Here is a 57,671-nt window from a genome sequence, read left to right on the forward strand (position 1 = left end):
GACATCTAGCAGGCACTCCATCACGCCGTCAGAGCGGGGACACCGGACGGATACGAAAGAGCAAAAACATTTGGATATTCAAAATGGTTTATTCAAAGAGGTTCTGCCGCTTGTCGCAAAAGCATCAAAGTATTGGCGCGTGTTGGACGACGAACACCGCGATTTCTTGAATGCGGTAAGGTTCGCCATCGAAGAAGGGAAGCGATGGGAATAAAAAAGCAGGTGATTTACACCTGCCCATTCATCGATTCACGAAAGACTTCACTTTCTCAAAATCATAAAACACACGTCCGCCAATAAACTTTTTCTCAAAATACTCCTCATGCTTTCCAGATGAGTTCCAGGTCGCCAGCGTGTTTGGTTTAAACCCCAAATACTTCGCCGCATCGTTTCTTGAAATCAAACCACACGGCAAGACTCTAATATTTTCCATCATTACATTCTCCTCTAATAACCTCCTTGCAACAGTATAGAACTATTGACTTTTCGGTATAATTGATTTATGATTAAGTCACTTGGAGCAATAACAAAAACTATATTGCCTCAAGTGACACAAATCATATCACATTATAGAAGTTGAGGCAAGAAATTATTGCTTGTCTTTATGCATTTCCATACAAAAGGGAGACAGAATGGTTAATAAAATATCGAAACAAAATTTGCAAAAATTGGAGGTAGGAAAAAGCATTACGGGAGAAGGTTTGGAGGTAAGAAAGACATCAAAAGGATTAGTGTTTTATGCTTCCACCCAAGTCCATGGAAAAAGGTTGCGCGATAAAATTGGCACTGAACAGCATGGCATGAACCTGACAAAGGCGAGAATAAAATTAAAAGAACTGGCGCTTTCAATCCCTGAGAATATTGATCTGACAGTTGCGCAACCGAACATTACATTCTCAGACGCGGCAAAAATTTACATTTCCACGTCACAAGAAAGTGGCGGCAAGAATATTCCACAAAAACAACAGCAACTGAACATGCATCTCGTTCCATATTTTGGAAAACTGAAGATCAAAAACATTTCCACCCTGTCAGTAGAGAAGTATGGACATCAACGCTTACAGGCAGGTGCTGCTGTTGCCACTGTTAACCGTGAATTTGCAACTTTGCGTCACATGTTGAATTCACTTTCAGAATGGGGCGTTGCTGAGACAAAGCACATCAAGGTCAAGAACAAGAGTGGCGAGAAGCAACGCGTTAAGACTTTTTCCACGGAACAGATCGCCAAGATGTTACGTTGTGCTGAAAACGATCACGATAGATACACATACTTTTTTGTCTTGATTGGTTTCCAGACAGCAATGCGCCACAAAGAAATCTTGAGAATAAGGTTCGAAGATTTTGACTTCGAAAACTTGACGCTGCACATACCTGAAGCAAAAGCAGGTAGCAGAGTTGCACCAATACATGAAAGTCTTGCTCAAGTTATACGAGACGAGCAAAGGCGGCGTGGTGTCGAAGCGGGTTACTTGTTTGAAGCAGATAGCGCGACAGGGCATCGAACTTACATGAAGAAGCAGTTTGAGCGTGTGTTGAACGCCGCAGGACTGTCTGGTCAGGGGTTCACCCCTCACTGTATGCGCCACACCGCCATATCAATCACCATGCGGTCAGGCGTGTCTGTTGCGGACGCTCAGGTCATCAGTGGTCACAAATCAACGCAGATGCTGCTGCGCTACACCCACCACAACAATGCATCAGTGGCGCGTGGTGTTAATGCTCTTGCCAGTGCAACCGCGTGCAACGATGCCAATGCACCGGTTAAGAATCACGTAGGCGGTGATGCTGCGTAAAGCACCCAAGTTCACATAAACTACACACGCGCTCCTCTTCAGAAAGGCGGGGAGCGTGTTTTTGTCTATATATAGCGGTTTCGGGGTGGATTTTGTCTATATATGGTGCCCCCACACGGACTCGAACCGCGGACCTACTGATTACAAATCAGTTGCTCTACCAGCTGAGCTATAGGGGCATGACCAGCGCGCTGGTCTGGGTCTTGGATTAGCCGAGAGGGCAGGGGGGTGCAAGGGGGCAATGTGATTTGGCGGTGGAAAAATCCGGGCGTCGCGCTGCGCAGTGCAAAGCCCGCAGATAGGCAACACAGGATGCGGTGAGGCCTGTCTGGGATCACATATGTGGTGGTGTGGGTAGTGAATTGGAGCGGGCGAGGCGATTCGAACGCCCGACCCTAACCTTGGCAAGGTTATGCTCTACCCCTGAGCTACGCCCGCTCCGTTGTGAACACTGACGCGGTTCTGACGCCCCCGTTCGGAGAAGATTTGGAGCGGGCGAGGCGATTCGAACGCCCGACCCTAACCTTGGCAAGGTTATGCTCTACCCCTGAGCTACGCCCGCTTCCTTTTCGACGGTGGGTGACCGTCATGGGTAACCTATTGGAGCGGGCGAGGCGATTCGAACGCCCGACCCTAACCTTGGCAAGGTTATGCTCTACCCCTGAGCTACGCCCGCTTCCTTTTCGACGGTGGGTGACCGTCATGGGTAACCTATTGGAGCGGGCGAGGCGATTCGAACGCCCGACCCTAACCTTGGCAAGGTTATGCTCTACCCCTGAGCTACGCCCGCTTCCTTTTCGACGGTGGGTGACCGTCATGGGTAACCTATTGGAGCGGGCGAGGCGATTCGAACGCCCGACCCTAACCTTGGCAAGGTTATGCTCTACCCCTGAGCTACGCCCGCTTCCTTAGGTGTGGCGTGGAATACAAACACTGGCCGGGGGCCGCAAGAGGAAAATGCCAAAGGCGGGCAAAAAAACCGGCTAAATTGGTCCGGCCTGCCCGCGGCCCCTTTTTTACAAAGGGCAGGCAGGTCCTGCCGCGCCATCGGGTAAGGCCAAAGGCTCATGTCAGATCAGGCTGTGGGCGATCAGGCCAAGCGCCGAAAGCGCCATCATGGCAAAGGTCAGGATCATGCCAGACTTGCGCAGGGGGATGATCTGCGGTGTGCGGCCAAAGCCGATGGCGTGCAGCAGTCGGCCGGCCAGGAACATCACACCAAGGACATGCACCGCCCAGGTTGGCGCGCCCTGCAGTTCGACCAGCAGCAGCAACAGCAGCGAGATGGGGGCATATTCCGCGCAGTTGGAATGGGTGCGCATGGCTTTGATCATCGCCTTGTTGGCGCCATCGCCGACGCTGACCTTTTCGGACCGACGGGTGCCGATTACCCGAACCGATAGGTAAAGGAACAGCAGGGCGGCAAGGCCTGCATATAGCGGTGTGGCGGCGAGGGGCATGGGACGGTCCTTTCATTTGGGTTGGGGGAGCCTACGAAGGCTGTGCCGGTCTTGACCAGCGTCTCGTTGGGTAAGGCCGGAGGGGCGTCACTTGGGCAGTGGCGTTTTGGACAGTATCGTCCGCAAGTAGGCCGCTTCATCTTCGGGAAGATGTGGTAGCATGACCCGCGTTGTGTAATTCCCCCACAGGATGCCCCGGGAGGAGATCGACCAGTCCGCGATCTGCGATTTGGAGAAACGCACCTTGCTGCCAAGCTTTTTGCCTTGCAGGTGGTTGGGCGTGTTTTCCAGATTGCCGGTGAAACGGCTCCCGGCAATCGGCCGGATTTTTCCAACCCAGATAATCTCATCCCCGGCCCCGTCGCTGCGGGCCAGGGCGACCTTCAGGGTCAGCGCCTGGTTGTAGGTGCCGTTGTGCAATGGGATCAAAGCGAGGGCTTCGTCGAGCGTGCTCTGCGCCTCATTCATCGCGGCGTTCATTTTGGGGTCTTCTTGAGCAAACAGCACCATTTTGTCGCCGGCGATCAGGGGCATCGGCAAGGTGACGGCCAGAAGCAGGGCTGCGAAAGCTGATTTAAAGCGCATTTAATAAATCCATAATAGAAAAGCCGCAGGCAACCTCGCCTGCGGCTTATCGTTTGTCAATTTGATTGGCTGGCGCGTGGATTACTCCAGCTCGACCAGTAGGTCCTTGGCGTCAATCTGGCCGCCCGGCTGCACATGCACGGCTTTCACAACCGCGTCGCGTTCAGCGTGGATGCCGGTTTCCATCTTCATCGCTTCGATGGTCAGCAGCAGGTCACCCTCATGCACTTCCTGACCGACTGAGACGCCGACCGAGGCCACAACCCCCGGCATCGGCGCACCGATGTGGTTCTGGTTGCCCAGTTCGGCCTTGGGGCGGGCGGCGGTGGCGGATTTCACCAGACGGTTCGGCACACGGATCACCCGCGGCTGGCCGTTCAGTTCAAAGAACACCTTCACTTCGCCGTTTTCATCGGTCTCGCCGATGGCCTGCAGGCGGATTTCCAGCGTCTTGCCCGGATCGATCTCGGCGGTGATCTCATCGCCGGGTTCCATCCCGTAGAAGAAGGTCTTGGTCGGCAGGGTCCGGACCGGGCCGTACTGACGGTGACGGCCCATGTAATCCATGAAGACCCTGGGATACATCAGGTAGCCGTTCAGATCCTCATCATCCACCTCAAACCCGTCCAGATCGGCGCTGACCTGTGCCCGGACCTCTTCTAGATCCACCGGGGCCAGATGCGCGCCGGGGCGGTCGGTATTGGGTGCGTCGCCTTTCAGCGCTTTGGCCACGATACCTGCGGGGAAGCCGCCCGGAGGCTGGCCCAGATTGCCGCGCATCATGTCCACAACCGAGTCGGGGAAGGCCACGTCTTTGTTCGGGTCTTCGACGTCGGCGCGGGTCAGGCCCTGGCTGACCATCATCAGCGCCATGTCACCGACAACCTTGGACGAAGGCGTCACCTTCACGATGTCGCCAAACATCTGGTTGGCGTCAGCATACATCTGCGCCACCTCATGCCAGCGTTCCTCCAACCCCAGCGAGCGCGCCTGCGCTTTGAGGTTGGTGAACTGACCGCCGGGCATTTCGTGCAGGTAAACCTCAGACGCCGGGGCCGCCAGACCGCTTTCAAAGGCGGTGTATTGCGCGCGCACCTGTTCCCAGTAGTTGCTGATCTCCCGAATGCGGCTGATATCGATGCCGGTGTCCCGGTCGGTGTTGGCCAGCGCTTCGACGATCGAGCCAAGGCAGGGCTGCGATGTCCCGCCCGAGAAGGCATCCATCGCCGCATCCACAGCGTCAACACCCGCATCTGCGGCGGCCAGAATGGTCGCACCAGCAATGCCCGAGGTGTCATGGGTGTGGAAATGCACCGGAATGGACAACTCTTCCTTCAGCGCTTTGACCAGTTGACGGGCGGCGGCGGGTTTCAGCAGGCCCGCCATATCCTTCAGGCCCAGCACATGGGCGCCGGCGGCCTCCAGTTCCTTGCCCATGTTGACATAGTACTTCAGGTCATATTTGGCGCGGTTCGGGTCCAGAATATCACCAGTATAGCAGATTGTGCCTTCGCAGACCTTGCCCGCCTCATTCACCGCATCCATCGCCACGCGCATGTTTTCCACCCAGTTCAGGCTGTCAAACACACGGAAGACGTCGATGCCTTTGGCGGCCTCCGCCACAAAGCTCTGCACCACATTGTCGGGGTAGTTGGTGTAACCCACCCCGTTTGAGGCGCGCAGCAGCATCTGGGTCATCAGGTTGGGCATGCGGCTGCGCAGATCACGCAGACGCTGCCACGGGCATTCCTGCAGGAAACGATAGGCCACATCAAAGGTGGCCCCGCCCCAACATTCGACCGAGAACAACTCGGGCAGGTTGGCGGCGTAGCTGGGCGCCACACGGATCATATCGATCGAGCGCATGCGGGTCGCCAGCAGCGACTGGTGGCCATCGCGCATGGTGGTGTCGGTCAGCAGAAGTTTTTTCTGCGCCAGCATCCAGTCGGCAACGGCTTTGGGGCCTTCGGCCTCCAACAGGTTGCGGGTGCCGGCCGGGATCTCATCACCGTGGGCGGGCGGTTTCGGCAGTTTCAGATCCTCAGCCGGGGCAGGGCGGCCCTCAGTCTCAGGGTGACCGTTGACCGAGATGTCGGCGATATAGGTCAGAACCTTGGTGCCGCGGTCGCGCCGTTTCTTGAAGTTGAAGAGATCGGTCGATTCATCGATGAACTTGGTGGTGTATTCATTGCTGAGGAAAGTCGGGTGCTTCAGCAGGTTTTCCACAAAGGCGATGTTGGTCGACACGCCGCGAATACGGAATTCGCGCAGCGCCCGGTCCATCCGGTGGATCGCCGCCTCGGGCGTTGGGGCCCAGGCGGTGACCTTGACCAGCAGCGAGTCATAGTAACGGGTGATAACGCCCCCCGAATAGGCGGTGCCGCCGTCCAGACGAATGCCCATGCCGGTGGCCGAACGATAGGCGGTGATGCGACCATAGTCGGGGATGAAGTTGTTCTGCGGATCCTCAGTGGTGATCCGGGTCTGCAGCGCATGGCCGTTCAGACGGATTTCATCCTGACTGTTTTTGCCGGTGGCCTCGGCCAGTGTCTTGCCTTCGGCGATCTTGATCTGCGCTTGCACAATGTCGATGCCGGTCACTTCTTCGGTGACAGTGTGTTCCACCTGCACCCGGGGGTTGACCTCGATGAAGTAGAATTTGCCGGTGTTCATATCCATCAGGAATTCAACGGTGCCGGCGCATTCATAGTTCACATGGGCGCAGATCTTGCGGCCCAGATCGCACAGCTCGGTGCGCTGTTCTTCTGTCAGGTAGGGGGCAGGGGCGCGTTCAACCACTTTCTGGTTGCGGCGCTGGACCGAGCAATCGCGTTCCCAAAGATGGTAAATCTCACCGTGGCTGTCGCCGAGGATCTGCACCTCAACGTGGCGGGCGCGGGTGATCATCTTTTCCAGATAGCCCTCACCATTGCCAAAGGCCGCTTCGGCCTCACGGCGGCCTTCCAGCACCTTTTCTTCCAGCTCATCCTCGCTGAGGATCGGGCGCATGCCGCGTCCGCCGCCGCCCCAGCTGGCCTTCAGCATCAGGGGGTAGCCGATTTCAGCGGCCTCTTTCTTGGTCGCCTCCATATCGTCGCCCAGCACTTCGGTGGCGGGGATGACCGGCACATCTGCTGTGATCGCAACCTTACGGGCGCTGGCCTTGTCACCGAGGGCGCGCATGGTTTCGGCCTTGGGGCCGATGAAGGTGATGCCATTGGCGGCGCAGGCATCGACGAAGTCGGGGTTTTCCGACAGCAGGCCATAGCCCGGGTGGATCGCGTCCGCGCCGCATTCCTTGGCGACGCGGATGATTTCATCAATCGACAGGTAGGCGGCCACAGGGCCCAGGCCTTCACCGATGCGGTAAGCTTCGTCCGCCTTGAAGCGATGCAGCCCCAATTTGTCCTCTTCGGCAAAGACCGCCACGGTCTTTTTCCCAAGCTCGTTGGCTGCCCGCATGATCCGGATGGCAATCTCGCCCCGGTTTGCGATCAGGATCTTGTTGAACTCAGTCATGGGTCGCACCTCCCGCGTTCCGTGAAAATTCTGTGACAGTGCTTGGCATGTCGCTGCATCGCAGCGCAACAGTTTTGGGCGCTATCGGTCACTTTAGGTGACCAAAAAAATCATGTTAGCGATAAACTTGCTTGTGTTGACACATTTTGACGTCTTCTATTTTGCATTTATGCATGATCCAATTCCGAATCTGCGAGTCATCTATTGGCAAATGCTGCGGTTCAGCGTAGCTGCCGTTGCGGCAGGTCCGTCAGTGTTTTGGCCCCCATTTGCCCCATGTTGGCCAATAGATCGCGGCGCAGCAGATCCACCAGATGATCCGGTCCTTTTGCCCCTAGTGCCCCAAGTGCATAATGCCATGCCCGCCCCAACATGACAAAATCTGCGCCTAAAGCGACAGCGCGGCAGATATCCAGGCCCCCTTCGACCCCGCTGTCAAAGATCACCGGCAGTTTAGTTTCAGCGCGAATGGCGGGCAGCACATCGATGCTGGCCGGGGCGGCGTCAAACTGGCGCCCGGCGTGGTTTGAGACCCAGATGCCATCAACGCCCGCCGCCTCCAGCGGTTTCACGTCACGCGCATTCATCACACCTTTGACCACAAGCGGCCCGTCCCAGGCCTCACGCAGGGCCTGCAGGTAGGTCCAATCCGGGGAGGTGCGCAGCAGGTAGCCAACATGTTCGGTGGAGCTGAGCCCGGTCGCCTTATCCGCATAGCCATCGATCAGCCGCATCCGCGGCATGCCCATTTTCGCCATGCCCATGGCCCAGGCCGGGCAGCGGGCCACCTGCGCCAGCAGACGTGGGGTCAGCCGTGGCGGGCTGGTCAGGCCCGAACGAACCTGCCGTTCGCGGCGACTGGCCACCGGCACATCCACGGTCAGAACCAAAGTGTTGAAACCCGCATCCCGTGCCCGTTTCAACATATCAGCGCGGATCTCAGGATCGCGTGGCGGGTAGATCTGAAACCAGCCATTGCCGTCCAGGCAATCGCCAACCTCCTCGGGCGTGCGGCTGGCCACGGTTGACAGCCCATAGGGCAGCCCGTGCCGGGTGGCCGCCGTGGCCAGCAGCCGTTCGGCGTTGGGCCAGAACAGCCCGGACATGCCAACGGGTGAGACGCCAAAGGGCAGGGGATGGCGTTGCCCAAAGAGGTCGACCGAAAGGTCCACCTCTTGTTCTCCATGCAGGATCGAGGGCATCAGTTGCACCGCATCCAGCCCCAGACGGTTGCGCAGCTGCGTGCGCTCCTCCCCGGTGGCGCTGTCGAGGTATTCAAAGACAAACCAGGGCAGGCGTTTTTGCGCCTTTGCTTTCAGGTCAGAGAGGGCGGGGTAGCGTTGATGCAGATCCATGCCGGTATTTGCAAAGCTGCGCAGGGGATTGTCCAGACTTGATTGCGCCTTACACGCTTACCTGACGGTGCGCAGTCTGCGCCTTTTGGGCTTTAACGAGCTGCCACATTGCCTGTTTTGCTGCCCTCCTTTTGGTCTGTTGCTGCAGGCTCTGTCTCATCCTCGCTACTTGACCTTTCAGCAACGCTGGCACGATCTGCGGCCAGATCCTTGTCCCAAGCCTCTGTCAGTGTCTCAGGCAAGGTTTCCGCCAAGGCCTCGCTCAACGGGTCAGGCATTTGCGCAGAAGGGGCGGTGTTTATCTCAGCGACAGAGGTATCTTCTTCTGACGCCTGGGCCGAGGGATCCCGGGGGCTGGGGGTCACGGTGTTGGCCATTTGGACCTGATTGCGCCCTTTGGCCTTGGCGACGTAGAGCGCTTCGTCGGCGCCGCGCATCAGCTCCTGTGGCAGCGTGCCATGCTGCGGATAATGTGCGACACCCAGCGATATGGTGACCGTTGGCAGCGTCTTCTCGCCATAGCGCAGCGAGATTGCCTCGACCGCTTTGCGCAGGTGTTCAGCCTTGCGCAGCACATCGTCGTTTTTCACCCCGGGCAGGATCAGCGTAAACTCCTCGCCACCCATACGGCAGGCGACCTGGTCGCCATCGCAGGTCTTTTCCAATGCGGTGCCTACGGCGCGCAGGATCATATCGCCTGCGTCATGGCCATGGTTGTCGTTGAACTTTTTGAAGTGGTCCACATCCACCGCGATCAGGCTCAGCGGCACGCCGGTGTTCTGACTGTTGTTGATCGCTTTGCGTAGGCATTCGGTCATATGGCGACGGTTGAACAACCCGGTCAGCGGGTCACGCACCGACTGATCCTGTAGCTGATCCCGCATCCGTACATTGGCGATCGCCATGGAGATCTGTTCTGCGCACATGCGGGCCAGTTTCTTGTTGCTGCGAAAGGTCCTTTCATGGGCAGCAGCGGCGCGCAGATGCATCAGCCCGACGGTTTCGCCATGTGCCAGAATGGGAAAGCAGTAATAGGGTCGGCCATCATGAGGCTCGGCGTGATTGCAGGTGAAATCCACTTCTGAGGCACCGAATTCATAGGTCCGGCCGCGGCGCAAACCCCAGCATTCTTCGGGGTGGATATGTGGTTTCACGGTTCCACCATTCCACTTTGCTGAACCATCCAGAACGTCGCGTGAGTTGGAATAGACGTAAAGGCTTCCCTCTGCGTTGGGCAGGATATGGGTCATGAAGCGCGCCACCATCTGAAACAACTCTTCCAGTGAGTGGCTGGATTGCAGCCACTCATTCAGCTCGCCCAGTAACTGAACCTCTCGGGCGAGTTGCAGCTGCTGGTCGATGATTTCGCGTTCCTTGGTGTTGCGTCTGTTCAACTGTGCAACGTGGCGTGCGTTGTTGCGGTGCAGCAGCCATCCGGCGGATAGCATTGTGACCAGAACGGCCCCCACAATGACAGACAACAACAGGCGGGCACGGTTCATGATGCTGGCGCGCATGTCGGTGACATCTGTGTAGAACTCAATTGCGCCATCAAAGTGACCGTTGTGCATAAAGGGCACATAAATTTCAGCAACATGGCGTAAATCGCTGGAGGCACCCTGTGACAGGTAAGTGGGAAAGCTAGGTGCCGGCGATGGCGGCTGCGCTTGTGCTGTCCCGCTGTCTGCGGAAACTGGCGCGCCGCTGCCCCCTAGGCCTGCGCTGTGGTCATCATGATCAACGCTTGCGTGGGGGCCATTTTCTCCGGTTATAAGTTGACTTGGGTCATGCGGAGGGGCAATTGGCGTTTCGGTCCCGTGATCACTGGGGGTGTCTAAGGCCTGTCCCGATGCGCTGGAGGCAGCAACTTTCCAGGCGGCTTTCTCCTCGGTTTTGTAGTAAACTTGCCCTTTGGCTACGTTGTTATGGAAGTATTCTCCCTCTTCCATATAGCCGATTTTCGCGCCATCGGTTGACCAAAACACCTCACCCTGCTCATTGAACAGATGGAACCGGTAAACATCGGTGGCCTGCACCAACAGATGCAGGAACCGTTGGTCGTGATCGCTGACCTGAGAATTGACAAAGCTGTACTCGGCGTCATCCAGTTGCAGGACCACCTGTCGTTTCCACAGTTCGGCTTGTGCATGGATGTTGTCGCGCACCAGCCGCTCAGCAATGGGTGCGGGTGCCCAGACCACCGCAATCAGAGCCGACAGTAACATAACGCTTAATAATGCGATCAGACCTGCCCCTCGTCGCACTGAATTCACAAACTCTGTGAGTATGGTGGTCACCGGCCGCCTCCCTGTCATAACCCCGTCGACACCCTGGCTGAAAAAACTTGTCAAAAAGTTAAGAGCGTTGAAACGTGCCACCTGAGTAACCGTAGATTTTCCAAAAATTTGAGCCTTCTAGCCGGGGAGGATGCGACCTGCCGGGGGGATCCATAGCAGTCAAAAGGATGCGAACATTGTGCGAACGTCCCTTTTCGTGGCGGCTGAATCAGTTTAAGATCGCAGCATGAACGATTTTGACGAATTCGACGCGTTTGAAGGCGCCTCTGGCGGTGGTTCTCTGTCTCAACGTGCCATGGCCGCGCGTCCCGCCCCTTACCTAGACGAGCTGAACCCGGCGCAGCGTGCCGCGGTGGAGGCGCTGGATGGTCCGGTGTTGATGCTGGCAGGCGCGGGCACCGGCAAAACCAAGGCGCTGACCACGCGGATTGTGCATCTGCTGAACACCGGGCGCGCCGGCCCGCATGAGATCCTGTCGGTCACCTTTACCAACAAGGCCGCGCGCGAAATGAAAGAGCGGGTGGGCCGTTTGCTGGGCCAGACGGTGGAGGGGATGCCCTGGCTGGGCACCTTCCATTCGATCTGTGTGAAACTGCTGCGCCGCCATGCGGAACTGGTGACGTTGGACCTAGCGCTGGGCGCGGGGGGCGAGGATCCGCTTGCTGCGGCTCAGACTACGGCTCAGGCGGCGGCTCAGCAGGATGATGTGTTGGAAGATCTGACGGGGCAGCCTTTTGCCCCGGCCGCGATTCCGAACCATCTGAAAAGTAATTTCACCATTCTGGACACCGATGATCAGAACCGTCTGCTGAAACAGCTGATCGAAGCGGCGGGCATGGATGTCAAACGCTGGCCAGCGCGGCAGCTTTCGGGGGTGATTGACCACTGGAAAAACCGCGCCTGGACACCGGAACAGGTGCCCACCTCTGAGGCGGCGGCCTTCAACAATCGGGGCATTGAGCTGTACAAACAGTATCAGCGCCGCCTGATCGAGCTGAACGCCTGCGATTTCGGCGATCTGCTGTTGCACGTGGTGTCGATCTTCCAGCGCTACCCGGATCTGCTGGATCAGTATCGCCGCCGCTTCAAATACATTCTGGTGGATGAGTATCAGGATACCAACGTGGCCCAGTACCTTTGGCTGCGGCTTCTGGCAGGCGGGCATAAAAACATCTGCTGTGTGGGCGATGACGATCAGTCGATCTATGGCTGGCGCGGTGCCGAAGTGGGCAATATCCTGCGGTTTGAAAAGGATTTTCCCGGCGCCGAAGTGATCCGTCTGGAGCAGAACTACCGTTCAACCTCACATATTCTGGCGGCGGCCTCAGGCGTTATTCAGGGCAACTCAAACCGTTTGGGTAAAACCCTTTGGACGGATCAGGGCGACGGCGAAAAGGTGCGGCTCATCGGCCATTGGGACGGTGAGGAAGAGGCGCGCTGGATCGGAGAAGAGATTGAGGCTGGCCAAAAAGGTGCGCGCGGTGTCCGCCCACATGGGTTGGATGAGGTGGCGATCCTCGTGCGCGCCTCACATCAGATGCGCGCCTTTGAGGACCGTTTCCTGACCATCGGCTTGCCGTATCGTGTCATCGGCGGCCCACGCTTTTATGAGCGGATGGAGATCCGCGATGCCATGGCCTATTTCCGTGTGGTGACCTCACCTGCGGATGATCTGGCGTTTGAGCGGATTGTGAACACCCCCAAGCGCGGCCTTGGCGATAAGGCACAGCAGAAGATTCAGATGGCGGCGCGTCAGAACGGTGTGCCCTTGGTGGAGGGCGCCCGCCTGCTGCTGCAGGACAAGGGGATCGGTGGCAAAGGCGCCAAAGAGCTGGCGCTGCTGGTCGACAATATTGACCGCTGGGGCCGTCTGGCCGGGGATGAGGATCTGAGCCACATCGAATTGGCCGAAATGATCCTGGATGAATCCGGCTACACCACGATGTGGCAGAACGACAAAACGCCCGAGGCGCCGGGCCGTCTGGAAAACCTCAAGGAATTGGTGAAGGCGCTGGAGCAGTTTGAAAACCTCTCGGGCTTTCTGGAACACGTGGCGCTGATCATGGACAATGACAGCCAGGACGCTGAGCAGAAGGTTTCGATCATGACGCTGCATGCGGCCAAAGGGTTGGAGTTTCCTGTGGTCTTCCTGCCCGGCTGGGAAGATGGGCTGTTCCCGTCACAGCGCTCGATGGATGAAAACGGGGTCAAGGGCCTCGAGGAAGAGCGGCGGCTGGCCTATGTGGGCATCACCCGCGCCGAAGAGGTCTGTACCATTTCTTTTGCCGGCAACCGGCGGGTCTATGGCCAATGGCAGGCGCAGCTGCCCTCGCGCTTCATTGACGAAATCCCGGAGGAGCACGTCGAGGTGCTGACCGGATCGGGCTATGCGGGCGGCGGCTATGGCGGCGGCATGGGCATGGGGGGATTGGGCGGCGTGGCCTCCTCCATCGACAGCCGTGTGGCGGATGCCAATGTCTATAACTCACCAGGGTGGAAACGGATGCAGGCGCGCAGCCATCAGCGCCCGGTCGGCCAGCCCAAGGAAAGCCTGAAAACGGTGATCGATCTGCAAGCGGTCAGCGCCTACACCCTGGGCGAACGGGTGTTCCACCAAAAATTCGGCTACGGCAGCATCACCGGGATCGAAGGCGACAAGCTGGAGATCGATTTTGAAAAAGCCGGGCCCAAGAAAGTGGTGGCGAAGTTTGTCACCGCGGCCAATGATGCAGGCGGCGATGTGCCGTTCTAAGGAATTGAAGACATGACGAAAATGACCCTTCTTGATGGTGGGATGAGCCGTGAGTTGGTGGCCTGCGGGGCTGAGTTGAAACAGCCTGAATGGTCGGCCGGTGCGGTGATCGACGCCCCCGAGGCCGTGGTGGCCGCGCATCGCAATTTCATCAACGCAGGCGCGCAGGTGGTGACCGTCAACGCCTATGCCTTGGTGCCCTTCCACATCGGCGAAGACCGGTTTGCCGAACAGGGCGCAGGGCTTGCCGACCGGGCGGGCCGTCTGGCGCGCGAAGCTGCCGGTGACAGCGGGGCCAAGGTGGCGGGCTGTCTGCCGCCGCTCTTTGGCTCTTATGAACCGCAGGCCTTTGATGCGGCCCGCGCGCCCGAGATGCTGGCGCAGCTGATCACCGCACAATCGCCGCATGTCGATCAGTGGCTGGTTGAAACGACCTCCAGCCTTGAGGAGGCGGCAGCTGCAGCCAAGGCGCTGGAAGGGGACACCCGTCCGCTGTGGATCTCCTTCACGCTGCGCGATGACACGGTGGAGGCCCCGATGTTGCGGTCCGGCGAAACCGTGGCGGCGGCAGCAGCATTGGCGATGGAGGTTGGGGCAGAGGCCATTCTGTTCAACTGTTCCCAGCCTGAGGTGATGGAACAGGCCATCGCGATCGCCCATGGGGCGGCACAGGCTGCAGGATCGGCGATGCGGGTGGGCGTTTATGCCAATGCCTTTGACGATCACAAAGATGACGGCGATCAAGGCGCCAACGACAAGATCACCGAATTGCGCAAAGACCTGAGCCCGGAATGCTATGTCACTTGGGCGGATCTTTGGGCCAAGGCAGGCGCCGGCATCATCGGCGGGTGCTGTGGCATCGGGTCAGGCCATATCGCGGCGCTGAAGGCGCATTTTCACGACAGTTGAGCAAAACAGCCTGACCCTTCACACCCGTTAGGGTTTGAGGGGCAGGCGTGGCCCGGCCATCAAGGCCGCGCCACCTGCGGGCAGCAGCAGTACCCATTGTGGCAGGGTGATCAGCCCGTAGGCCCCTTCAAGATGCAGCGCGATGGCGATGAACAACGCGCCCCCCAGCAGGTAGAGCCAGCTGAAATAGCGCGCAGCCGGACCACCCTGCCAAAACACATAAGCAGACAGGATCAAAAAACCGCTGACCATGTGCCATGCGGCCCAGATGGTGCCGCGCACAAACAGCGGCAGATCAGTCTGCATCACCGGCATCAGCGTATCCATTGTTCCTAAAATCGTATGGGCGGCGGCAGAAATGCCCGCCAGCCCAACCGCAAACATGCGGGCAAAATGTGGGACGACAACCTGTTTGGAGGTCCGGGTCATAGGGTCAATCCCTCGAGGTCAAAAGATGCCTTGGAGGCTACTCTTCCTATTCGCGGGCACCATGCGGCATCCGCACCGCGCGACCGTTTGACCCTTTGCGGCGACTGAGCTTTTGCGGACCTACAAAAACAAAACGGCGACACCCAGGGAGGAGGAGGGTATCGCCGTCTTCTTTGCGGCACCCTCAGGGAGGAGGAAGAGAGTGCCGTATCTGGGTCAAGGGTGCGGTGACCTCAGGGAGGAGGAGAGAGGCCACCGCTCTTGACAACGACCTGGGTCTAGGGAGGAGGAGAAGACCCGGTCGTATAACGTTGCCCCTTGCGGGGCTGTCAGTTGCGGCGCTCTCAGGGAGGAGGAGAGAGCGCCGCGCTTGACAACGAAAGATCTCAGGGAGGAGGAGAGAGATCCTTCGTATTCAGTGCGGTGACCTCAGGGAGGAGGAGGAGGTCACCGCCAGATCACAGAAGCCTCAGGGAGGAGGAGAGAGGCTTCTGAACCCGTTAACTCTTATTTGCCGTTGTAGGCGTGTTCCCAAGCAACCGAACGCAGTTGGCTGCGGCTCAGGCCCAGGTCGCGCAGTTCGCGATCACCCAGAGCCGACATTTCGTTCAGGGTGTCACGGAACAGCTTGCGGCGTGCACGGCGTTCCTGCAGGTCCTGGATCAGCGCCGCGAAGCGGTCTGCGATGCCGAAGGTCTCAGTGCGAAGGATCGATGCGTTTGCCATTGGTCTATCTCTCTTACGTGCGTCTGTTGCGCCATCGTGGCGCCGTGTCTCGTTTGATGACCCCAATATGTGTCTTTCGCTGCAATTGCACAATCGCTGATGCCGCAACGCAGCTATGCAGTAGATGCATATGAAATGCTGACCTATTTTCCCTTGGGTCACTTCATCGCAATTTTTCGGTTAAGATGTTGTTAATAATTAACTTGTGCCCCTTTAGGGGCATCAAGGGGGCTAAAGGTGCATCGAAAACTCCTCTTGTAAGTGCTGGAATTTGGGTCACCTTTGCCTGCGAAATTGGCACAAGAATCACGGTGGAGACCGACATGGCACCCATAGCACCGACCAAAACCGATATTGAAAATGCGCTGACGCAGATCGAATTGCCTGACGGCGGCACCTTGGTGAGTCGTGACATGTTGCGGGCGATGCAGATCACCGGCTCTGAGGTGCGGTTTGTGATTGAGGCGCCCAGCCCCGAAGCGGCCAAGATGATGGAACCGCTGCGCGCCGTGGCGGAACGCTGTGTTGCCGCACTGCCGGGGGTCACCAAAGTCTCGGTCGCACTTACGGCCCATGGCCCGGCACCCGCGGCGAAACCGGCGCCCAGCCTGAAAATCGGTGGGCACCCCTCGCCACAGGCCGGCCCGATGCGGCCCGCAGGGGTTGACCGCATTCTGGTCGTTGGCTCTGGCAAAGGGGGCGTGGGAAAATCCACGGTCTCCTCAAACCTTGCCGTGGCGCTGGCCAAACAGGGCCGTAAGGTTGGTCTGCTGGATGCAGATATCTATGGGCCGTCGCAGCCCCGCATGATGGGCACCAGCAAACGCCCCGCCAGCCCGGATGGCAAAACCATCGAACCGCTGCAGGCCCATGGTGTCACGTTGATGTCCATTGGTCTGATGCTGGACCCGGATAAGGCTGTGGTCTGGCGCGGCCCGATGCTGATGGGGGCGCTGCAGCAGATGCTGGGGCAGGTGAACTGGGGTGAATTGGACGTGCTGATCGTCGATCTGCCGCCGGGCACCGGCGATGTGCAGCTGACGCTTTGTCAGAAAACGGTTCTGAACGGGGCGATCATCGTCTCAACCCCGCAGGATGTGGCGCTGCTGGATGCGCGTAAGGCTATCGATATGTTCAAGACGCTGAAAACCCCGATCCTGGGGCTGGTAGAAAACATGTCGACCTTCCATTGCCCTGAATGTGGGCATGAGGCGCATATCTTCGGCCATGGCGGTGTCGCCAAAGAGGCCAAGGAAATGGGCGTGCCGCTACTGGCGCAGTTGCCGATTGATCTGGACACCCGCCTTGGCGGCGATGGTGGCGCGCCGGTTGCGCTGGGGGATGGCCCCGTGGCCGAGGCCTACGCCCGGCTTGCCAAAGGTCTGGTGCAAGGGGGGATGGCCTAAACCTAGGCCGCTTCCCAGGCTGCCATGGGGGCGGGCTGCTCCGCCGGTCGCACCACCGTGGCGGGGCGGGACTGGCTGAGCTCGCTCATTGTCACAAAGTCAAAGTTGTAGGCCCGGGCCAGCGCCAAGATCCCTTCCAGATCGTCCGGGCTGCAGCGCATCTTGGGAAACTTATTGCCCTCGGTGCCAATGAAGTGGCCACAGGTCACCGCCGCGCCGCCCTCTTGCTGCAGCCACTCAAAGCGATCGGCGAAATAGCTGTTCGAGAGGCCCATGCCGGTTTTGTCGGTGAAGCAATAGGTGTTCACGGTGCGGCTGCCATAACGCGCGCTGAGCGAGTCGTGAAACTGATCATAGGGCCCTTCCAGGCGCAGGATCTCAAACCGTTCCAGCAGCGGCGCAATCAGTTTGGGCCGGAACCGGAAGTAGGGGAAAGAGAAGCTTTTGGGGTGAAAGCCCAGATCGGCCATCGCGTCCAACCCGCGATCAATCTGATCGTCCAGATAATCCTCCAGCGTGTGGGACAGCAGATATTTGGGCAGGCGCACATGTTCCCGGGTGTGGAACCCGATCTCATGCCCGCGCGCTTCAATCTCTTGCAATTTGCGCAGTTGCGGCGCGCTGATGCGTTCCGGCCAGCACAGGAAAAACGTTGCCCGCGCGTCGTATTTGTCAAAAAGATCAAGGGTGTCATGCCAAGAGTCGACGAAATTGTCGTCAAACGTCAAGCATAGTGCCGGACGGTCCGTCATCTGAATATCTGCCTCCAAGTCGGCGCTTTTGGCGCGCCGTTCCCTGCAGGGTGAGTCAAATTTAGCTAAAATTCAAGCGTCTGGGCCTTGGACGGGCCGAGCAGATGCTACCTGTGGTCCTTGGGCCGCAGCTGCCCTTGGGGGCGGTCAAAGAAAAGGCCCCGTCAGGAATTGAGCGGGGCCTTGTCAGGATCAGTTAAGGTTTGCGGCGTGGCACCGCGTTGGGGCCACGTTTGGGGCCGCTGTATTTCGGGCGATCGCCCGGTTTGCCAGTTGATTTGCCAGCGGGCTTACCGCCCGGTTTGCCAAACTTGCCGGCAGGTTTGCCGCCGGGCTTACCCTTGCCTTTGAAATCGCCTTTGGGGCCATCGCGGAAATCGCCCTTGGGTTTGCCTTTGAAGCCGGACTTGCCGGCGGGTTTGCCCGCCGGTTTTCCCTCGGCCCCACCTTTCTTATGGCGGGGTTTGCGGTCACCATCCTCAGATTTGCGGAACGGGGGCTTTTTGGCGTGGTCATGCACCTCGGGGTCGCGCTTGGGCTTTTCAAACCGCGGCTTGTCTGATTTGGGTTTGTCGAACTTGGGTTTGTCGTGTTTCGGCTTGTCGTATTGGGGCTTTTCACGCTTCGGCGCACCGTCGCGGTTGTCTTCCCAATCCTTCGCCATCTGTTTTGGGTTCTTGCGCGCGCCCCAATCCTCACGCTCACCGCGATCTTCGCGCGGTTTGCGGTCGCGACGTTCCCCGCGATCATCATCGCGGCGCGGACCTTTGCGGTGAGGTTTGCGATCGTCGTCAAACCGTTTGCGCGGTTCGGGCTTGGGCAGGTCCGGCAGTTCATCCACTGCGGCCACACGCACGCCTTTTTCCATCTCACCACCATCGCCGATCTGGTCCAGGAAGCGCGCACGCGCCTTTTCGCCCAGTTCCACATAGGTCAGATCGCGGGCCACGCGGATCGCGCCAATCTCATCCTTGGTCAGATCGGCCGAGCGCAGCAGCATCGGCAACAGCCAGCGCGGCTCGGCCCGTTCTTTGCGGCCAACCGACAGGCTGACCCAGCCGGAGGGGCCCAGTTCAACGCGCGGTTCGCGCTTGCGGTCCTTGCGGTCGGTGACCGGGGCCAGTTCTTCGGGCGCCGAATGACGGGCCTCATGCAGGGCCAGATAGGCCTGTGCCAGCTGCGCGGCGCTGAATTTCTCGGTCAACTGCGCCACGGCTTCGTGGCGGTCTTCCTCTGCAACGTCCCAGACGGGATCCTGCAGCATACGTTCCTGATCTGCGGCGCGCACGGCCTCAGCCGACGGGGCATCGCCCCATTCGGCGCTGAGTTTTGCCCAGCCCAGCAGACGCTCGGCCTTTTTGCGCACTTTCGGCGTGGCGATCAGCACCGACACACCCTTGCGGCCCGCACGACCGGTCCGGCCCGAGCGGTGCAGTAGCGTTTCCGAGTTGCTGGGCAGTTCGGCATGGACCACCAGATCCAGTTTCGGCAGGTCAATACCACGCGCCGCCACATCGGTGGCCACACAGACCCGGGCGCGACCATCACGCATCGCCTGCAGCGCGTTGGTGCGTTCCTGTTGGGTCAGCTCGCCTGAGAGCGCCACCACCTGGAACCCACGGTTTGACAGGCGGGCGGTCAGCCGGGTGACCATTACTCGGGTGTTGCAGAAGACAATGGCGTTTTCCGCCTCATGCAGGCGCAGGGTGTTGATCACCGCCGCGTCCACCTGATGCGGCATGACGCTGAAGCCCTTATAGGTAATGTCAGCGTGCTGCGGTGTGTTCGAAATGGTGCGCACGCGCTCTGCATCCGCAGACAGGAAGTTTTTGGCCAGGCGTTCGATGCCTTTGGGCACGGTGGCCGAGAACATCAGGGTGCGGCGCTCTTCGGGGGCGGAAGAAAGGATCAGTTCCAGATCCTCGGCAAAGCCCATGTCCAGCATCTCATCCGCTTCGTCCAGAACCACGGCGCGGATTTGGGTCAGGTCGATGCTGCCGCGTTCAATATGGTCGCGCAGACGGCCGGGGGTGCCGACCACAATATGGGTGCCACGTTCCAGGTTGCGCCGCTCGGTCCGCATGTCCATGCCGCCCACGCAGGATCCCAGACGCGCGTTGCACTCTCTATAGAGCCATTCAAATTCGCGGCGCACCTGCAGGGCCAGTTCGCGGGTCGGGGCGATGATCAGGGCCAGCGGCGCGCTGGCCGGCGGCAGGCTGTCGCCCTCTTCCAACAGGGTCGGGGCCAGCGCCAGACCAAAGCCCACGGTTTTGCCTGAACCTGTCTGCGCCGACACCAGCATATCTTTGGTGGCGCGTTCAGGATCCATCATTTCCTGCTGAACCTGTGTCAGCGTGTCATAGCCGCGTGCGGTGAGCGCGCCGGCCAGCGCCGGGTGAAGTTCTGAGGGCAGGGTCATGAAGTCATCCTTTGGCCCGCTATCGGGCAGATCGGGCGCGGGCATGCGCGTGTGAAGAACCGGCAGGTATAAGCTTTTACCACAAAGGGAAAGGGATTTCTGGGCAAACCAGCCATGCAGCGACGTCACAGCGCGCCACCAGATCTAGGGATCAGGGTGCAGATGGGGCGCCGACGGGGCGCGGCCTGGGGAAATCTGGGAAACTATGGCCCGTCTGGGAAAACATGGAATCTGACTGGGAAAGCGATAGGGCGCATGCCGCACCCGAATCACTTGCATCGGCATTCAGCCCTGTTTTTAAGGGTTTTTCGAGAAATTGCGGATCTCAGGCCAAATTCCCGTGCCCGGATCGGCATCAGGCGTGACCCAAAATGGGAAAAAATGGGAAAAAATTTGGGCAGAGTATTTTGTCTACATATGGTGATCTGTGCGATCACTCATCCCAATTTGTAGTATCTTTTTCGTGAATTTTCGATGGGCCGATTCTCTTTGAGAGTCAAGTCGGCAGCTAAATCCCAAAAATTCCTGTTGCGTTCCATGCTTTCCCATGCGATTCATGTTTACACGATGAGGACGGGATCAAGGGGCACAAGACCCCGCTAAATAAAAAGATCCGAGTCAGGTTTCATACAGGCACCCGCTTCATCGAAATTGAGATCCGGCGCGCGGGCGAGCAGACATCCCCCCAGGTGGCGCGCGCAGCTGGACAAACCCGCAAAGCGGGACGAGGGCGGCGAATTGGGCAGTGGCAGCAGCTCAATTCGCCGTTTCGCTTTCTGGCCTCGGGGAGGTCAGGGGCAAAACGCCGAAAGGCAACAGAGAGGACGGGCCAGGACAGTGGGTCTGAGTTTCAGAGGCGAGTTCAGCCAGAAGGTTGACAGCAAGGGTCGGATGTCGATCCCTGCTGATTTTCGCCGTGTGCTCGAGGCTGGTGATCCCGCGCATCCTGAAAACCCCAATCCGCGGATGGTGGTCCTTTATGGTCAGCACCTGAAAAACAAGCTGCAGGCTTACACGATCGAGGATATGGCCGAGATCGAAGCCGACATCAAAAACATGCCGCGTGGCCGAGAGCGCCAGATGGCCAGCCGGATGATCCTCGGGAAATCCTGGGAAACCGAAGTGGACCGCGACGGCCGTATCGTCCTGCCCAAAGAACGCCGCACCCAGATTGGTCTGGAAGGTGAGGCGGTGATGGTGGCGATGGGCGATCACTTTGAGATCTGGAACGCCGCCACCTACGACGACGTTGAAAATGCTGAGATCGACGCCTTCCTGGATGAAATGCCGGATGACTTCGACCCATTGACCCTGTTGGATAATGCTGGAGGGGAATAAACCATGACCGATGCGGTCCACCCCTCTGATGATGCTCCTCACATTCCGGTTCTGATCCGCCCCTTGATTGCGGCGGTGTCACCCGTTTCTGGCCTGTGGCTGGACGGCACCTTTGGTGCGGGTGGCTATACGCGCGAATTGCTGAAGGCGGGCGCTGACAAGGTCTACGGTGTGGACCGCGATCCGCTGGCCTTTGAACTGGCGGCCCCTTGGGTCGGCGACTATGGCGACCGGATTGAGCTGGTTCAGGGGGTGTTTTCGCGCCTTGATGACTATGCCAGCGATCTGGACGGTGTTGTGCTGGACCTTGGTGTCAGCTCAATGCAGCTGGATCTGGCGGAACGTGGCTTTTCCTTCATGAAGGACGGCCCCCTTGATATGCGCATGTCGCAGGACGGGCGCTCGGCTGCGGATATCGTGAATGAGGCGAGTGAGACGGAGCTGGCTGATATCCTGTTCCTGTATGGCGAAGAACGCGCCAGCCGCCGGATTGCCAAGGCCATCCTGAAAGAACGCGCCGCTGCGCCGATCACCACCACGCTGCGGCTGGCGGAGATCATTGAGGGCTGCCTGCCACGTAAAAAACCGGGGCAGAGCCATCCGGCGACCCGGTCGTTCCAGGCGCTGCGGATCGCGGTAAACGACGAATATGGTGAGCTGATCAAAGGGCTGGAAGCGGCAGAACGGGCGTTGAAACCCGGCGGGCAGCTGGCCGTTGTCACTTTCCACTCGGTTGAGGACCGGATGGTCAAACGCTTCTTCCAGCAGCGGTCTGGCGGGGCAAAGACGACCAACCGCTACGCGCCGATGCAAGAAGCCGATCCGGCGCAATTTACGCTGAAATCGAAAAAGGCCATTGGGCCGGACGATCAGGAACTGGCGGAAAACCCAAGATCCCGCTCGGCCAAACTGCGGGTGGGAATCCGCACCGACGCCCCGGCCGGTCCTTGTGACCGCAAAGGTCTGGGCATGCCCATGTTGAAGGGTCAAAAGTAATGCGTTCTGTGTTTTATATTCTGACTGCTCTGGCCGTTATGGCCTCGGCCTATTGGGCCTACCGCGAAAATTACCGCACCCAGGCCGCCTTGGCCGAAAGCGAAGATATTCAGCGCTCCATCGGGGAGGCGCGGGCGCGTCTTGCGGTGTTGAAGGCCGAATGGGCCTATCTGAACCGCCCCGATCGCCTGCGTGATCTGGCGGACATCAACTTTGACCGTCTGGGTCTGTTGCCGCTGTCACCTGAACAGTTTGGCAATGCCGATCAGGTCAGCTACCCGCCCGAGCCTGCCACCTTGCGCATTTCTGATGCCATCGAGGTGTCCAACATGGAGGCGCTCAGATGATCCGCACGCCGCTGCGTCCGCTGGCCCAGATCCTTGAAGCGCGCCGGTTGGGGGAAAACCCCGACGCGATTGAGCGGGAAAATATCCGCCAGCGCCATGAGGATATGCGTGACCGCGCCCGCAGCCGTGCTGAGGGGCGCCTTTTGGTTTTGGGGCTGTTCTTTGCCTGCGCGTTCATGGCGGTTGGCGGCCGGATGGCGACCCTTGCCGCGACGGAGCCGAGTGAGCCGCGCGCCAATGCCTCGGGGTCCAGCATCGTGGCGCAACGGGCCGATATCGTGGACCGGCAGGGCCGCATTCTGGCGACCAATCTGGAAACCTTTTCACTTTATGCCGTGCCGCCGGACATGATTGAGCCGGAACATGCCGCCACCGAACTGGCGCGCATCTTCCCTGAGCTGGAAAAAGAAAAGCTGCTCAACGCCTTCACCGGCAAAAAGAAATTCCTCTGGGTGCGCAAGACGCTCAGCCCCGAGCAGAAGCAGGCGGTACATGATATCGGCGAGCCGGGGCTGCTGTTTGGCCCGCGTGAAATGCGGCTTTATCCCAACGGTCGGCTGGCGGCCCATGTCATGGGCGGCACCACCTTTGGCCGCGAAGGCGTGCAGGCAGCCGAAGTTGTCGGCGTTGCGGGGATTGAACGGCTTTTTGACAAAGAACTGCGCAGCCTTGCCAATGACGGCCAGGCGCTGGAACTGGCGCTAGACCTGACCGTGCAGGCAGCAGCCGAACGGGTGCTTTACGGCGGTATGAAGCTGATGAACGCCAAAGGGGCGGCATCGATCCTGCTGGATGTGCACACTGGTGAAATCATCTCCATGGTGTCGCTGCCGGATTTTGATCCCAATGACCGTCCGCGTCCGCTGGTGGAAGGCAACGCCAGTGACAGCCCGCTGTTCAACCGCGTGGTGCAGGGCGTCTATGAACTGGGCTCCACCTACAAGATTTTTGCCGCCGCGCAGGCGATGGAACTGGGGTTGGCAAACCCGGACACGGTGTTTGACACCCGTGGTCCCCTGCGTTGGGGCAAACATAAGATCCGCGATTTCCGTAATTACGGCAATGAGTTGTCGCTGACCAAGATCATCGTGAAATCCTCCAACATCGGCACCGCACGGGTGGCACAGCAGATCGGCACCGAACGGCAGAAGGATTTCCTGGGCCGTCTGGGGCTGTTGCAGGCCACCCCTGTTGAACTGACCGAGGCCTCAGGCGGTAAGCCCCTGTTGCCAAAAAACTGGTCTGAGCTGTCGACCATGACAATCTCCTACGGTCACGGCATTTCGGCCACCCCGATGCATCTGGCCGCCGCCTATGCGGCGATTGCCAATGGCGGCACCGTGGTCAAACCGACCCTGTTGAAACAGGACGGGCCGCAAAACGGGGAACGGGTGATGTCTGCCGCCGTGGCCGCCGCCAGCCGGACCATGCTGCGCAAGGTAGTGACCGAAGGCACCGCCTCCTTCGGCGAGGTGGCAGGCTACGCGGTGGGCGGCAAAACCGGCACCGCGGACAAGCCCAAGGAACAGGGTGGCGGCTATTATGAGGATAAGGTGATTGCCACCTTCGCTTCAATCTTCCCGGCGCATGATCCGAAATACGTGCTGGTGGTGACGCTGGACGAACCGGTGGAAACCTCGGGCGAAGAACCCCGCCGCACCGCCGGTTGGACGGCCGTTCCGGTGGCCGCCGAAATGATCCGTCGCGTCGCGCCGCTCCTCGGGATGCGGCCCGAGATTGAACCCACCCCGCTGGCTGATATAACCCTGACGTCGAACTAACTGGCACAGGGCCAGAGATCAGCCGGGAAAGGCACGCGATGGCAGAGCAGGGCAAAACGCTGACAGATCTGGGGCTGACCGCCGCAGCTGGGCGTAATCCAGTGATTTCAGATGTTTGTGTGGACAGCCGCGCCGTGTCAGAGGGGGCATTGTTTGTCGCGCTGCCCGGCACGCAGGTGCATGGCGCCCGCTTCATCCCGATGGCGCTGGACCAGGGGGCGGTTGCGGTTTTGACCGATGCCGAAGGGGCTGCGATGGCCCGTGATGCGCTGGATGCCGCCGAAGCCGCCGTTGTGATCGCCGAAGACCCGCGCCAGACGCTGGCCTATACCGCGGCGCTATGGTTCGGCGCCCAACCGGGCACGATGATTGCGGTTACCGGCACCAATGGCAAAACCTCGGTCTCGACCTTTGCGCGCCAGATCTGGATGGAACTGGGCGAAGAGGCGGTGAACCTTGGCACCACCGGGGTAGAGGGCGCCTGGACCGCGCCGCTCAACCACACCACGCCAGAGCCGGTGACGCTGCACCGCACCCTGGCCAAAGCCGCCGCTGAGGGCATCACCCATGCCGCGATGGAGGCCTCATCCCACGGGCTGGCGCAGCGCCGTCTGGATGGGGTGCAGCTGAAAGCGGCAGGGTTCACGAACTTCACCCAGGATCATCTGGATTATCACGAGACCTTTGAAGAATACTTTAACGCCAAGGCCGGCCTCTTTACCCGCGTTTTACCCGAAGAGGGCACCGTGGTTGTCAATGTCGACGACCCGCGCGGGCAGGATGTTCTGGGGCTGGCTCAGGAACGTGGCCAAAAAGTGATCCGCGTTGGTCGCACGCCCGGCTGTGATCTGCAGCTGCAGGGGCAGCGTTTTGACGCCACCGCGCAGGAACTGCGGTTTTCCTTCCGTGGCAAGGTGCACCATTGCCGCCTGCCGCTCATCGGTGGGTTTCAGGCCGAAAACGTCTTGCTGGCGGCGGGTCTTGTGATTGCCTGCGGCGAAGATCCCGATGCGGTCTTTGAAACCCTGCCGCATCTGGGCACCGTACGTGGCCGGATGCAGCTGGCCGCCACCCGTGAAAACGGCGCGGCGGTTTTTGTGGACTACGCCCATACGCCGGATGCGGTGGAAACCGCGCTGAAGGCCCTGCGCCCCCATGTGATGGGCCGGCTGGTGGTGATCGTGGGCGCGGGGGGCGACCGTGACCGCACCAAACGCCCGTTGATGGGGCAGGCCGCCGCCGAAAACGCGGATCTGGTCATTGTCAGCGATGACAACCCGCGCAGCGAAGATCCCGCCGTTATCCGCCAGGAGGTGCTCCTGGGCTGCCCCAATGCAATTGAGGTTGGCGACCGGGCCGAGGCGATCCTGCGCGGCATCGATGCGCTGGGGCCGGGCGATGCGCTGCTGATTGCCGGCAAAGGCCATGAAACAGGCCAGACCGTGGGCGATGTGGTGTACCCGTTTGATGATGTGGAACAGGCCAGCCTTGCGGTTTCGGCCCTGGATGGAGGTCTGGCATGACCCTTTGGACCGCAACTGAGGCCGCCGCTGCCACCGGCGGGCAGGCGATTGGCGACTGGCAGGTCACCGGTGTGTCCATCGACACCCGCACCATTCAGCCCGGTGATCTGTTTGTCGCACTGAAGGCCGCCCGCGATGGCCATGATTTCGTTGCGCAAGCGCTGGAAAAAGGGGCTGCCGCCGCATTGGTCAGTCACCGCCCACCGGGCGTGGCTGAGGATGCGCCGCTGCTGATCGTTGACGATGTGCTGCCGGGGCTTGAAGCACTGGGGCGCGCCGCGCGCTTGCGCACTGCGGCGCAGGTGGTGGCCGTCACAGGGTCCGTTGGCAAAACCTCGACCAAGGAAATGCTGCGCGATGTCTTGTCGGCGCAGGGCAAAACCCATGTGGCCGAAGCCAGCTACAACAACCACTGGGGCGTGCCGCTGACCCTGGCGCGGATGCCGGCCGACACCGAATTTGCGGTGATCGAAATTGGCATGAACCATCCCGGTGAAATTGCCCCGCTGGCCCAGATGGCCCGGCCTCATGTGGCTATGGTCACCACGGTTGCCGCCGCTCATCTAGAGGCTTTTGAGAACATCGAAGGCATCGCGCATGAAAAGGCGGCGATCTTTGACGGGCTGGAGCCGGGCGGCGTGGCCGTCAGCAACGGCGATCTTGATACGGCAGCTGTCCTCGAGGCCAAAGCGGATGAGAGGGCAGCAGAAACCCTGCTGTTTGGGGAAGCTGAGCGCAACGCCTATCAGATCACCAAACTGTCGCTGATTGACACCGTCACCGTGGCAGAGGGGCAGGCGGGCGATCTGCCGGTTCTTTACAAAATCATGGCCGCGGGGCGCCATTTTGCCGTCAACGGCATGGGCGTTTTGGCCGTGGTCGATGCGCTGAAACTTGATGTGGCGCTGGCCGCCGCCGATCTCGCCCGCTGGGCCCCGCCTGCGGGCCGTGGGCAGCGTGAACGGATCCAGCTGGACCCGGTGCTGAGCGAACAGGCGATTGAGCTGATCGATGACGCCTTCAACGCCAACCCCACATCCATGGTGGCCGCGCTGGAAGTGCTGGCCGCAGCCAAACCGCAGGACGGTCTGGGCCGGATCGAAAAGGGCCGCCGCATCGCGGTGCTGGGCGACATGCTGGAATTGGGGCCAGAGGAAATGGCCCTGCATGAGGCGGTGGCGGATCTGCCCTTCCTTGACGGCATTGACCTTATCCATTGTGTCGGCCCGCGGATGAACCGCCTCTGGGCCAGGTTGCCGGACAGCATCCGTGGCGATTGGGTCGAAGAGGCCGAAACCATGGCCGATCGCGCCCATAGGTTGATCGATGCCGGCGATGTTGTGCTTGTTAAGGGGTCTAAGGGGGCAAAAGTCTCCAAGGTTGTTGACGCGATAAGAAAACTGGGCCATGCCGCGCCCCAATCTGAACAAGAGGCCTGAGCATGCTCTATTGGTTGACCGAACTCTCGGACGGTGGCGACTTCTTTAACCTGTTTCGCTACATCACCTTCCGCGCCGGTGGCGCCTTCATGACAGCGCTGATCTTTGGTTTCCTCTTTGGCAAGCCGCTGATCAACGTGCTGCGCCGCAAACAGGGCAAAGGTCAGCCCATCCGCGATGATGGCCCCGAAGGTCATTTTGTAAAGGCCGGCACGCCGACCATGGGCGGGCTGCTGATCGTTGGGGCGCTGTTGACCTCCACCGTGATGTGGGCGCGTCTGGACAATCCCTTTGTCTGGCTGGTGCTCTTTGTGACCATGAGCTTTGCCGCCATCGGCTTTGCTGATGACTTTGCCAAAGTCTCCAAACAGAACACCGCAGGTGTGCCCGGTAAGGTGCGACTCTTGTTGGGGTTCCTGATCTCGGGCATCGCGGGCTACTGGGCCACGATGTATCACCCCGAAACGCTGCAGAACCAACTGGCGCTGCCGGTGTTCAAGGACACGCTGCTCTATCTGGGTTACTTCTTCATTCCCTTTGCAATGATCGTCATCGTGGGCTCCGCCAATGCGGTCAATCTGACCGATGGTCTGGACGGTCTGGCGATCATGCCGGTGATGATCGCAGCTGGTGCGCTGGGGGTGATCGCCTATGCAGTGGGCCGCGTTGACTTCACCAGCTATCTGGATGTGCATTACGTGCCGGGCACCGGGGAGATCCTGATCTTTGTCGCGGGCCTCATCGGCGGGGGCCTGGGCTTCCTGTGGTACAACGCCCCGCCTGCGGCTGTCTTCATGGGCGACACCGGCTCGCTGGCCCTTGGCGGTGCCTTGGGCGCAATTGCCGTGGCCACCAAGCATGAGATTGTCTGGGCCGTGATCGGTGGCTTGTTTGTGGTTGAGGCGCTGAGTGTCATCATTCAGGTGCTCTACTTCAAACGCACCGGCAAACGCGTGTTCCTGATGGCCCCAATCCACCACCACTATGAGAAAAAGGGCTGGGCCGAACCCCAGATCGTGATCCGCTTCTGGATCATCGCCCTGATCCTCGCCATGATTGGCCTCGCCACGCTGAAAGTGCGGTAAAAAGAAAGCACCCCACGGGGTGCTTTTTTATGCGGGGAGGGGGCGCTCGTACGTAACTACCGCGGATCTCCATTTCTGTAACGACTGTTCAAGCCCAAAGCTGCTTTTGGTCGCGGGTTCTTACTTCTATTATTCAACTCCTCATTGCAGACATCATTTGGGCTAGTATAGCGTGCGCCTAGATTGATGGAGGCAAAGCTATTGAAAAACTACGTGATTGTTGGATTGCTGGGTCTTGTTGCCGCTTTGGTCATCGGCATAGAGCCTGTGCAGCGGACAATAAATGAGGCAACGCAAAAAGGCACTTTAAAGGGCGTTGAAAGTTGCATGGACTATTCGGATAGTGAACTTCTCTCTGACGATGCAATCCGAACAACATGCGTAAGCACGTTTCAAAAACGTTTATTTCGACAAGACCACGCGACAGGGCGTGCCGGACCAAGAATGATCGAAGGAAGCTTGGGCTGGGGAGGCACACTTGAAAACAAGACACCAGATCATGTCACCACTTGGGTAAAGATTTCGGTAAGTATTTTCGATGAGGAGGGAAAAGAAAATGAACACTTCACAGAAACATCGATATGGATTGATCCGTTAGGCAAAACTGAATTCAGTGTAGATCTGCCGGACGTTGAGGCCGAGCAAATTGAGGCCTTCAAGTTTTGCGATCATGATGATGCAGAACCGAAGGCGTGTTTCACTTGGGGTGTCGCAGATGTGATGGGCCTTACGGTCTAGTTTCTGGGTGGTTCGCAAAAAGGTGCGTCCCCAATTTAGAGAGCTTTTTGCTCTTGGTCCCATTCCGTCCCTCCACCACCCATCCATCCTCCCCCCACACAATCCCCCACTGGCAAAGTTGGGCATAATTCGGTAGCGCTGAACAAAGCAAGTTTATGGGGGCGTGTATGATTCCGGTATCGGGTTTTGAGGGCAAATCGGTTGCGGTGTTGGGCTTGGGCCGGTCGGGCCTTTCGGCGGCGCGCGCATTGGAGGCCGGGGGCGCCACGCCGGTCTGCTGGGATGACAATGCCGCCGCACGTGAACGGGCTGAGGGGGAAGGGTTCGAAATCCGCGATCTCAGCCGCAACAGTGCTTTTGAGGGGATCAGCTGGCTGGTGGTCAGCCCCGGTATTCCGCATCTTTACCCCAACCCGAACAAGGTGATCGCCGCCGCCTGGGAGGCTGGCGTGCCGGTCGACAATGACATCGGCTTGTTCTTCCGCTCCTTCGGGTCAGGCGAATGGGACATGTATGACCAGCCGCCGCGTGTTGTGGCCGTAACCGGCTCCAACGGCAAATCCACCACCTCAGCCCTGATCCATCATGTGCTGACCGAGGCAGGCAAACCCGCGCAGCTGGCCGGCAACATCGGGCGCGGTGTCCTGGATATCGACCCACCTGAGGATGGCGGCGTGGTGGTGCTGGAGCTTTCCAGCTACCAGACCGATCTGGCGCGCGCGCTGACGCCTGACATTGCCGTCTTTACCAACCTCAGCCCGGATCATCTGGATCGCCATGCCGGTATGGGCGGCTATTTCGCTGCCAAACGTCGCCTCTTTGCCGAAGGTGGGCCGGACCGCGCCATCATCGGCGTGGATGAGGCGGAGGGCCGCTATATGGTCAACCAGCTGACCCATGGCGCGGCGGATGATCGGGTGATCCGGATTTCTGCGGCGGGGAAACTCAGCGGGCCTGGCTGGAACGTCTTTGCCCGCAAAGGGTTCCTCAGCGAATACCGCAAAGGATGTCAGGCCGGATCCATCGACCTGCGCCAGGTGCCCGGGCTGCCCGGCGCGCATAACCATCAAAACGCCTGCGCCGCCTATGCCGCCTGTCGCGCCTTGGGGCTGGCGCCGCGTCTGATCGAGGATGCGTTCCACAGCTTTGCCGGTCTGCCGCACCGCAGCCAGCGGGTGGGCGAAAAAGACGGTGTGTCCTATGTGAACGATTCCAAAGCGACCAATGTCGATGCGGCGCTGAAGGCGTTGCAGGCCTTTGACAACATCCGCTGGATCTGCGGCGGCTTGGAAAAAGAGGGCGGCCTGGAGGCGCTGCAACCCGCGTTGCGCCATGTCACCAAAGCCTATGTCATCGGCCGCGAAGCCGCCAATTTCGCCCTTCAGCTTGAGGGCTGTGAGGCTGAGGTCTGCACCACAATGGCCGAAGCCGTGGCCCGCGCCAGTGCGGATGCCGAGCCCGGCGATACCGTGCTTCTGGCCCCAGCCGCTGCCAGCTTTGACCAATACGACAGCTTCGAAAAACGCGGTGAGGATTTCATCGCCGAGGTTGAAAAACAACTATCCCGCTGACCCTGATCGCACTGGGGTGATTTGACAGGTGACCGCTGAGCTGCAAGGCTTTCTCCATTATTTTATGGATTGGAGAAAGCTATGTTTAAGAAAAGTCTTTCGATCACCTGTGCCCTTTTTCTGGCGGCAACTTCCGCTTCGGCGGAGATGGGGTTCGTCACCATTGATACCGATCAGATCGGCATAACAACCCCGCTGACCTGGTGTGAAATGGACCCGGCCTGTGATCCGCTGCCGATGGCCAGTATTGAGGCCTTTGCAAATCGTGCCAAGGACAACGCGGCCCTGATCATGTATCGCAGCCCAAATGAAGGCGATGCATCGCAGGAGATGAAGCAACTGATTGCTGACCTGAACACCCATCAGGATGAGACAATCAAGGTCTGTATTGAACAGGTCAAATTGGCGGGCGGTCCTGACGCCACACCACCAGACGGTGTTGAATATATGCCCTGTTACGGGCAGGAGTTTCTGCAGTCTCAGGTCTTTAACTTTGACATGGGGGCAAATGCCGTCGTCCCGACGATCGGGGTTGTCGATATTGCTGCCGGCCGTGGGGACCGTGATTTGGCGGCAAAGTTCATGGAGCAGTCAGGGTTCAATAAATCGGTTCTGGGAAAACTGGCGGCCGGAACGGATTTCAGCGCAATTTCCAAAGACATCACACTGACCGGGGACTGGCGGGATGTTCCTGTTCACGTCGGCACCCAGATCCCCGAGATTTGCACGATGATCCTGTGCCAGCAGACATTGGAGCTCGGCGGTGGTGGGATTTGTGAACAATGCCTCGGCCAGTCTGCGGCCTATTTCCAGCCGTTGATGACGCCGGATCAGGGCCCGGCCCTCGCGACGGATCTGCTGAAACTTTACGAGTAAAACTGCGGGGGCGTGGGGCGATCACCCGCGCACCCGGATCGCTGTGCCCGCCGCATGGCCCGATGACCAGGCCCATTGGAAGTTGAAGCCGCCCAGCCAGCCGGTGACATCTGCAGCCTCACCGATCACGTAGAGGCCGGGGACGGTTTTGCTTTCCATCGTTTTGGAGGACAGACCGTCGGTATCGACGCCGCCCAATGTGACCTCAGCGGTGCGATATCCTTCGGAGCCTGAGGGCAACAGCCGCCAGTTGGTCAGCTGGTCACACAAGGTCCGCAAAGCAGAATCGGATTGGTCAGCCAGCCGCGCCTTCAGGCCCAGATCCGCGCTGAGGTGGTCAATCAAACGACCGGGCAGCAGCGGGCTGAGCGCGCTGCTGAGCTGTTTGCGACCGGCCTTTTGCCGCTCCTGGCGCAGAAAGGTGAAGGGATCGGAGGCTGGCAGCAGGTTCAGTGAAATTTCCTCCCCCTCCCGCCAGTAAGATGAGATTTGCAGGATCGACGGGCCGGAGAGGCCGCGGTGGGTGAACAGCAGCGCCTCCTCAAAGCTTTTGCCGCCTGCCGTGGCGCGCACTGGCAGTGAGACGCCTGAAATGTCCGCGAAGCGTTTGTCAGAAAAGGTCAGCGGCACCAGCCCGGCGCGGGTGTCGGTGACCGCCATGCCGAACTGACGCGCCAGATCATAGGCGAGGCCCGTGGCGCCCATCTTGGGGATCGACTTGCCGCCCGTGGCCAGCACCAGCGCGTCACAGGTCACGGTCTTGCGCTTGCCTTCGCTTTCGATCCTGAGGGTGAAGCCGCTTTCGGTTTTGGCAACCTCAGTGATGGTGGTTTTCAGCCACAGCGTGGCGCCAGCCCGGGCCATTTCATCCAGCAGCATAGCGATGATCTGTTTGGCGCTGTCATCGCAAAACAGCTGGCCCAGCGTCTTTTCGTGATAGGCGATGCCGTGGCGCGCCACCATGTCGATGAAATCCCACTGGGTGTAGCGGGCTAGCGCCGATTTGTGGAAATGCGGGTTGCCGCCCAGAAAGTTTTCCGGGCCCGCGTACATATTGGTGAAGTTGCAGCGCCCGCCGCCCGAGATGCGGATCTTCTCGCCCGGGGCTTTGGCATGGTCCAGCACCAGCGTGTCGGGGCCTGCGTGGATCGCACACATCATACCGGCGGCACCGGCGCCAAGGATCACGGTTTTATAATGGCTGGATTTCTGCATGGGCGCGGGGTGCCTGACTGGGCACAAAATTGCAAGTGATCTGACGCATGGGGAGGGAGGGATAGGAGTATTTATCGGATCATTGAAAGGGACATCTTGCGCCCACAGCACAGCCTGTGCAGCGCGCGGGAATATCCCTAGCCTGATTGCGGCTTTCGCGGTATCATGCAGTCAGACCCCGAAAAGGGGCAGTGATCGAGGCAGTAAGAGTAGTATCCCATGACAGCAATGGTGCATGGTTCCACCCCCGTGCGGGAAGGGGAACCGGTTCTTCCGAAGTGGTGGCGGACGCTGGATAAGCTGACCGTCTCCTGCATTCTGATCCTGTTTGGGATCGGGTTGCTTCTGGGGTTTGCGGCCTCACCGCCGCTGGCGGAAAAAAACGGGTTTCAGCCCTTTCACTATGTGGAGCGGCAGGCGTTTTTTGGCGGCCTAGCTCTGCTGGTGATGTTTGTCACCTCAATGATGTCGCCGCAGCTGGTGCGGCGGCTGGCGGTGATCGGCTTTGTCTGCGCGCTGATCGCGGTGCTGGGATTGCCGTTTTTTGGCACTGATTTTGGCAAAGGCGCGGTGCGCTGGTATTCGCTTGGCTTTGCGTCCCTGCAGCCGTCGGAGTTTCTGAAACCCGGCTTCATTGTGGTGGCCGCCTGGCTCTTGGCGGCCAGTCAGGAAATCAATGGCCCGCCGGGGCGGCTCTGGTCCTTTTTGCTGACCTTTGGCATTGCGGTGGTGCTGGCGCAGCAGCCTGATTTTGGTCAGGCCTCACTGATCCTGTTTGGCTGGGGGGTGATGTATTTTGTCGCCGGTGCGCCAATGATGCTGCTGGTTGGTATGGCAGGGCTGGTCATTCTGGGGGGCACCTTTGCCTATCACAACTCAGAACACTTTGCCCGCCGGATCGACGGTTTCATGAACCCCGACATCGATCCGACAACCCAGATTGGCTACGCCACCAATGCGATCCGCGAAGGCGGCTTCTTTGGTGTGGGTGTTGGTGAGGGCCAGGTGAAATGGTCGCTGCCGGATGCCCATACCGATTTCATCATTGCGGTTGCGGCTGAGGAATACGGTCTGGTGCTGGTGCTGATCGTGATCGCGCTTTACGCGCTGATCGTGATGCGGTCCTTCTACCGGCTGATCAAGGAACGCGATCCGTTCATTCGCCTGGCCGGCACCGGTCTGGCGGCGATGTTCTCGGTACAGGCGCTGATCAACATGGGGGTGGCGGTGCGGCTTTTGCCCTCCAAGGGGATGACCCTGCCGTTTGTCAGCTATGGCGGGTCTTCGATCATTGCGGGGGGGATTGCCGTCGGCATGTTGCTGGCCTTCACCCGGACGCGGCCACAGGGGCAGATCGGCGACATTCTGCGTGGCCATCGCCGCTGAGGGGAGAGGGCGCTTTCCAAAGGCGCGGCTTTTCTTCTAAAGACAATGCTTCGGGGCCTGCCGACCGATCTGGCAGCGGCCCCAAACGGAATGTGACGGAATATCTGGCCCCGTGATGGGCCGGGCAGGAGGCAGAAGATGGCGGCACCGCTTTTGGTGATTGCGGCAGGGGGCACCGGCGGGCACATGTTCCCGGCACAGGCCCTGGCAGAGGTGATGCTGCGCAGGGGCTGGCGGGTGAAACTGTCGACCGATGCGCGTGGGGCGCGCTATACCGGTGGCTTCCCGCATACGGTTGAGATTGAACAGGTTTCCTCGGCCACCTTTGCGCGTGGTGGCGTGCTGGCCAAGGCGCTGGTGCCGTTTCGGATCCTTGGTGGGATTTTGGGCATGTCGGCGCGGATGCTGCGCGACAAGCCGGATGTGGTGGTGGGTTTTGGCGGCTACCCGTCGATCCCGGCGCTGGCGGCGGCCACTTTGCTGCGGCGGCCCCGGATGATCCATGAACAAAACGGGGTACTGGGCCGGGTCAATCAGCTGTTTGCCAAACGCGTCGATGCGGTGGCCTGCGGCACCTGGCCGACCGCGCTGCCTGAGGGGGTGGAGGGCCACCACGTGGGCAATCCGGTGCGCGGCGCGGTGATGGAGCGGGCAGGGGCCGGCTATATCGCGCCGGGTGATTACCCGATGGAGCTACTGGTCATTGGCGGCAGCCAGGGCGCACGGATCCTGTCAGATGTGGTGCCCGCGGCCATTGCGGAGCTGCCGGTGGAGATCCTGCGCAACATCCGGGTGGCGCATCAGGCGCGCGAAGAAGATCTGGAACGGGTCAGCACCTTTTATGCAGAACATGGCATCGCGGCGGATGTGCAGACGTTTTTCAACGACGTGCCGCGCCGGATGAGTGAGGCGCAGCTGGTGATCTCGCGCTCGGGCGCGTCCTCGGTGGCAGATATCAGCGTGATCGGCCGCCCCTCGGTGCTGATCCCCTTTGCCGCGGCAACCGGCGATCACCAGACCGCCAATGCCCGTGGGCTGGTGGATGCGGGCGCCGCGATCCTGGTGCCGGAAAACCGGCTTGAAGTTGCCGCGCTTTCCGAGCAGATAACCTTGGTTCTTGGCGATGCAAAAGGCGCCTCGCTGATGGCGCAGGCGGCGCTGTCGCAGGGCAAGCCGGATGCCGCACAAGAGCTGAGCGAAATGGTCGAAGCGCTGGCAGAGGCCGGGAAGGCACGGAAAGGCACGTCATGAATGCAGCAACCAAACTCCCCGTTGATGTGGGCGCGATCCATTTTGTTGGCATCGGCGGCATTGGCATGTCGGGCATCGCCGAGGTGTTGCTGAACCATGGCTACACAGTGCAGGGCAGTGATCTGAAGGCCTCAAAAATCACCGATCGCCTGTCTGAGATGGGCGCAAAGATCTTTGTTGGGCAGAAGGCGGAAAACCTGGCGGGCGCGGAGGTCATTGTGATCTCCTCCGCGATCAAACCGGGCAACCCGGAACTGGATGAGGCCCGCCGTCTGGGCCTGCCGGTGGTGCGCCGCGCTGAAATGCTGGCCGAGCTGATGCGGTTGAAATCCAACGTTGCGGTTGCCGGCACCCACGGCAAGACCACAACGACCACCATGGTAGCGACGCTGCTGGATGCGGGCGGGGTGGATCCGACCGTGATCAATGGCGGCATCATCCACGCCTATGGCTCAAACGCGCGTGTCGGCACCTCGGACTGGATGGTGGTTGAGGCAGATGAAAGCGACGGCACCTTCAACCGTTTGCCAGCAACCATCGCCATCGTCACCAATATCGACCCGGAACATATGGAACACTGGGGCACCGAAGAGGCGCTGCATCAGGGGTTCTATGAATTTGTCTCGGGCATTCCTTTTTACGGGCTGGCGATCTGCTGCACCGATGATGCGGATGTGCAGGCGCTGGTGGGCAAGATCACCGACCGCCGCGTTGTGACCTACGGGTTCAACGCGCAGGCCGATGTGCGTGCGATCAACCTGCGCTATGAAAAAGGCGCTGCGATTTTCGATGTGGCGCTGCAGGGCGAAGATGTGGTCATCGAGGGCTGCACCCTGCCGATGCCGGGCGATCACAATGTATCCAATGCCTTGTCTGCCATCGCTGTGGCCCGCCATCTGGGCATGAAGGGCGATGAGATCCGCGAGGCGCTGGCCGGGTTCAAGGGGGTGAACCGTCGCTTCACCCGCGTGGGTGAGGTGAACGGGGTCACCGTCATTGATGACTATGGCCATCACCCAACCGAAATCGCCGCCGTTCTGAAGGCCGCCCGTCAGGCGACCGAGGGCCGCGTGATCGCAGTTCATCAGCCGCATCGCTACACCCGGTTGAGCCATCACTTTGAGGAGTTCTGCTCCTGCTTCAATGAGGCGGATGTGGTCGGCATTGCCGAGGTCTTCGCCGCCGGTGAACAGCCGATCGAAGGCGCCAGCCATGAAGATCTGGTTGCCGGTCTGATCCGCCATGGCCATCGTCATGCCCGCAGCGTCTTGTCTGAGGATGATCTTGAGCGTCTGGTGCGCGAACAGACGCAGCCGGGCGATATGGTTGTCTGCCTTGGCGCCGGTACGATTTCCGCCTGGGCCAATGGTCTGCCGGCCCGTTTGCAGGGCTGATCTCCGGGCTGATTGCAGCACCGGGGCTGACTAACAATTGACAGGGCGGTCTATTTTGGCTGCTCTGTCGCGCGAAACTGGTACTGATGCGCCCAATCTTTGGGTGAGTCGTGTTTTGAGTATTTAAGAAACAGTGAAATTGCAGCGGGAGGCCGGCGATGGCTGACGCTTTGAAACGACGGATTGGGTTGCCATTGCTCACCGCCTATGGGGTGGGGGTGATGGTGGGCGCTGGCATCTATGTGCTGGTGGGCGCGGTTGCAGCCGATGCCGGGATCTGGGCCCCTCTGGCCTTTCTGTTTGCGGGGCTGGTGGCTGCCCCAACCGCCCTGTCTTATGCCGAGTTTTCCACCCGCTTGCCCGAAGCCGGCGGTGAGGCGGTTTTTGTGTCCGAGGGGCTGGGGCTGCAATGGCTGGGCGTTCTGGTGGGGCTGGCTATTGTTGTGACCGGCACGGTCTCGGCCGCGGCAGTGTTGCGGGGCGGCGCGGGCTATCTGACCAGCGTGGTGCCTCTGCCGATGGCGGCAACCATTGTCGTCATGGGGCTGAGCCTGATCGCGGTTGCTATCATTGGTGTGTTGGAAAGCCTGACGCTGGCCGCGATCTTCACTGCAGTGGAGCTGATCGGCCTTGCCTTGGTGATCTGGGCCGGGCTGGCCGCGGATCCGTCGCCGGATCTGACCGTTGCGGCGCCGCCGGTTTGGGCGGGGATCGGGGCTGGCGCGGTCTTGGCGTTTTTCGCCTTCATCGGGTTTGAAGACATCGTCAACATGGCCGAAGAGGTGACTACACCGGAAAAGACCCTGCCGCGCGCCATCCTCTATTCGCTGATGATCACCTCGGTGATCTATGCGCTGGTGTCTTATGCCGCGGTGCGGGTTGTGCCGTTGGCTGAGCTGACCAGCAGCAAACAGCCCTTGGTTCTGGTCTGGCAGCAGGCGCAGGGTGGATCGGTGGCGTTTTTGTCGGTGATTGCGGTGGCCGCAGCCCTGAACGGTGTGCTGGCGCAGATCGTCATGGCGGCGCGGGTGCTGTTTGGGCTGGGTCGGCGCACCGCCGGGCTGGCCACGTTTCATCACAGCAGCGCCCGTTTCGGCACCCCAACGCTGGCCACGGTGCTGATTGGCACCGCAGTGGTGATCGGCGCGCTGACCCTGCCGGTGGCCACATTGGCGGAAGGCGCATCAACCTTGCTGTTGACCATCTTCGTGATCGTCAATATTGCCCTTATTCGGCTGAAAACCAGCGTGCCGGAGGCCCCGTTCAGGGTGCCCATGGCGGTGCCAGTCTTTGGTTTACTGGCTGCACTTGCAGCGCTGGCGATCAACTTCGGGGCGCTTGCGTTCCTGACTGAGGCCCCGGGAGGCCCGCTATGACCCTATCAATCCTTTTGGCCTGCAGCTGGTTTGTGCTGGCCAATATCCTTGCCATGATGCCCTCCAAACGCCGCCACTGGCCGCAGGCCTGGGTGCTGATCACAATCGGAATTCCCATTCTGGGGTATGTGGTCTATGAACACGGGCCTTGGCTGGGCTTGCTGATCATGGCAGGCGCCATGTCGATGCTGCGCTGGCCGGTGATCCACCTGCTACGACGTGTGAAGAAAATGGTGAGACGACACGATGGAACTGCCTGAGACACTGGCTGAGATCCTGCCTGAATTGCGCGGCCGGTTGAGCCATGCCAAAGACCTGAGCAGCCTGACATGGCTTCGGGTGGGTGGCCCGGCGGATCTGTTCTTCCAGCCGGCGGATGTGGCAGATCTGCAAGCGTTTTTGCAGGCGCTGCCAGCAGATGTGCCGGTGTTCCCGATGGGGGTTGGCAGCAACTTGATCGTGCGGGATGGGGGGCTGCGTGCGGCGGTGATCCGTATGGGGCGTGGCTTCAACCATATCGAAATTGACGGAAACCGGGTGACCACCGGTGTTGCCGCATTGGATGCCCATGTGGCGCGCAAAGCGGCTGAGGCGGGGGTTGATTTGACCTTCCTGCGGACGATTCCCGGCTCCATCGGTGGGGCCGTGCGGATGAATGCGGGCTGTTACGGATCCTATGTGGCCGATGTGTTTGTCAGCGCCAAGGCAGTGACGCGCGAGGGGCAGCTGGTGACGCTGAGCGCCGAAGATCTGCAATTCCAATATCGCCAGACCGAACTGCCCGAAGGCTGGGTCATCGTGGAGGCGACGCTGGAAGGGCCTGCGGGTGATGCGCAAGAGCTTGCCGATCGTATGGCGGCGCAATTGGCCAAGCGTGATGAAACCCAGCCCACCAAAGACCGCAGTGCGGGCAGCACCTTCCGCAATCCGGCAGGCTTTTCTTCAACCGGGCAGGCCGACGATGTGCATGATCTAAAGGCCTGGAAGGTCATTGATGATGCGGGCATGCGGGGCGCGCGAAAGGGCGGCGCACAGATGAGTGAGAAGCATTCAAATTTCCTTATCAATGCGGAAAATGCCACCGCAGCGGACCTCGAAGGCCTTGGTGAAGAGGTCAGAAAAAAGGTTTACGAAAATAGCGGTATCACGCTACAGTGGGAAATCATGCGCGTCGGCGAACCGGCGGCTGAGTAAGAGCGCTAAAACGCGCCAGCAGGCAGGGCAAACTGGCCCTTATTACATGTAAACGACCGCAAAGACGGTCGAGATTTTGAGGCACAGCGTGGGTATGTCGAGCAGGGCAACCCCTCTGGTCATGGTCCTGAAAGGTGGCCCCTCTGCGGAACGCGAGGTGTCGCTTAGCTCAGGGCATGAATGCGCAAGAGCGCTAGAGGGTGAGGGATTCCAGGTGGTTGAGGTCGATGCCGGCCCCGATCTAGCCGCGCGTCTTGCCGAGATTAAGCCGGATATTGTTTTTAACGCGCTCCACGGTCGCTGGGGCGAAGATGGCTGTGTGCAGGGCATTCTGGAATGGATGCAGATCCCCTACACCCACTCCGGCGTTTTGGCCTCGGCCTTGGCGATGGACAAGGAACGCTCGAAACAGGTTTACGCCGCCGCCGGGTTGCCCATCGCAGACAGCAAACTTGCCGATAAAGACGCAGTAGAGGCGGATCATGTTTTGCCGCCGCCCTATGTGGTGAAACCCTATAATGAGGGGTCATCAGTAGGGGTCTATCTGGTGCATGAGGCCGCCAACGGCCCGCCGAAACTGTCAGCCGAGATGCCGCAGACCGTGATGGTCGAAGCCTTTGTGCCCGGGCGTGAAATGACCGCCTCGGTCCTGGGGGATCGTTGCCTAGGGGTGACCGATATCCTGACCGATGGCTGGTATGACTACGATGCGAAATACAAAACCGGGGGCTCCCGCCATGTGGTGCCCGCCGATATCCCGGCTGAGATTTATGCCGCCTGCGAAGATTTCGCCCTACGTGCCCATCAGGCCCTGGGTTGTCGCGGGCTGAGCCGCACCGATTTCCGTTGGGATGAGGCCAAGGGGCTAGAGGGGTTGATCCTGCTCGAAACCAACACCCAGCCGGGGATGACGCCGACGTCGCTTAGCCCCGAACAGGCTGCGTTGCAGGGGATGAGCTTTGGCCAGCTCTGCGCCTGGCTGGTGGAGGATGCCTCATGCAACAGATGAGCACCTATCCGGAAATGGAGCCGCCGATCGAACAGATCCCCGGGCTGGCCGCGCCCCGCCGGGAAGCGCCGCGCGCCAAGGCCGATCCGGCGCCGTCTCGCTGGGCTTACCGGTTTCAGCGCTTGATGCTGACGCCGATCTTCCGTCTGTTGCTGAAGGTTGGCTTGCCGATGGGTGCCGCCTTTGCCGGTGGGATGCTTTACTTTTCGGATCAGGACAACCGCGATGCGCTGCGTCTGTGGGTCGTCGAGATCAAGAATGAGATCCAGACTCGGCCGGAGTTCATGGTCAACCTGATGCGGATCGACGGCGCCGCGCAAAGCGTATCTGAAGACATTCGGGAAATCCTGCCGATCGATTTTCCTGTCAGCTCCTTTGATCTGAACCTTGATGACATGCGCCGCACCATCGCGGAGCTGCCAGCGGTCAAAGATGTGACCCTGCGGGTGACGCCGAAGGGTGTGCTGCAGGTCAATGTGACGGAACGGGTGCCGGTGATCCTGTGGCGGACCCGGGATGGGCTGGCGCTGCTTGATGAACATGGCAACTACGTTGGTCAGGCAGAGAAGGGCGCAGATCATCTGCGCCTGCCGCTGATTGTGGGTGATGGCGCCGATATGGCGGTGCCGGAGGCGCTGCAACTGATTGCGGCGCTCGGCCCCTTGGCGCCGCGCACCCATGGGATCGTGCGCATGGGCGAGCGGCGCTGGGATGTGGTGCTGGATCGTGGTCAGCGGATCCTGCTGCCGGAAACCGGCGCGGTGCAGGCGCTGGAGCGGGTGATCGTGCTGCATCAGGCACAATATGTAATGGACCGGGATCTGGCGCATGTGGACATGCGGCTGGGCCAGCGGCCCACTATTCGAATGAACGAAGCGGCCGTCGACCATTGGTGGCGGAAAATCAAAAGCGGTTTCGGGGACTAGAGTATGTTTGATTTGTATGACAGCCAGCGCGCCATGCGCGGCATGCGCAAAGCCGCAATGCAACGCGGCGTGGTGGCCATTCTTGATGTAGGCAGCTCCAAAATGGCCTGTCTGGTGCTGCGCTTTGATGGCACCTCGGGCAGCTTTGAGGCCGAAGGCGTCGGTTCCATGGCGGGGCAGGCCGGGTTCCGGGTGATCGGTGCGGCAACCACGCGGTCGCGCGGGGTGAAGTTTGGCGAAATCACCGCGATGGGCGAAACCGAACGTGCCATCCGCACTGTGCTGCAACAGGCGCAGAAGATGGCCAACATCCGTGTTGATCACGTGATTGCCTGTTTCTCCGGTGCGGAACCGCGCAGCTATGGGCTGACAGGGGCCATTGATCTGCAGGGGCAGATCGTGACCGAACAGGATATCAGTCAGGTGTTGGCGGCCTGTGATGTGCCGGATTACGGCCATGGCCGCGAGGTGCTGCACGCACAGCCTGTGAACTTTGCGCTGGATCACCGTTCGGGTCTGGGCGATCCGCGCGGCCAGCTGGGCAACCGGCTGTCGACTGATCTGCATATGCTGACGGTGGATGCCGCCGTGGTGCAGAACCTGGCGCATTGCGTGAAGCGCTGCGATATGGAACTGGCCGGTGTGGCCTCCTCAGCCTATGTCAGCGGCATTTCCGCTTTGGTTGAGGATGAGCAGGAGCTGGGGGCCGCCTGTATCGACCTGGGTGGCGGGTCCACCTCGATCTCGATCTTTATGAAGAAACACATGATCTATGCCGATGCGGTGCGGATGGGCGGCGAACATGTGACCGGCGACATTTCGATGGGCCTCTCGGTGCCCCATGCCACGGCGGAGCGGATCAAGACCTTCTACGGGGGCGTTGTTGCCACCGGCATGGATGACCGTGAGATGATCGACATCGGTGGCGACACCGGCGATTGGGAACATGACCGCCGGTCGGTCAGCCGGGCCGAGCTGATCGGCATCATGCGGCCGCGGGTGGAGGAAATTCTGGAAGAGGTGCGCGAACGTCTGGATGCGGCAGGGTTTGACCATATGCCCAGCCAGCAGATCGTGCTGACCGGTGGTGGCAGTCAGATCCCCGGCCTTGACGGGCTGGCCAGCCGTATTCTGGGCCAGCAGGTGCGTCTGGGTCGCCCCTTGCGGGTACATGGCCTGCCGCAGGCGGCCACAGGTCCGGGTTTTGCCTCGGCCGTAGGGATGTGCCTGTTTGCCGCCCATCCGCAGGATGAATGGTGGGACTTTGAGCTGCCGGTCGATCGCAGTTCGGCCCGCACCTTCAAGCGTGCGGTGCGCTGGTTCAAGGAAAACTGGTGATGCGAGAAACCCGGTGAATTTCGGGTGATTTTCCGCGCCCTCCGCAAGAAGCAGGGTGACGCGGGAGAACTTTGGGGATAAACTGTGGATAACCGCTGGGCGTTCAGGCGCAACATGGCGGAGATTTGAGGATCGGGGCAGCGCCCTTCCATATTGAGAAAGCCACATGCACGTGCCGGGACAGGGTGCGGACCGCATGGCCATAGGTGTGGCGTGCTATCAGCCCGCTAGATCTGCGCGGATCGGCAAGATCCCGCAGGTTTGATCGGTGTTTGCCCCATATTTCGTGGCTTTTTTGCGTTTTTTTGATGACGCATGGGTTGGTTCTCGCTACCATCGAAGGTAATAGGCAGAAAAACATCCGCGAAATGCGGGTCAACGATATCAGGCGGACAGTTCCATGACATTGAACCTTTCGGTGCCCGGGCACGACGATTTGAAACCCCGTATCACTGTCTTTGGCGTCGGTGGGGCCGGCGGCAACGCTGTGAATAACATGATCGAAAAAGACCTCACCGGGGTCGATTTCGTGGTGGCCAACACGGACGCTCAGGCGCTGCAGCAGTCCAGCGCGCAGGCCCGCATCCAGCTGGGTGTGAAAGTAACCGAGGGTCTGGGCGCAGGGGCCCGTGCCACGGTTGGCGCCGCCGCTGCCGAAGAAAGCATTGAACAGATCGTAGATCACCTGGCGGGCGCTCACATGTGCTTCATCACCGCCGGGATGGGCGGCGGCACCGGCACTGGTGCAGCCCCGATCATCGCACAGGCTGCCCGCGAGTTGGGCGTGCTGACTGTGGGTGTGGTGACCAAACCCTTCCAGTTCGAAGGCGCAAAACGCATGCGTCAGGCGGAAGAGGGGGTTGAGACCCTGCAGAAGATGGTCGACACTCTGATCATCATTCCAAACCAGAACCTGTTCCGTCTGGCCAATGAGAAGACCACCTTCACCGAGGCCTTCTCGATGGCGGATGACGTTCTGTACCAAGGCGTCAAAGGTGTGACCGATCTGATGGTCCGTCCCGGCCTGATCAACCTCGACTTTGCCGATGTGCGCGCCGTGATGGACGAGATGGGCAAAGCGATGATGGGCACCGGCGAGGCCATGGGCGAAGATCGCGCCATTCAGGCTGCTGAGAAGGCCATTGCCAACCCGCTGCTGGATGAAATCAGCCTGCGCGGTGCGAAGGGCGTTCTGATCAACATCACCGGCGGTCATGATCTGACCCTGTTTGAACTGGACGAAGCCGCCAACCGCATCCGCGAAGAGGTGGATCCGGAAGCCAACATCATCGTTGGCTCGACGCTAGACACCGAGCTGGACGGCGGCATGCGCGTCAGCGTTGTGGCCACCGGCATCGACGCCTCGGAAATGGTTCAGGACATCCCTGTGCCGCGCCGCTCGATGGCTGCGCCGCTGACCCAGACCACCAGCGTGGAAGAGGCCAAGGCCGCACCGGCGCCTGCTCCGGCCCCTGCCGCGGCAGCCCCGGATGCGCCAACCATCGAAACCGTCGCACCCGTTGCAGCAGCCCCTGCCGCACCGGTTCAGCCCGAAGGCCCAGCTGAGCCCAGCCTGTTTGGTGAGTTCGACGCGCAGGAAGCGGCGGCTCAGGATCAGATGGAAGATATCTTCGAAGAAGAGACCGGCAGCGATGTGCCGCCCCCGGCCTATCAGCCGCAGCAGGCACAACAGCAGTTCCAGCCGCAGCCCGATGCCTATCAGGCACAGCCGGAAGAAGCTGCAGCCAACTTCCTACCGCCACAGCCGCGCCCTGCCGGTCAGCCTTCGCCTGAGGCGCAGGCCCGTCTGCGCGCCGCCGTTGAGAACCAGCCAAAGGCACAGCCCGCGGCCCAGCCGGTGCAGCAGCAACAACCCGCGCCTGAGCAGGAGCGTTCGCGCTTCGGGCTGGGGTCGCTGATCAATCGGATGTCAGGCAGCGGCCATGAGCAGCAGCCCGCCCCGCGTCAGCAGCCGCCGATGCAGCAGTCAATGCACGGGCAGCAGCAAGCACAGCAGGTGCATCAGGAATATGAGGATGAGGTCGAGCAGGACCGCATCGAAATTCCCGCCTTCCTGCGCCGTCAGGCCAATTAAGGCTGTAACATCTGTTGCAATCCGTGTGAGATACGCGGCATGACGCTAGGTCAGAAATCATAGTTTGGAACCGCCTTCGGGCGGTTCTTTTCTTTTTATTACAATTGTTTGCAATGGATGTGAGCGGATTTCGGCGCATTTCTAACAGCCATGTTTCAGAGCGTTACAAAGATTGAGTTGTGACTGTGAACACCCGGTTGTACCAAGATCGCGCACTGCCGCTGACGTGGTGTCAAGCATCTGGGGACGATCTTGCAGACAACTGTTAATGGGCCGGTGAAATTCACTGGTGTAGGACTGCATTCTGGTAAACCAGTACGGATGACCGTACTGCCGGCAACGCCGGATCATGGCATTTGGTTCCGTCGAACCGATGTCACCGATCGGGATGCGCTTATTCCTGCCCGTTTTGACGTTGTGAACCAATCGCCCCTGTGCACCAAACTGCTGAATGAGGCCGGCACCGATGTGTCGACAGTGGAGCATATCATGGCCGCTCTGGCGGGCTGTGGCATCCACAACGCCTTGATTGACATCGACGGTCCCGAAGTGCCGATCCTTGATGGCAGCTCGGCCCAGTTTGTGAAGGCTCTCTTGTCACGTGGTCTGCGCCAGCAGGGGGAACCGGTGCGGGTTCTGCAGATCCTGAAACCGGTTGAAGTGCGCAAGGGCGAAGCCTGGGCGCGGCTGACCCCGGCCGATGAGCTGCGGATCGATTTCCACATCGATTTTGTCGACGCCGCGATTGGCGTTCAGGAAAAAGGCCTGCAAATGGCCAATGGCGCCTTTGTGCGTGAGTTGAGCGACAGCCGCACTTTCTGCCGCCGTTCCGATGTGGAGTGGATGCAGGCCAACGGTCTGGCCCTCGGCGGTGTGCCGGGGGAAAACGCTGTGGTGTTTGACGGTGCGCTGGTCGAAAGCGGCAAAGGTCTGCGTCACGCGGATGAGCCCGTGCGCCACAAGATGCTGGATGCCCTGGGGGATCTGGCTCTGGCAGGGGCCCCGATTCTGGGCCATTACACCGGTTACCGCGCCGGCCATGCGATCACCAATGATCTGCTGCGGGCGCTATTTGCCCAGCCTGATGCCTATCGTCTGGTAACCTGTGATGACAGCATGCTGGCCCGTTTGCCCGGCGTTGGCGTGCATTTGAACGAGATTCCGGCGGTCGCCTGATCAGGGTTTTGACACTTGTGGAAACAACGCGCAGGGGCACTTCGGTGCCCTTTTCACGTTTCTGTACGGCTGACGGGCGAAAACCTGCCAAAGACGTTTTGCCTTGGATTATTCTGTGCTAGGACCACGGGAAGCACCGCGTTATCAATGCGGTGGAAGTCCAGACAAGGGTGAGACAGCACATGACAGGCATCGGGTCGCGTAAACGGGGGATCGCGGGTCTTCTTTTTGCTACAGCTTTGGCCGCCTGCGGGACCAACGCCGCATTGGAACGTGGTGAGGTGCCTCTGGAAAACTACACGGCCGAACAGATCTTTGGTCGGGCCGAGTTTGAGCTGGAACGGCGCAAACCGGATCAGGCCGCCTTCTACTTCTCTGAAATTGAACGGCTTTACCCTTATTCGGAATGGGCAAAACGTGGCCTGATCATGCAGGCCTTTTCCTATCACAAAGACAAAGACTATGAGAACAGCCGCGGTGCGGCGCAGCGCTACATCGACTTCTACCCGCTGGAAGAAGACGCAGCCTATGCGCAATACCTGCTGGCGCTCAGCTATTACGATCAGATTGACGAAGTGGGTCGCGACCAAGGGGTGACCTTTGATGCGTTGCAGGCGCTGCGGGTGGTGATTGAGCGCTATCCTGACAGCGAATATGCCCGTTCGGCGATCCTGAAATTCGACCTGGCTTTTGACCACCTGGCTGGCAAGGAAATGGAGGTCGGCCGTTATTATCTGCGCCGTGAACATTACCCTGCTGCGATCAACCGCTTCCGCGTGGTTGTTGAAGAGTTCCAAACCACCACCCACGCTGCCGAGGCGCTGCACCGTCTGGTCGAAGCCTACCTGTCCTTGGGTCTGAACGAACAGGCCCAGACAGCGGGCGCGATCCTGGGGCATAACTTCCGCTCCACCGATTGGTATGAGGACAGCTACAAGCTGCTGACCGGTCGCGGGCTGGAATTGGAAGCGGCAGGGGATGGCTGGCTGAACCAGATCTATCGTCAGACCCTGCAGGGCAAATGGCTCTGACGCAGGTCAGATCGGGTAGGGGCCTCTGATGCTGCGCGCGCTGGAAATCCGCGACATGCTGATCATCGACCGGTTGGATCTCGACTTCCAGCCGGGACTGAACGTGCTGACCGGGGAAACCGGGGCGGGCAAATCTATCCTGTTGGATTCGCTGGGGTTTGTCCTTGGTTGGCGGGGGCGTGCCGAATTGGTGCGCGCTGGCGCAGAACAGGGTGAGGTGGTTGCCGTCTTTGACCTGCCCGCCGATCACGCCGCCCATCAGGTGCTGGAAGAGGCCGGACTGCCCTCCGACGGGGAGGAACTGATCCTGCGCCGTGTGAACCGCAAAGATGGCCGCAAGACCGCTTGGGTCAATGACCGCCGGTGTTCGGGTGAGGTGCTGCGGCAGCTGTCAGAAACCTTGATTGAGCTGCATGGCCAGCATGATGACCGTGGCCTGCTGGATGCCAAGGGGCACCGTGGGCTGCTGGATGCCTTTGGCAGCTATGAGCGCCTGCAGGAGAAAACCCGCAGCAGCTGGCGCGCCCTGTCTGCCGCACGCCGGGATCTGGCCAAGGCCGAAGCCGCGATTGCCGAAATCCGCGCCGAAGAAGAGTTTCTGCGCCATTCGGTGGCTGAATTTGATGCGATGGATCCGCAGCCCGGCGAAGAGGCGGCGTTGGATGTGAAACGCCGCCAGATGCAGGGGGCCGAAAAGGTCCGCGAAGATGTGGCCCGCGCGTTTCAGGCGCTGTCTGGTGACGGGGCCGAGGGCGCGATGGGCGATGCCATGCGCTGGCTGGAAGATGCCGCGCAGCAGGTCGAGGGGCTGCTCGATGCGCCGATTGATGCGCTTGGCCGCGCCTTCGCCGAATTGGGCGATGCGGTACAGGGGGTTGAGGGCGCGCTGGATCAGCTGCGCTTTGACCCGCATGAGCTTGAGACCTGCGAAGAGCGCCTGTTTGCCATGCGCGGTCTGGCCCGCAAACACAGCATCGTGCCGGATGATCTGGCCAAATTTGGCGAAGATCTGCGCCTGCGCTTGAAAACCCTGGATCAGGGGGAGGGCGATCTGGCCGATCTGACCGTCGCCGTGAAAGAGGCCGAGGCCGCTTATGACAGCGCCGCCACCGCCCTGACCGAGGCCCGCAAGACAGCCGCCGCCAAGCTGGACAAGGCCGTTTCTGCTGAACTGGCGCCCTTGAAGATGGAGCGCGCGGAGTTCTGCACCGGTGTGGATCTGGGCGACCCCGGTCCTGAGGGACGCGATGAGGTGGCCTTTACCGTGGCCACCAATCCCGGCGCACCCGCGGGCCCCTTGGGCAAGATTGCCTCGGGCGGTGAACTCAGCCGTTTCCTGCTGGCTTTGAAGGTCTGCCTCAGTCAGACCCAATCGGGCATCACCATGATCTTTGATGAGATTGACCGCGGCGTTGGCGGCGCAACCGCAGATGCTGTGGGCCGTCGTCTGTCCGCGCTGTCTGAGGGCGGTCAGGTTCTGGTCGTGACCCATTCGCCGCAGGTGGCCGCCCTTGGCGCGCATCACTGGCGGGTGGAAAAGCGGGTTGAAAACAACGTCACCACCTCACGCGTTGTGCCTTTGGATGATAATGAGCGGGTCGATGAGATTGCGCGTATGGTTTCCGGTGATCGCATCACCGAGGAAGCCCGCGCCGCAGCGAAATCCCTGCTGGCCGCGCGCTAGGCGCATGTGCAGGGCCGGATCCGGCCCTGCTGAGCACCTTTTTCAGGTCAGTTGCCCCGCACCAGCTTGCCGGGGTTCATCAGGTTCTGCGGGTCCAGCGCCTGTTTGATATCCCCCATCACATCCCATCCGGCGCCATGTTCGGCCTGCATGTACTTCTTCTTGCCCAGGCCGATGCCATGTTCGCCGGTGGCGGTGCCGCCAAGCGCCAGTGCCCGTTCGACCATGCGGTGCGACAGATCATTGGCCGCCTGAACCTCCGCCTCATTGGCTTCATCAAACAGCAGGATCGCGTGGAAGTTGCCGTCGCCAACATGGCCCAGGATCGGTCCTTCGATGGGCGAGGCCGCGATATCAGCGCGGGTCTGCTCCACCGCCTCCGCCAGGTTTGAGATCGGCACGCAGATGTCGGTGACCAGCGCCTTGCAGCCCTGCCGGGATTGCACAATCGCCCAATAGGCATGATGGCGCATGGTCCAGAGCGCTTTGCGCTCCTCCGGCTTCTTGGCCCATTCAAAGCCTTTTGCGCCAAACTCCTCAACCACTTCACCGAAAAGCGTTGCCTGCTCTTCCACTGCAGAGTCCGAGCCGTTGAATTCGATCAACAGATGCGGGCAAAGCGGCAGATCCATTTTGGAATAAGCATTCACCGCGGCCACGGTCGCTGCATCCACAAATTCGATCCGCGCCATGGGGATGCCCATCTGGATGGTCATCTGCACCGCGCTGACCGCCGCCTCAATATCGTCAAAGGCACAGACGGCTGAGGTCACTGCCTCAGGCTGGCCATGCAAGCGCAGGGTCAGGGCGGTGATCAGGCCCAGCGTGCCCTCCGCGCCCACAAACAGCGCGGTCAGATCGTAGCCGGCCGAGGATTTGCGCGCCCGCGTGCCTGTCTGAATGATGCGCCCATCGGCCAGCACCACCTCCAGCCCCAGAACATTGTCACGCATGGTGCCATAGCGCACCGCCGTGGTGCCGCTGGCCCGGGTTGAGGCCATGCCACCGATTGAAGCATTGGCGCCGGGATCCACCGGGAACATCAACCCGGTGGCGCGCAGCTCCTCGTTCAGCACTTCGCGAGTGATGCCGGGCTGGACGGTCACATCCATATCCTCAGCCCCGACATGCAGCACCGCCGCCATATCGCGGAAATCCACAACCACGCCGCCCTGAACCGCCAATGTCTGCCCCTCCAGCGAGGTGCCAGCGCCAAAGCCCACCACCGGGCAGTGGTGACGGGCGCAGATCTTGACGATCGCGCTCACCTCTTCGGTGTTTGCCGGATAGGCCACCGCATCGGGCGGTGTCAGGGCAAAATGCGTCTCAGAGGTGCCATGTTGATCAAGATCAGACTTGGAGCGGCTAAGCCGTTGTCCTAGAAGGGTAGAAAGCTCTTCGATTGCCGCGTTTATCGACATGGGGTCCTCCGTCTTATTTGGGGCATCCTGCGCGCTCCGGCGTATCCCGCCGTGGCCGCAACGCCCTGAATTGCGCGCACCCTATGCGATCCGGCAAGGAGGAGCCAGAGACAGGCCCTGCGGCAGGAGATCACATTGTCCAATGGCATGCGCACCCACCTGATCCGGCTGACCCGGGATTGGCTGCACTCCTTTGTGGAGGCCTATCAGCTGATGCGCCGTCAGGGGCCCTCGCAGGTGCAGTTCTGGCTGATCGCTGCGGCCATCGGTACCGGTGCAGGGTTTGCCGCCTTAGGCTTTCGCAAAGGGATCGAAAGCCTGCAGGCTTTCCTCTATGGCACTGATGATGTGGCGCGGCTTCATAGCTTTGCCGAAACCCTGCCGTGGTACTGGATCCTGCTCTTGCCCATTGTGGGCGGGTTTCTGACTGGTTGGATCCTGCACCTTTTTACGCCGGACGGGCGGGTGCGTTCGGTGGCCGATGTGATCGAAGGCTCGGCCATGCACAACGGGCGTGTGGAATATAAGGCCGGCTTTGCCTCGGCCTTTGCCTCGCTGATCACGCTGTCCTCGGGGGGCTCAACGGGGCGCGAGGGCCCGGTGGTGCATATGGCGGGCATGATTGCCTCACGTGTCAGCGATGAGATCCGCGCCGATGGCATCACTGGCCGTGACCTCTTGGGCTGCGCCGTGGCGGCGGCGGTTTCGGCCTCTTTCAACGCGCCCATTGCCGGGGCGCTTTTTGCGCTTGAGGTGGTGCTGCGCCATTTTGCGGTGCATGCCTTTGCCCCGATTGTGATCGCCTCAGTCGCGGGCACCATCATCAACCGGCTGGAATATGGCGGCGTGACTGAGTTTTTGCTGCCCAAAGCCAATGTGTTGGAATTCTACATCGAGCTGCCCGCCTTTATCCTTTTGGGTCTGCTCTGCGGTCTGGTGGCAACGGTGCTGATGCGCTCGGTCTTTTATGCCGAGGATTTTGGCAACCTCGTGCAACAACGCACTGGCATGCCCCGCTGGCTACGGCCGACGATTGCAGGGGCGCTTCTGGGCCTTCTGGCTATCGCCTTTCCCCATATCATTGGGGTGGGCTATGAAACCACTTCGGCAACGCTGACCGGGCAGATCCTGCTGTGGCAGGCGGTGCTTTTTGCGGTGATCAAGGTGATTGCCGTGGCGATCACCATGGCGGGGCGTATGGGTGGCGGCATGTTCTCCCCCTCACTGATGATCGGGGCGCTCACGGGGCTGGCCTTCGGATTGGTGGCAACCAGCGTCTTCCCTGAGGTTTCCGGCGCCCATACTCTATACGCCTTGGCTGGCATGGGGGCGGTGGCCGCCGCCGTTCTGGGCGCGCCGATTTCCACTACGATGATTGTGTTTGAGCTGACCGGCGACTGGCAGACCGGTCTGGCGGTGATGGTGGCGGTGTCCCTCTCGACCGCTTTGGCGTCCCGTCTGGTGGACCGCTCCTTCTTCCTGACCCAGCTGGAGCGGCGCGGCGCCTGTGTGGCAGCGGGACCGCAGGCCTATCTGCTGGCGATGTTCCGCGCCGCCTCGGTGATGCGCGCGCCCGGCGATCCCGGCGCGGCGGATCCGGTGCGCTGCGCCGAAATGGTTGAGGATGGTATCTTCCTGACGCCTGAGGCCACCCTGCAAGAGGCGATGCCGCTGTTTGACAAGGCCGGCGTGCCCTTCATCCCCGTTGTGGGTGACGCAGAGGAGGATGGCCAGCGCCCGGTCCATGGTGCATTGTTCCATGTGGATGCGCTGAAAACCTACAACCGTGCGCTGGCGGCCACCGCGGCTGAGGAACACAGCTGAGCGCTTTCAATGATCTGAAAATACTCACGTCGCAGACATCTCGGCAGCCACAACGCTCGCGCGGTCAAAACACCGGTCGCGTCAGCATCAACCACAAGATCGCCAGAACGGCAAAAAACGCCGGAAACCCGCAGGCAAACCAGATCCGGTAAAGCCGCTGGTAACGCGCCGGCAGGGCGGTATTGTCGGCAACAGCCTGTCGGGCCAGATCGCGCATCTTGATCTGGATCCAGACCACCGGCAGCCAGAACATCCCGACAAACACATAAAGCACCAGCGACAGCACCACCCAGGGCTCCATCAGGTCATAGCCAACCTCACGGATCAGCAGATAGCCGGTGATCGGCTGGAAAAGGGCCGCCGTGGCGGTAAAGACCGTGTCGGCCAGCACAACGATACCGGCAACATGGGCGATCAAGCGCGGCTCCTGTGTGCGGTGTGAGATGACCATGAAAAACGCAATGCCCGCGCCGGTGCCCAAGAGGACGCTCGCGCCGATCACATGCAGGAAGCGCAACAGCTCATAGCTCATCGCGTGTCCTCCAGCGCCAATGGGATCAGTGCCAGCACTGCGGCGGGCAGGGTTTTCACAAACGGCCCCAGCGGATCTGCCCAAAGGTCGGGCGCCACCAGCGTGCCAGCGCCCAGATACCCCAATGTGACCGCGATCATGCCGAGGCAGGCAGGCCGCAGTCCCCGTCGCCACAGCACCATGAGGCCAAGCGCCAGATCCAGAAAGATACCAGCCGCCACCGCCACGGTGGCCAGTCCGGCGCTGCCGCCGCGGGAGGTCAAAACCTCAACCGCGGCAGGGAACTGCGCCAGACCGATTAGGCCAGAGGCCAGCCAAAACAGCGACAGCGTTGCAATCACCAGCGGGAACAGCAGAAAGAGGCGTGAAAACCAGCGTTCCTGCACCGTTGTGGGCAGATCTGACAATGTATCGTTCAACGCGCGGCAGGGTCGGCCACCGGCGGCCAGCCAGTGGGTAGGATCCCCGGTGATCCCATCCGACAGTGCGGTAAGCGCCGTGCTGCGCAGCGGCGAGCGCCAGCCAAACAGACCCAGCAGATCAGCCCCTTTCCCCACCAGTGACAGCATAAATCCGGGTAGCGGCAGGGACAGCCCTGGCGCCGGCAGGCCTTGCCAGTGGCGCAAATCGCGGATCAGTTCAGGGAAGGGGCGGGCCTCGGCCTCGGTCAGGTCGGCGATGGTGCCTGCGGCGATATCGCCTTTGGCCGCCGTGACAATGGCCGCTGTCAGATCGCTCAGCGCGATGGTTTGAACCGGCGTATCCTCTAGTATTCGCCAGTCGATCAAGGGCAAAGCCGCCACCGCGCGCAATAGGGCGGTGCCCCCATAGGCCGCCGCACCGATCACCAATGTTGGGCGTAGGATCACATGGTCGATGCCGGCCGCAACGATCGCCGCGTCCCCCCGCGCTTTGGTGCGGAAAAAGGCGGTGCTGGCCTCCTCGGACACACCCGCGGCAGAGATTTGGATCAACCGCGTGTCGCTGCCGACAAGCGCCGCGCTTAACCGTGCAGGCAACGTGGTGTGGATCGCCGCCAGATCGGTGCCGCCACCGTCTTGCAACGCCCCGGCAGCGTTTACCACCACATCCACATCTGCACAAAGCGCCTGCCAGTCTGTGGTGCTGAGCGTTGTGACATCGGCAAAATGCCATCTGGCCTGTGGCAAAACACGACGGGCGGCCGTTTCCGACCGCCCGACGCCTGTGACCTCAAAGCCCGCTGCCATCAGCGCCCGCATCGCGGCGGCACCGATCAACCCGTAGCCGCCCAGAACCAGGGCACGCGGTGGGGTGGGGGCAGGGGCAGTCATCTAAAGTGCTGTGGCTCAGATCCGTTCGACGGCCAGCGTGTCACTGACGTAGAAGCCCAGGTGATCCTTGATCCGGGCGACGGGGTCATGCGGGGTTTCATAAGACCAGGCCGCATTTTCCAGCGTGGTCGATTTGGTCACGATGGAGAAATAGCTGGCATCCCCTTTGTGCGGGCAATGGGTGCTGTGATCGGTGGCATCAAGGAAAGCCATGGCAATGTCTTCACGTGGGAAGTAGATCACCGGCGCCAGTGCGCCCTCAGTCAGTTCCAGAGCGTTTTGGCTTTCGCCCAAAACGGCGCCGCCTGCACGGACAACCCAGGTGCCTTCGGCTTTGCGGATGGTGATATCGGTCATGGTCTTCTCCCCTCGTTTCTTGTTCGCTTCGCTTTGCATGGCGATTGTTACATCAATATGTCGGCCCCTGCCGCCTGAGGGCGACGGAACGCGACGTTCCATTGACGTGAACAGTCACACCTGCGGGCCTCTCCCAAGGCCAGACATGCGCGGGGGGCCGATCAGCGGCCCCCGGTATCCACTCCTGGCTGATCTTTTCTCAGATCGGCGCGGTTGATTGCGCTAACCATAGCTTGGCTTTCGCGCTAAGCCGAGGGCCGATTTTGTCGCGGCACGCTTTATGGTAGCTGTTGAGCCATTCGCGCTCGCTCTCACTCAGCATTTCGGCGGCGATCAGGCGGCGATCGATGGGCACATAGGTCAATGTTTCAAAGCTGAGCATCGCGCGATCATCCGCCCCGCTGAGGGCGGCGGCCTGTTCCACCACAATCAGGTTTTCAATGCGGATGCCAAAGGCACCTTCGCGGTAATAGCCCGGTTCATTGGACAGAATCATCCCCGGCTGCAGCGGTTCCATGTTGCGGCGGCTGATACCTTGGGGCCCCTCATGCACCGACAGATAGGCGCCAACCCCGTGGCCGGTGCCATGGTTATAGTCCAGCCCCGCAGCCCAAAGCGGCGCGCGGGCAAAACCATCAATGTCACGTCCCGACAGCCCGGCTGGAAACCGCAGCTGCGATACCGCGATCATGCCCTGCAGGACCCGTGTGAAACAGGCGCGTTCTTCCTGTCCGACGTCACCCACAGCCAGCGTTCGGGTGATATCCGTGGTGCCGTCCTGATACTGACCACCGGAATCCAGCACCAGAAGTTGGCCGTTTTCCAACCGGGCATTGCTGGCCTCGGTCACCCGGTAGTGGATCACCGCGCCGTTTGGGCCGGTGCCCGAGATGGTGTCAAAACTGATTTCCAACAGCGCCCCGGTGTCCCGGCGGCAGGCCTCCAGCTGGGTGACCACGTCAATCTCAGTCAGAGAGCCGACGGGCTGTTCATCATACCAGGCCAGAAACTCGCACATGGCGGCACCATCGCGCAGGTGGGCGGCGCGGGCACCTGCGACCTCGGCCGGGTTTTTACAGGCCTTGGGCAGGATCACCGGATCACGGCCCAGCACAACCTCGGCCGCGCCAGCGTCCAGCGCGCGTTGCAGCGCCAGCGGGGCCGATCCTTTGTCCAGAAGCACCCGTCCTGTCAGCGCGGTGGCGGCAGCAGCCAGATTTTCTGGCGATTTCAGCGTCACCTCAGATCCCAGATGGGTCCGCACGTCCTCGGGCAGTTTTTCGGCAGCCATAAACAGATCTACTGCACCGCTATCATGCAGGATGGCAAACCCATGCGGCACCGGATTGCGGGCGATGTCACTGCCGCGGATGTTCAACAGCCAGGCGAGCGAGTCGGGCAGGGTGATCACCACCGCCGTCTGCCCCGCCTGACGCAGCCCTGCGGCCAGCCGGGCGCGTTTGTCTGCGTGGCTTTCGCCGGCTTGTTCCTCCGGCTGGATCGTGACAGCCCCAAGCGGTGCTGCAGGCTGATCCGACCAGACACGGTCCAACAGATTGTCGACCTCCCGCAGGGTGATGCCGCTGCCTTGCAGGCGCTGCACCAAGGTGGCCACCTCGCCCACGGTATGAAGCCAGGGATCTATGCCGATCACGCCGCCCTCGGGCAGCTGTTCTTTCAGCCAGTCCGCCAATTGGGTTTCGGGCCAGGGCACCGGGTTGAAATGCTCGAGGCTTACCTGCGCCTTCACCTGGGTGCGGTAACGCCCGTCAATGAAGACCCTCGCCTGATCCAGCAGCGCAGCGCAGAAGCCGGCCGAGCCGGTGAAGCCGGTCAGCCAAGCCAACCGGTCATCGCGTGGGGCAACATATTCGCCCTGATGCACATCCGCGCGCGGCACCAGAAACCCGCTGAGCGCTTCGGCACTCAACACTTCGCGCAGTTTGGCCAGACGTCCGGGCCCTTCGGCGGGTGAGGCGCTTTCTGCAAAACTCTGAAACATCCCTGTCTCCCATGTGCGGCTGGCTGAAACGCCAGCGCTTTGTCCGTTTGTACAAATATCCCGGCCAGAGGCAAAGCCATGCCCAAAACCACAGCGCGCGCCGGTTGGCGCGCTCTGCTTAGCTCTCAGATCTGAGGTCGGATCTTACAATCCGGCCTTTTTCATACCCATGGTGCGGGCCCGGGCGCGTGGATCGTGATCAAACAGGCCCGCCAGCTGTTCGGTCATGGCGCCCGCCAGCTGCTCCGCGTCGGTGATGGTCACCGCGTGTTGGTAGTAGCGGGTCACGTCATGGCCGATGCCGATGGCGATCAGTTCCACCTGTTTGCGCTTTTCGACCATGGCAATGACGTCGCGCAGGTGCTTTTCAAGGAAGTTCTGCGGGTTCATCGCCAATGTTGAATCGTCCACCGGCGCCCCGTCCGAGATCACCATCAGGATTTTGCGCTGCTCAGGGCGGGCCAGCATACGGCGGTGGGCCCATTCCAGTGCCTCACCATCGATGTTTTCCTTCAGCAGACCCTCTTTCATCATCAGGCCCAGATTGGCCTTGGTGCGGCGCATCGGGGCGTCGGCTTTTTTATAGATGATGTGGCGCAGGTCGTTCAGGCGGCCCGGCTGTTGCGGGCGCCCCTCGGTCAGCCATTTTTCACGGCTCTGGCCACCTTTCCACGCCCGGGTGGTGAAGCCCAGAACCTCAACCTTCACGTCACAGCGTTCCAGCGTGGAGGCCAGAACATCCGCACAGATCGCCGCGATTGAGATCGGGCGCCCCCGCATGGAGCCGGAGTTGTCAAGCAGCAGGGTCACCACGGTGTCGCGGAATTCAGTGTCTTTTTCCACCTTGAACGACAGCGGTGTCGTGGGGTTGGCAACCACGCGGGCCAGACGGCCAGCGTCCAGAATGCCCTCTTCCATGTCAAACAGCCAGCTGCGGTTCTGCTGCGCCTGCAGGCGACGCTGCAGCTTGTTGGCCAGGCGACTGACCGCACCTTTCAGCGGCTCCAGCTGCTGATCCAGATAGGCGCGCAGGCGTTCCAGCTCGGCC

The 57,671-nt window shown here is 60.5% G+C and carries 46 protein-coding genes and 6 tRNA genes (1 of these 52 running past the window's edge); 29 read left to right on the forward strand and 23 right to left on the reverse strand.

Going from position 1 to position 57,671, the window contains the following annotated elements; genetic code table 11:
- The coding region (locus tag TL5118_RS21500; RefSeq protein ID WP_058260743.1) for a hypothetical protein at nt 1–214 on the forward strand (214 nt) is incomplete at its 5' end.
- Between the two features lie 27 nt (nt 215–241).
- On the opposite strand, the gene TL5118_RS02855 is transcribed toward TL5118_RS21500, so the two are convergent.
- Complete coding sequence (locus TL5118_RS02855) at nt 242–436, reverse strand: hypothetical protein (protein WP_058243838.1); 195 nt, start codon at nt 434–436, stop codon at nt 242–244.
- A 196-nt stretch (nt 437–632) separates the two neighbouring features.
- Here TL5118_RS02855 and TL5118_RS02860 point away from each other — a divergent pair, with 196 nt between their 5' ends.
- Nucleotides 633–1,793, forward strand: coding sequence for a tyrosine-type recombinase/integrase (locus TL5118_RS02860; RefSeq protein ID WP_058243839.1), 1,161 nt, complete (start codon nt 633–635; stop codon nt 1,791–1,793).
- Between the two features lie 103 nt (nt 1,794–1,896).
- Here TL5118_RS02860 and TL5118_RS02865 read toward each other — a convergent pair.
- From TL5118_RS02865 to TL5118_RS02915, 11 genes are all read right to left on the reverse strand, one after another.
- Nucleotides 1,897–1,972, reverse strand: a tRNA-Thr gene (locus tag TL5118_RS02865).
- A 184-nt stretch (nt 1,973–2,156) separates the two neighbouring features.
- Nucleotides 2,157–2,231: transfer RNA gene (locus TL5118_RS02870), tRNA-Gly, on the reverse strand.
- Nucleotides 2,232–2,280: 49 nt separating this feature from the next.
- Nucleotides 2,281–2,355, reverse strand: a tRNA-Gly gene (locus tag TL5118_RS02875).
- A gap of 39 nt (nt 2,356–2,394) precedes the next feature.
- Nucleotides 2,395–2,469, reverse strand: a tRNA-Gly gene (locus tag TL5118_RS02880).
- A gap of 39 nt (nt 2,470–2,508) precedes the next feature.
- Nucleotides 2,509–2,583, reverse strand: a tRNA-Gly gene (locus tag TL5118_RS02885).
- A gap of 39 nt (nt 2,584–2,622) precedes the next feature.
- Nucleotides 2,623–2,697: transfer RNA gene (locus TL5118_RS02890), tRNA-Gly, on the reverse strand.
- A 166-nt stretch (nt 2,698–2,863) separates the two neighbouring features.
- The gene (locus TL5118_RS02895; protein ID WP_058243840.1) at nt 2,864–3,253 is read right to left on the reverse strand and encodes an MAPEG family protein; all 390 of its coding nucleotides are present in this window, start codon (nt 3,251–3,253) and stop codon (nt 2,864–2,866) included.
- An 87-nt stretch (nt 3,254–3,340) separates the two neighbouring features.
- Nucleotides 3,341–3,838, reverse strand: coding sequence for a YegJ family protein (locus TL5118_RS02900; protein ID WP_058243841.1), 498 nt, complete (start codon nt 3,836–3,838; stop codon nt 3,341–3,343).
- 81 nt (nt 3,839–3,919) lie between these two features.
- Nucleotides 3,920–7,357 carry a pyruvate carboxylase gene (locus TL5118_RS02905; protein ID WP_058243842.1) on the reverse strand — a complete coding sequence of 1,146 codons (3,438 nt, stop codon included), beginning with the start codon at nt 7,355–7,357 and terminating at the stop codon, nt 3,920–3,922.
- Between the two features lie 221 nt (nt 7,358–7,578).
- On the reverse strand, nt 7,579–8,712 hold the full coding sequence (locus tag TL5118_RS02910; RefSeq protein WP_058243843.1) for an alpha-hydroxy acid oxidase: 1,134 nt from the start codon (nt 8,710–8,712) through the stop codon (nt 7,579–7,581).
- Between the two features lie 92 nt (nt 8,713–8,804).
- Nucleotides 8,805–11,009: a sensor domain-containing diguanylate cyclase gene (locus tag TL5118_RS02915; protein WP_242601718.1), complete on the reverse strand. Its 2,205-nt coding sequence runs from the start codon at nt 11,007–11,009 to the stop codon at nt 8,805–8,807.
- A 226-nt stretch (nt 11,010–11,235) separates the two neighbouring features.
- Here TL5118_RS02915 and TL5118_RS02920 point away from each other — a divergent pair, with 226 nt between their 5' ends.
- Together TL5118_RS02920 and TL5118_RS02925 are read left to right on the forward strand one after the other, a co-directional pair.
- Nucleotides 11,236–13,761 (forward strand): ATP-dependent helicase, encoded by a 2,526-nt coding sequence (locus TL5118_RS02920; protein ID WP_058243844.1) that lies wholly within the window; start codon nt 11,236–11,238, stop codon nt 13,759–13,761.
- Nucleotides 13,762–13,773: 12 nt separating this feature from the next.
- Nucleotides 13,774–14,670, forward strand: coding sequence for a homocysteine S-methyltransferase family protein (locus TL5118_RS02925; RefSeq protein WP_058243845.1), 897 nt, complete (start codon nt 13,774–13,776; stop codon nt 14,668–14,670).
- Between the two features lie 27 nt (nt 14,671–14,697).
- Here the strand turns inward: TL5118_RS02925 and TL5118_RS02930 are convergent, their stop codons facing one another.
- Entirely contained in the window at nt 14,698–15,099 is a 402-nt protein-coding gene (locus tag TL5118_RS02930) for a hypothetical protein (RefSeq protein ID WP_058243846.1), read from the reverse strand.
- Between the two features lie 507 nt (nt 15,100–15,606).
- Entirely contained in the window at nt 15,607–15,825 is a 219-nt protein-coding gene (locus TL5118_RS02935) for a DUF1127 domain-containing protein (protein WP_058243847.1), read from the reverse strand.
- Nucleotides 15,826–16,148: 323 nt separating this feature from the next.
- On the opposite strand from TL5118_RS02935, the gene TL5118_RS02940 reads away from it, so the two are divergent.
- Nucleotides 16,149–17,231, forward strand: coding sequence for an Mrp/NBP35 family ATP-binding protein (locus tag TL5118_RS02940; protein ID WP_207383433.1), 1,083 nt, complete (start codon nt 16,149–16,151; stop codon nt 17,229–17,231).
- Between the two features lie 2 nt (nt 17,232–17,233).
- Here TL5118_RS02940 and TL5118_RS02945 read toward each other — a convergent pair whose 3' ends face one another.
- The gene (locus tag TL5118_RS02945) at nt 17,234–17,983 is read right to left on the reverse strand and encodes a polysaccharide deacetylase family protein (RefSeq protein ID WP_131727397.1); all 750 of its coding nucleotides are present in this window, start codon (nt 17,981–17,983) and stop codon (nt 17,234–17,236) included.
- Between the two features lie 196 nt (nt 17,984–18,179).
- Nucleotides 18,180–20,405 (reverse strand): DEAD/DEAH box helicase, encoded by a 2,226-nt coding sequence (locus TL5118_RS02950; RefSeq protein ID WP_058243849.1) that lies wholly within the window; start codon nt 20,403–20,405, stop codon nt 18,180–18,182.
- 837 nt (nt 20,406–21,242) lie between these two features.
- Between TL5118_RS02950 and mraZ the strand changes: the two genes are divergently transcribed.
- The 10 genes from mraZ to TL5118_RS03000 all read left to right on the forward strand — a co-directional run bounded on the left by mraZ (nt 21,243) and on the right by TL5118_RS03000 (nt 32,099).
- Nucleotides 21,243–21,743 (forward strand): division/cell wall cluster transcriptional repressor MraZ, encoded by a 501-nt coding sequence (gene mraZ / locus TL5118_RS02955; RefSeq protein WP_082626312.1) that lies wholly within the window; start codon nt 21,243–21,245, stop codon nt 21,741–21,743.
- Between the two features lie 3 nt (nt 21,744–21,746).
- On the forward strand, nt 21,747–22,739 hold the full coding sequence (rsmH, locus tag TL5118_RS02960) for a 16S rRNA (cytosine(1402)-N(4))-methyltransferase RsmH (RefSeq protein ID WP_058243850.1): 993 nt from the start codon (nt 21,747–21,749) through the stop codon (nt 22,737–22,739).
- On the forward strand, nt 22,739–23,086 hold the full coding sequence (gene ftsL, locus TL5118_RS02965) for a cell division protein FtsL (protein WP_058243851.1): 348 nt from the start codon (nt 22,739–22,741) through the stop codon (nt 23,084–23,086). The genes rsmH and ftsL overlap by 1 nt, the downstream gene beginning before the upstream one ends.
- Nucleotides 23,083–24,867, forward strand: a complete 1,785-nt coding sequence (locus TL5118_RS02970) for a peptidoglycan D,D-transpeptidase FtsI family protein (RefSeq protein WP_058243852.1) — start codon at nt 23,083–23,085, stop codon at nt 24,865–24,867. The genes ftsL and TL5118_RS02970 overlap by 4 nt, the downstream gene beginning before the upstream one ends.
- Nucleotides 24,868–24,905: 38 nt before the next feature.
- Entirely contained in the window at nt 24,906–26,390 is a 1,485-nt protein-coding gene (locus TL5118_RS02975; protein WP_058243853.1) for a UDP-N-acetylmuramoyl-L-alanyl-D-glutamate--2,6-diaminopimelate ligase, read from the forward strand.
- Nucleotides 26,387–27,829 carry a UDP-N-acetylmuramoyl-tripeptide--D-alanyl-D-alanine ligase gene (locus TL5118_RS02980; RefSeq protein WP_058243854.1) on the forward strand — a complete coding sequence of 481 codons (1,443 nt, stop codon included), beginning with the start codon at nt 26,387–26,389 and terminating at the stop codon, nt 27,827–27,829. The genes TL5118_RS02975 and TL5118_RS02980 overlap by 4 nt, the downstream gene beginning before the upstream one ends.
- A 2-nt stretch (nt 27,830–27,831) precedes the next feature.
- A complete protein-coding gene (mraY, locus tag TL5118_RS02985) occupies nt 27,832–28,914 on the forward strand; it encodes a phospho-N-acetylmuramoyl-pentapeptide-transferase (protein ID WP_058243855.1) in 1,083 nt (360 codons plus the stop codon).
- Between the two features lie 201 nt (nt 28,915–29,115).
- Nucleotides 29,116–29,652 carry a hypothetical protein gene (locus TL5118_RS02990; RefSeq protein ID WP_242601719.1) on the forward strand — a complete coding sequence of 179 codons (537 nt, stop codon included), beginning with the start codon at nt 29,116–29,118 and terminating at the stop codon, nt 29,650–29,652.
- A 167-nt stretch (nt 29,653–29,819) separates the two neighbouring features.
- A complete protein-coding gene (gene murD / locus TL5118_RS02995) occupies nt 29,820–31,223 on the forward strand; it encodes a UDP-N-acetylmuramoyl-L-alanine--D-glutamate ligase (protein ID WP_058243857.1) in 1,404 nt (467 codons plus the stop codon).
- 81 nt (nt 31,224–31,304) lie between these two features.
- Nucleotides 31,305–32,099: a hypothetical protein gene (locus tag TL5118_RS03000; RefSeq protein ID WP_058243858.1), complete on the forward strand. Its 795-nt coding sequence runs from the start codon at nt 31,305–31,307 to the stop codon at nt 32,097–32,099.
- Between the two features lie 21 nt (nt 32,100–32,120).
- On the opposite strand, the gene TL5118_RS03005 is transcribed toward TL5118_RS03000, so the two are convergent.
- A complete protein-coding gene (locus TL5118_RS03005) occupies nt 32,121–33,314 on the reverse strand; it encodes a BaiN/RdsA family NAD(P)/FAD-dependent oxidoreductase (protein ID WP_058243859.1) in 1,194 nt (397 codons plus the stop codon).
- A gap of 219 nt (nt 33,315–33,533) precedes the next feature.
- Between TL5118_RS03005 and ftsW the strand changes: the two genes are divergently transcribed.
- From ftsW to recN, 13 genes are all read left to right on the forward strand, one after another.
- Complete coding sequence (ftsW, locus tag TL5118_RS03010; RefSeq protein WP_058243860.1) at nt 33,534–34,700, forward strand: putative lipid II flippase FtsW; 1,167 nt, start codon at nt 33,534–33,536, stop codon at nt 34,698–34,700.
- A 138-nt stretch (nt 34,701–34,838) separates the two neighbouring features.
- Nucleotides 34,839–35,951 carry a UDP-N-acetylglucosamine--N-acetylmuramyl-(pentapeptide) pyrophosphoryl-undecaprenol N-acetylglucosamine transferase gene (locus TL5118_RS03015; protein WP_058243861.1) on the forward strand — a complete coding sequence of 371 codons (1,113 nt, stop codon included), beginning with the start codon at nt 34,839–34,841 and terminating at the stop codon, nt 35,949–35,951.
- A complete protein-coding gene (gene murC / locus TL5118_RS03020) occupies nt 35,948–37,345 on the forward strand; it encodes a UDP-N-acetylmuramate--L-alanine ligase (protein WP_058243862.1) in 1,398 nt (465 codons plus the stop codon). Before TL5118_RS03015 ends, murC begins: the two co-directional genes overlap by 4 nt.
- Before the next feature lie 158 nt (nt 37,346–37,503).
- Complete coding sequence (locus TL5118_RS03025; protein ID WP_058243863.1) at nt 37,504–38,721, forward strand: APC family permease; 1,218 nt, start codon at nt 37,504–37,506, stop codon at nt 38,719–38,721.
- The gene (locus TL5118_RS03030) at nt 38,718–38,981 is read left to right on the forward strand and encodes a DUF2484 family protein (protein WP_058243864.1); all 264 of its coding nucleotides are present in this window, start codon (nt 38,718–38,720) and stop codon (nt 38,979–38,981) included. Before TL5118_RS03025 ends, TL5118_RS03030 begins: the two co-directional genes overlap by 4 nt.
- Nucleotides 38,968–39,915 (forward strand): UDP-N-acetylmuramate dehydrogenase, encoded by a 948-nt coding sequence (gene murB / locus TL5118_RS03035; RefSeq protein ID WP_058243865.1) that lies wholly within the window; start codon nt 38,968–38,970, stop codon nt 39,913–39,915. The genes TL5118_RS03030 and murB overlap by 14 nt, the downstream gene beginning before the upstream one ends.
- Nucleotides 39,916–40,003: 88 nt before the next feature.
- A complete protein-coding gene (locus TL5118_RS03040) occupies nt 40,004–40,924 on the forward strand; it encodes a D-alanine--D-alanine ligase (RefSeq protein WP_106404168.1) in 921 nt (306 codons plus the stop codon).
- Entirely contained in the window at nt 40,912–41,850 is a 939-nt protein-coding gene (locus TL5118_RS03045) for a cell division protein FtsQ/DivIB (protein WP_242601720.1), read from the forward strand. The genes TL5118_RS03040 and TL5118_RS03045 overlap by 13 nt, the downstream gene beginning before the upstream one ends.
- A gap of 3 nt (nt 41,851–41,853) precedes the next feature.
- The gene (gene ftsA, locus TL5118_RS03050; RefSeq protein ID WP_179945289.1) at nt 41,854–43,188 is read left to right on the forward strand and encodes a cell division protein FtsA; all 1,335 of its coding nucleotides are present in this window, start codon (nt 41,854–41,856) and stop codon (nt 43,186–43,188) included.
- Nucleotides 43,189–43,588: 400 nt separating this feature from the next.
- A complete protein-coding gene (gene ftsZ, locus TL5118_RS03055) occupies nt 43,589–45,283 on the forward strand; it encodes a cell division protein FtsZ (RefSeq protein ID WP_058243867.1) in 1,695 nt (564 codons plus the stop codon).
- A 252-nt stretch (nt 45,284–45,535) separates the two neighbouring features.
- Entirely contained in the window at nt 45,536–46,459 is a 924-nt protein-coding gene (gene lpxC / locus TL5118_RS03060; RefSeq protein WP_058243868.1) for a UDP-3-O-acyl-N-acetylglucosamine deacetylase, read from the forward strand.
- A 182-nt stretch (nt 46,460–46,641) separates the two neighbouring features.
- Nucleotides 46,642–47,490 (forward strand): outer membrane protein assembly factor BamD, encoded by an 849-nt coding sequence (locus tag TL5118_RS03065; protein ID WP_058243869.1) that lies wholly within the window; start codon nt 46,642–46,644, stop codon nt 47,488–47,490.
- Nucleotides 47,491–47,518: 28 nt separating this feature from the next.
- A complete protein-coding gene (gene recN, locus TL5118_RS03070) occupies nt 47,519–49,174 on the forward strand; it encodes a DNA repair protein RecN (protein WP_058243870.1) in 1,656 nt (551 codons plus the stop codon).
- A 47-nt stretch (nt 49,175–49,221) separates the two neighbouring features.
- On the opposite strand, the gene TL5118_RS03075 is transcribed toward recN, so the two are convergent.
- Complete coding sequence (locus tag TL5118_RS03075) at nt 49,222–50,595, reverse strand: FAD-binding oxidoreductase (RefSeq protein WP_058243871.1); 1,374 nt, start codon at nt 50,593–50,595, stop codon at nt 49,222–49,224.
- 147 nt (nt 50,596–50,742) lie between these two features.
- On the opposite strand from TL5118_RS03075, the gene TL5118_RS03080 reads away from it, so the two are divergent.
- Nucleotides 50,743–52,419 (forward strand): chloride channel protein, encoded by a 1,677-nt coding sequence (locus TL5118_RS03080; RefSeq protein WP_058243872.1) that lies wholly within the window; start codon nt 50,743–50,745, stop codon nt 52,417–52,419.
- A gap of 64 nt (nt 52,420–52,483) precedes the next feature.
- Here the strand turns inward: TL5118_RS03080 and TL5118_RS03085 are convergent, their stop codons facing one another.
- From TL5118_RS03085 to cobT, 5 genes are all read right to left on the reverse strand, one after another.
- On the reverse strand, nt 52,484–52,951 hold the full coding sequence (locus tag TL5118_RS03085; protein WP_058243873.1) for a DUF2269 family protein: 468 nt from the start codon (nt 52,949–52,951) through the stop codon (nt 52,484–52,486).
- Entirely contained in the window at nt 52,948–54,264 is a 1,317-nt protein-coding gene (locus TL5118_RS03090; RefSeq protein WP_058243874.1) for an SDR family oxidoreductase, read from the reverse strand. Before TL5118_RS03090 ends, TL5118_RS03085 begins: the two co-directional genes overlap by 4 nt.
- Nucleotides 54,265–54,279: 15 nt before the next feature.
- On the reverse strand, nt 54,280–54,621 hold the full coding sequence (locus tag TL5118_RS03095) for a DUF427 domain-containing protein (protein WP_058243875.1): 342 nt from the start codon (nt 54,619–54,621) through the stop codon (nt 54,280–54,282).
- 199 nt (nt 54,622–54,820) lie between these two features.
- Nucleotides 54,821–56,623, reverse strand: coding sequence for an aminopeptidase P family protein (locus tag TL5118_RS03100; RefSeq protein ID WP_058243876.1), 1,803 nt, complete (start codon nt 56,621–56,623; stop codon nt 54,821–54,823).
- 144 nt (nt 56,624–56,767) lie between these two features.
- Nucleotides 56,768–57,671: the 3' end of a cobaltochelatase subunit CobT gene (gene cobT / locus TL5118_RS03105; protein WP_058243877.1), read on the reverse strand. Its footprint extends 977 nt past the window's final position; 904 of the gene's 1,881 nt are visible here — the last part of the coding sequence; the start codon falls outside the window, past its right edge — the gene reads right to left on this strand; it ends in the stop codon at nt 56,768–56,770.

This window comes from Thalassovita autumnalis (assembly GCF_001458255.1).
In the GTDB taxonomy this organism is placed as follows: domain Bacteria; phylum Pseudomonadota; class Alphaproteobacteria; order Rhodobacterales; family Rhodobacteraceae; genus Thalassobius; species Thalassobius autumnalis.

Excerpts from the sequence above, each read along its gene's own strand:
- TL5118_RS02980 (WP_058243854.1), top strand. The coding sequence starts at position 26,387 with ATGACCCTTTGGACCGCAACTGAGGCCGCCGCTGCCACCGGCGGGCAG.
- TL5118_RS03030 (WP_058243864.1), top strand. The coding sequence starts at position 38,718 with ATGACCCTATCAATCCTTTTGGCCTGCAGCTGGTTTGTGCTGGCCAAT.
- ftsZ (WP_058243867.1), top strand. The coding sequence starts at position 43,589 with ATGACATTGAACCTTTCGGTGCCCGGGCACGACGATTTGAAACCCCGT.
- TL5118_RS03000 (WP_058243858.1), top strand. The coding sequence starts at position 31,305 with ATGTTTAAGAAAAGTCTTTCGATCACCTGTGCCCTTTTTCTGGCGGCA.
- TL5118_RS02905 (WP_058243842.1), bottom strand. The coding sequence starts at position 7,357 with ATGACTGAGTTCAACAAGATCCTGATCGCAAACCGGGGCGAGATTGCC.
- TL5118_RS02855 (WP_058243838.1), bottom strand. The coding sequence starts at position 436 with ATGATGGAAAATATTAGAGTCTTGCCGTGTGGTTTGATTTCAAGAAAC.
- TL5118_RS03015 (WP_058243861.1), top strand. The coding sequence starts at position 34,839 with ATGGCGGCACCGCTTTTGGTGATTGCGGCAGGGGGCACCGGCGGGCAC.
- TL5118_RS02900 (WP_058243841.1), bottom strand. The coding sequence starts at position 3,838 with ATGCGCTTTAAATCAGCTTTCGCAGCCCTGCTTCTGGCCGTCACCTTG.
- TL5118_RS02935 (WP_058243847.1), bottom strand. The coding sequence starts at position 15,825 with ATGGCAAACGCATCGATCCTTCGCACTGAGACCTTCGGCATCGCAGAC.
- TL5118_RS03075 (WP_058243871.1), bottom strand. The coding sequence starts at position 50,595 with ATGTCGATAAACGCGGCAATCGAAGAGCTTTCTACCCTTCTAGGACAA.
- TL5118_RS03045 (WP_242601720.1), top strand. The coding sequence starts at position 40,912 with ATGCAACAGATGAGCACCTATCCGGAAATGGAGCCGCCGATCGAACAG.
- rsmH (WP_058243850.1), top strand. The coding sequence starts at position 21,747 with ATGACCGATGCGGTCCACCCCTCTGATGATGCTCCTCACATTCCGGTT.
- TL5118_RS02945 (WP_131727397.1), bottom strand. The coding sequence starts at position 17,983 with ATGACGGACCGTCCGGCACTATGCTTGACGTTTGACGACAATTTCGTC.
- ftsW (WP_058243860.1), top strand. The coding sequence starts at position 33,534 with ATGACAGCAATGGTGCATGGTTCCACCCCCGTGCGGGAAGGGGAACCG.
- TL5118_RS02925 (WP_058243845.1), top strand. The coding sequence starts at position 13,774 with ATGACGAAAATGACCCTTCTTGATGGTGGGATGAGCCGTGAGTTGGTG.
- TL5118_RS03090 (WP_058243874.1), bottom strand. The coding sequence starts at position 54,264 with ATGACTGCCCCTGCCCCCACCCCACCGCGTGCCCTGGTTCTGGGCGGC.
- ftsA (WP_179945289.1), top strand. The coding sequence starts at position 41,854 with ATGTTTGATTTGTATGACAGCCAGCGCGCCATGCGCGGCATGCGCAAA.
- TL5118_RS02975 (WP_058243853.1), top strand. The coding sequence starts at position 24,906 with ATGGCAGAGCAGGGCAAAACGCTGACAGATCTGGGGCTGACCGCCGCA.
- TL5118_RS02920 (WP_058243844.1), top strand. The coding sequence starts at position 11,236 with ATGAACGATTTTGACGAATTCGACGCGTTTGAAGGCGCCTCTGGCGGT.
- murD (WP_058243857.1), top strand. The coding sequence starts at position 29,820 with ATGATTCCGGTATCGGGTTTTGAGGGCAAATCGGTTGCGGTGTTGGGC.
- mraY (WP_058243855.1), top strand. The coding sequence starts at position 27,832 with ATGCTCTATTGGTTGACCGAACTCTCGGACGGTGGCGACTTCTTTAAC.
- TL5118_RS03085 (WP_058243873.1), bottom strand. The coding sequence starts at position 52,951 with ATGAGCTATGAGCTGTTGCGCTTCCTGCATGTGATCGGCGCGAGCGTC.
- TL5118_RS02930 (WP_058243846.1), bottom strand. The coding sequence starts at position 15,099 with ATGACCCGGACCTCCAAACAGGTTGTCGTCCCACATTTTGCCCGCATG.
- recN (WP_058243870.1), top strand. The coding sequence starts at position 47,519 with ATGCTGCGCGCGCTGGAAATCCGCGACATGCTGATCATCGACCGGTTG.
- TL5118_RS03005 (WP_058243859.1), bottom strand. The coding sequence starts at position 33,314 with ATGCAGAAATCCAGCCATTATAAAACCGTGATCCTTGGCGCCGGTGCC.
- TL5118_RS02910 (WP_058243843.1), bottom strand. The coding sequence starts at position 8,712 with ATGGATCTGCATCAACGCTACCCCGCCCTCTCTGACCTGAAAGCAAAG.
- TL5118_RS02895 (WP_058243840.1), bottom strand. The coding sequence starts at position 3,253 with ATGCCCCTCGCCGCCACACCGCTATATGCAGGCCTTGCCGCCCTGCTG.
- TL5118_RS03065 (WP_058243869.1), top strand. The coding sequence starts at position 46,642 with ATGACAGGCATCGGGTCGCGTAAACGGGGGATCGCGGGTCTTCTTTTT.
- TL5118_RS03100 (WP_058243876.1), bottom strand. The coding sequence starts at position 56,623 with ATGTTTCAGAGTTTTGCAGAAAGCGCCTCACCCGCCGAAGGGCCCGGA.
- TL5118_RS03025 (WP_058243863.1), top strand. The coding sequence starts at position 37,504 with ATGGCTGACGCTTTGAAACGACGGATTGGGTTGCCATTGCTCACCGCC.
- TL5118_RS02970 (WP_058243852.1), top strand. The coding sequence starts at position 23,083 with ATGATCCGCACGCCGCTGCGTCCGCTGGCCCAGATCCTTGAAGCGCGC.
- TL5118_RS03080 (WP_058243872.1), top strand. The coding sequence starts at position 50,743 with ATGCGCACCCACCTGATCCGGCTGACCCGGGATTGGCTGCACTCCTTT.
- murB (WP_058243865.1), top strand. The coding sequence starts at position 38,968 with ATGGAACTGCCTGAGACACTGGCTGAGATCCTGCCTGAATTGCGCGGC.
- TL5118_RS02950 (WP_058243849.1), bottom strand. The coding sequence starts at position 20,405 with ATGACCCTGCCCTCAGAACTTCACCCGGCGCTGGCCGGCGCGCTCACC.
- murC (WP_058243862.1), top strand. The coding sequence starts at position 35,948 with ATGAATGCAGCAACCAAACTCCCCGTTGATGTGGGCGCGATCCATTTT.
- ftsL (WP_058243851.1), top strand. The coding sequence starts at position 22,739 with ATGCGTTCTGTGTTTTATATTCTGACTGCTCTGGCCGTTATGGCCTCG.
- TL5118_RS02860 (WP_058243839.1), top strand. The coding sequence starts at position 633 with ATGGTTAATAAAATATCGAAACAAAATTTGCAAAAATTGGAGGTAGGA.
- TL5118_RS02940 (WP_207383433.1), top strand. The coding sequence starts at position 16,149 with ATGGCACCCATAGCACCGACCAAAACCGATATTGAAAATGCGCTGACG.
- TL5118_RS03095 (WP_058243875.1), bottom strand. The coding sequence starts at position 54,621 with ATGACCGATATCACCATCCGCAAAGCCGAAGGCACCTGGGTTGTCCGT.